Annotated in this window: 64 protein-coding genes (1 of these 64 cut by a window edge); 39 read left to right on the top strand and 25 right to left on the bottom strand. The window is 65.2% G+C overall.

Going from position 1 to position 53,941, the window contains the following annotated elements; genetic code table 11:
• Positions 1 to 294 precede the first annotated feature (294 nt).
• Positions 295 to 588 (top strand): helix-turn-helix domain-containing protein, encoded by a 294-nt coding sequence (locus HAV22_RS21405; protein WP_166861785.1) that lies wholly within the window; start codon positions 295 to 297, stop codon positions 586 to 588.
• 154 nt (positions 589 to 742) lie between these two features.
• The gene (locus HAV22_RS21400) at positions 743 to 1,468 is read left to right on the top strand and encodes a DUF6710 family protein (RefSeq protein WP_166861784.1); all 726 of its coding nucleotides are present in this window, start codon (positions 743 to 745) and stop codon (positions 1,466 to 1,468) included.
• Between the two features lie 233 nt (positions 1,469 to 1,701).
• On the opposite strand, the gene HAV22_RS21395 is transcribed toward HAV22_RS21400, so the two are convergent.
• Complete coding sequence (locus HAV22_RS21395; RefSeq protein ID WP_166861783.1) at positions 1,702 to 2,037, bottom strand: hypothetical protein; 336 nt, start codon at positions 2,035 to 2,037, stop codon at positions 1,702 to 1,704.
• A gap of 226 nt (positions 2,038 to 2,263) precedes the next feature.
• Between HAV22_RS21395 and HAV22_RS21390 the strand changes: the two genes are divergently transcribed.
• The 20 genes from HAV22_RS21390 (at position 2,264) to HAV22_RS21295 (ending at position 12,162) form a co-directional block, all read left to right on the top strand.
• Entirely contained in the window at positions 2,264 to 2,692 is a 429-nt protein-coding gene (locus HAV22_RS21390) for a hypothetical protein (RefSeq protein WP_166861782.1), read from the top strand.
• Positions 2,689 to 3,114 (top strand): hypothetical protein, encoded by a 426-nt coding sequence (locus HAV22_RS21385; protein WP_166861781.1) that lies wholly within the window; start codon positions 2,689 to 2,691, stop codon positions 3,112 to 3,114. The genes HAV22_RS21390 and HAV22_RS21385 overlap by 4 nt, the downstream gene beginning before the upstream one ends.
• A 166-nt stretch (positions 3,115 to 3,280) precedes the next feature.
• Positions 3,281 to 5,062: a replication endonuclease gene (locus HAV22_RS21380; protein ID WP_166861780.1), complete on the top strand. Its 1,782-nt coding sequence runs from the start codon at positions 3,281 to 3,283 to the stop codon at positions 5,060 to 5,062.
• 10 nt (positions 5,063 to 5,072) lie between these two features.
• On the top strand, positions 5,073 to 5,267 hold the full coding sequence (locus tag HAV22_RS21375; RefSeq protein WP_166861779.1) for a hypothetical protein: 195 nt from the start codon (positions 5,073 to 5,075) through the stop codon (positions 5,265 to 5,267).
• Positions 5,264 to 5,446: a hypothetical protein gene (locus tag HAV22_RS21370; protein WP_166861778.1), complete on the top strand. Its 183-nt coding sequence runs from the start codon at positions 5,264 to 5,266 to the stop codon at positions 5,444 to 5,446. Before HAV22_RS21375 ends, HAV22_RS21370 begins: the two co-directional genes overlap by 4 nt.
• Entirely contained in the window at positions 5,446 to 5,736 is a 291-nt protein-coding gene (locus HAV22_RS21365) for a hypothetical protein (protein ID WP_166861777.1), read from the top strand. Before HAV22_RS21370 ends, HAV22_RS21365 begins: the two co-directional genes overlap by 1 nt.
• On the top strand, positions 5,733 to 6,260 hold the full coding sequence (locus HAV22_RS21360) for a hypothetical protein (protein WP_166861776.1): 528 nt from the start codon (positions 5,733 to 5,735) through the stop codon (positions 6,258 to 6,260). The genes HAV22_RS21365 and HAV22_RS21360 overlap by 4 nt, the downstream gene beginning before the upstream one ends.
• Positions 6,257 to 6,880 carry an ATP-binding protein gene (locus HAV22_RS21355; RefSeq protein WP_208296300.1) on the top strand — a complete coding sequence of 208 codons (624 nt, stop codon included), beginning with the start codon at positions 6,257 to 6,259 and terminating at the stop codon, positions 6,878 to 6,880. Before HAV22_RS21360 ends, HAV22_RS21355 begins: the two co-directional genes overlap by 4 nt.
• A gap of 169 nt (positions 6,881 to 7,049) precedes the next feature.
• Positions 7,050 to 7,205 (top strand): hypothetical protein, encoded by a 156-nt coding sequence (locus HAV22_RS21350; protein WP_166861775.1) that lies wholly within the window; start codon positions 7,050 to 7,052, stop codon positions 7,203 to 7,205.
• 10 nt (positions 7,206 to 7,215) lie between these two features.
• Complete coding sequence (locus HAV22_RS21345) at positions 7,216 to 8,040, top strand: major capsid protein P2 (RefSeq protein ID WP_166861774.1); 825 nt, start codon at positions 7,216 to 7,218, stop codon at positions 8,038 to 8,040.
• Between the two features lie 9 nt (positions 8,041 to 8,049).
• Positions 8,050 to 8,319, top strand: a complete 270-nt coding sequence (locus tag HAV22_RS21340; protein WP_166861773.1) for a hypothetical protein — start codon at positions 8,050 to 8,052, stop codon at positions 8,317 to 8,319.
• Positions 8,312 to 8,599 (top strand): hypothetical protein, encoded by a 288-nt coding sequence (locus tag HAV22_RS21335; protein WP_166861772.1) that lies wholly within the window; start codon positions 8,312 to 8,314, stop codon positions 8,597 to 8,599. Before HAV22_RS21340 ends, HAV22_RS21335 begins: the two co-directional genes overlap by 8 nt.
• Entirely contained in the window at positions 8,596 to 8,991 is a 396-nt protein-coding gene (locus HAV22_RS21330; RefSeq protein WP_166861771.1) for a hypothetical protein, read from the top strand. Before HAV22_RS21335 ends, HAV22_RS21330 begins: the two co-directional genes overlap by 4 nt.
• Before the next feature lies 1 nt (position 8,992).
• On the top strand, positions 8,993 to 9,706 hold the full coding sequence (locus HAV22_RS21325; protein WP_166861770.1) for a hypothetical protein: 714 nt from the start codon (positions 8,993 to 8,995) through the stop codon (positions 9,704 to 9,706).
• Positions 9,707 to 9,710: 4 nt separating this feature from the next.
• Entirely contained in the window at positions 9,711 to 10,430 is a 720-nt protein-coding gene (locus HAV22_RS21320; protein ID WP_166861769.1) for a hypothetical protein, read from the top strand.
• The gene (locus HAV22_RS21315; RefSeq protein WP_166861768.1) at positions 10,430 to 10,993 is read left to right on the top strand and encodes a transglycosylase SLT domain-containing protein; all 564 of its coding nucleotides are present in this window, start codon (positions 10,430 to 10,432) and stop codon (positions 10,991 to 10,993) included. Before HAV22_RS21320 ends, HAV22_RS21315 begins: the two co-directional genes overlap by 1 nt.
• Positions 10,990 to 11,358: a hypothetical protein gene (locus HAV22_RS21310; protein ID WP_166861767.1), complete on the top strand. Its 369-nt coding sequence runs from the start codon at positions 10,990 to 10,992 to the stop codon at positions 11,356 to 11,358. Before HAV22_RS21315 ends, HAV22_RS21310 begins: the two co-directional genes overlap by 4 nt.
• Position 11,359: 1 nt before the next feature.
• Entirely contained in the window at positions 11,360 to 11,683 is a 324-nt protein-coding gene (locus tag HAV22_RS21305) for a hypothetical protein (protein WP_166861766.1), read from the top strand.
• Positions 11,684 to 11,697: 14 nt separating this feature from the next.
• Positions 11,698 to 11,958 carry a hypothetical protein gene (locus HAV22_RS21300; RefSeq protein WP_166861765.1) on the top strand — a complete coding sequence of 87 codons (261 nt, stop codon included), beginning with the start codon at positions 11,698 to 11,700 and terminating at the stop codon, positions 11,956 to 11,958.
• Positions 11,959 to 11,967: 9 nt separating this feature from the next.
• Entirely contained in the window at positions 11,968 to 12,162 is a 195-nt protein-coding gene (locus HAV22_RS21295) for a hypothetical protein (protein WP_166861764.1), read from the top strand.
• 93 nt (positions 12,163 to 12,255) lie between these two features.
• Here HAV22_RS21295 and HAV22_RS21290 read toward each other — a convergent pair whose 3' ends face one another.
• Together HAV22_RS21290 and HAV22_RS21285 are read right to left on the bottom strand one after the other, a co-directional pair.
• Entirely contained in the window at positions 12,256 to 12,420 is a 165-nt protein-coding gene (locus HAV22_RS21290; RefSeq protein WP_166861763.1) for a hypothetical protein, read from the bottom strand.
• Between the two features lie 348 nt (positions 12,421 to 12,768).
• Positions 12,769 to 13,140, bottom strand: a complete 372-nt coding sequence (locus HAV22_RS21285) for a four-helix bundle copper-binding protein (RefSeq protein ID WP_166861762.1) — start codon at positions 13,138 to 13,140, stop codon at positions 12,769 to 12,771.
• A gap of 359 nt (positions 13,141 to 13,499) precedes the next feature.
• On the opposite strand from HAV22_RS21285, the gene copC reads away from it, so the two are divergent.
• The 3 genes from copC to HAV22_RS21270 all read left to right on the top strand — a co-directional run bounded on the left by copC (position 13,500) and on the right by HAV22_RS21270 (position 15,307).
• Positions 13,500 to 13,868 carry a copper homeostasis periplasmic binding protein CopC gene (gene copC, locus HAV22_RS21280; RefSeq protein WP_166861761.1) on the top strand — a complete coding sequence of 123 codons (369 nt, stop codon included), beginning with the start codon at positions 13,500 to 13,502 and terminating at the stop codon, positions 13,866 to 13,868.
• Positions 13,868 to 14,806, top strand: a complete 939-nt coding sequence (locus HAV22_RS21275; RefSeq protein ID WP_166861760.1) for a CopD family protein — start codon at positions 13,868 to 13,870, stop codon at positions 14,804 to 14,806. Before copC ends, HAV22_RS21275 begins: the two co-directional genes overlap by 1 nt.
• Positions 14,807 to 15,016: 210 nt before the next feature.
• Positions 15,017 to 15,307, top strand: coding sequence for a DUF5676 family membrane protein (locus HAV22_RS21270; RefSeq protein ID WP_166861759.1), 291 nt, complete (start codon positions 15,017 to 15,019; stop codon positions 15,305 to 15,307).
• A 41-nt stretch (positions 15,308 to 15,348) separates the two neighbouring features.
• Here HAV22_RS21270 and HAV22_RS21265 read toward each other — a convergent pair whose 3' ends face one another.
• From HAV22_RS21265 to HAV22_RS21240, 6 genes are all read right to left on the bottom strand, one after another.
• The gene (locus HAV22_RS21265; protein ID WP_166861758.1) at positions 15,349 to 16,527 is read right to left on the bottom strand and encodes a methionine adenosyltransferase; all 1,179 of its coding nucleotides are present in this window, start codon (positions 16,525 to 16,527) and stop codon (positions 15,349 to 15,351) included.
• Positions 16,528 to 16,770: 243 nt separating this feature from the next.
• Complete coding sequence (locus HAV22_RS21260; protein ID WP_166861757.1) at positions 16,771 to 19,122, bottom strand: heavy metal translocating P-type ATPase; 2,352 nt, start codon at positions 19,120 to 19,122, stop codon at positions 16,771 to 16,773.
• Between the two features lie 12 nt (positions 19,123 to 19,134).
• Positions 19,135 to 19,800 (bottom strand): methyltransferase family protein, encoded by a 666-nt coding sequence (locus tag HAV22_RS21255; protein WP_166861756.1) that lies wholly within the window; start codon positions 19,798 to 19,800, stop codon positions 19,135 to 19,137.
• Positions 19,790 to 20,062 carry a DUF2933 domain-containing protein gene (locus HAV22_RS21250; RefSeq protein WP_208296299.1) on the bottom strand — a complete coding sequence of 91 codons (273 nt, stop codon included), beginning with the start codon at positions 20,060 to 20,062 and terminating at the stop codon, positions 19,790 to 19,792. Before HAV22_RS21250 ends, HAV22_RS21255 begins: the two co-directional genes overlap by 11 nt.
• 285 nt (positions 20,063 to 20,347) lie before the next feature.
• The gene (locus HAV22_RS21245; RefSeq protein ID WP_166861755.1) at positions 20,348 to 21,193 is read right to left on the bottom strand and encodes a TPM domain-containing protein; all 846 of its coding nucleotides are present in this window, start codon (positions 21,191 to 21,193) and stop codon (positions 20,348 to 20,350) included.
• A gap of 174 nt (positions 21,194 to 21,367) precedes the next feature.
• Positions 21,368 to 21,712, bottom strand: coding sequence for a hypothetical protein (locus HAV22_RS21240; protein ID WP_166861754.1), 345 nt, complete (start codon positions 21,710 to 21,712; stop codon positions 21,368 to 21,370).
• 311 nt (positions 21,713 to 22,023) lie between these two features.
• On the opposite strand from HAV22_RS21240, the gene HAV22_RS21235 reads away from it, so the two are divergent.
• Positions 22,024 to 22,860, top strand: a complete 837-nt coding sequence (locus tag HAV22_RS21235) for an SGNH/GDSL hydrolase family protein (protein ID WP_166861753.1) — start codon at positions 22,024 to 22,026, stop codon at positions 22,858 to 22,860.
• Positions 22,857 to 23,483, top strand: coding sequence for an MFS transporter (locus tag HAV22_RS21230; RefSeq protein ID WP_166861752.1), 627 nt, complete (start codon positions 22,857 to 22,859; stop codon positions 23,481 to 23,483). The genes HAV22_RS21235 and HAV22_RS21230 overlap by 4 nt, the downstream gene beginning before the upstream one ends.
• Before the next feature lie 19 nt (positions 23,484 to 23,502).
• Here the strand turns inward: HAV22_RS21230 and HAV22_RS21225 are convergent, their stop codons facing one another.
• Together HAV22_RS21225 and HAV22_RS21220 are read right to left on the bottom strand one after the other, a co-directional pair.
• Complete coding sequence (locus HAV22_RS21225) at positions 23,503 to 25,902, bottom strand: outer membrane beta-barrel protein (protein WP_166861751.1); 2,400 nt, start codon at positions 25,900 to 25,902, stop codon at positions 23,503 to 23,505.
• 179 nt (positions 25,903 to 26,081) lie between these two features.
• Positions 26,082 to 27,851, bottom strand: a complete 1,770-nt coding sequence (locus HAV22_RS21220; protein WP_166861750.1) for a hypothetical protein — start codon at positions 27,849 to 27,851, stop codon at positions 26,082 to 26,084.
• A gap of 192 nt (positions 27,852 to 28,043) precedes the next feature.
• Between HAV22_RS21220 and HAV22_RS21215 the strand changes: the two genes are divergently transcribed.
• Positions 28,044 to 28,394: a hypothetical protein gene (locus HAV22_RS21215; protein WP_166861749.1), complete on the top strand. Its 351-nt coding sequence runs from the start codon at positions 28,044 to 28,046 to the stop codon at positions 28,392 to 28,394.
• Between the two features lie 9 nt (positions 28,395 to 28,403).
• Here the strand turns inward: HAV22_RS21215 and fdhD are convergent, their stop codons facing one another.
• Positions 28,404 to 29,243, bottom strand: a complete 840-nt coding sequence (fdhD, locus tag HAV22_RS21210) for a formate dehydrogenase accessory sulfurtransferase FdhD (protein ID WP_166861748.1) — start codon at positions 29,241 to 29,243, stop codon at positions 28,404 to 28,406.
• 9 nt (positions 29,244 to 29,252) lie between these two features.
• The gene (locus tag HAV22_RS21205) at positions 29,253 to 30,365 is read right to left on the bottom strand and encodes a catalase family protein (RefSeq protein WP_166861747.1); all 1,113 of its coding nucleotides are present in this window, start codon (positions 30,363 to 30,365) and stop codon (positions 29,253 to 29,255) included.
• A 150-nt stretch (positions 30,366 to 30,515) separates the two neighbouring features.
• On the opposite strand from HAV22_RS21205, the gene HAV22_RS21200 reads away from it, so the two are divergent.
• The 9 genes from HAV22_RS21200 (at position 30,516) to HAV22_RS21160 (ending at position 42,617) form a co-directional block, all read left to right on the top strand.
• Positions 30,516 to 32,843 (top strand): FdhF/YdeP family oxidoreductase, encoded by a 2,328-nt coding sequence (locus HAV22_RS21200; protein WP_166861746.1) that lies wholly within the window; start codon positions 30,516 to 30,518, stop codon positions 32,841 to 32,843.
• A gap of 102 nt (positions 32,844 to 32,945) precedes the next feature.
• A complete protein-coding gene (locus tag HAV22_RS21195) occupies positions 32,946 to 33,572 on the top strand; it encodes a response regulator (RefSeq protein ID WP_166861745.1) in 627 nt (208 codons plus the stop codon).
• A gap of 52 nt (positions 33,573 to 33,624) precedes the next feature.
• Positions 33,625 to 35,595: a peptidase U32 family protein gene (locus HAV22_RS21190; protein ID WP_166861744.1), complete on the top strand. Its 1,971-nt coding sequence runs from the start codon at positions 33,625 to 33,627 to the stop codon at positions 35,593 to 35,595.
• A gap of 452 nt (positions 35,596 to 36,047) precedes the next feature.
• Positions 36,048 to 37,385, top strand: coding sequence for a sigma-54 dependent transcriptional regulator (locus HAV22_RS21185; protein ID WP_166861743.1), 1,338 nt, complete (start codon positions 36,048 to 36,050; stop codon positions 37,383 to 37,385).
• A gap of 280 nt (positions 37,386 to 37,665) precedes the next feature.
• Positions 37,666 to 39,501 carry a hypothetical protein gene (locus HAV22_RS31565; RefSeq protein ID WP_166861742.1) on the top strand — a complete coding sequence of 612 codons (1,836 nt, stop codon included), beginning with the start codon at positions 37,666 to 37,668 and terminating at the stop codon, positions 39,499 to 39,501.
• A gap of 59 nt (positions 39,502 to 39,560) precedes the next feature.
• Positions 39,561 to 40,004, top strand: coding sequence for a hypothetical protein (locus HAV22_RS21175; RefSeq protein WP_166861741.1), 444 nt, complete (start codon positions 39,561 to 39,563; stop codon positions 40,002 to 40,004).
• On the top strand, positions 40,001 to 40,678 hold the full coding sequence (locus HAV22_RS21170) for a C39 family peptidase (RefSeq protein ID WP_166861740.1): 678 nt from the start codon (positions 40,001 to 40,003) through the stop codon (positions 40,676 to 40,678). Before HAV22_RS21175 ends, HAV22_RS21170 begins: the two co-directional genes overlap by 4 nt.
• A gap of 11 nt (positions 40,679 to 40,689) precedes the next feature.
• Complete coding sequence (locus tag HAV22_RS21165; protein ID WP_166861739.1) at positions 40,690 to 41,193, top strand: hypothetical protein; 504 nt, start codon at positions 40,690 to 40,692, stop codon at positions 41,191 to 41,193.
• Positions 41,194 to 41,216: 23 nt separating this feature from the next.
• Complete coding sequence (locus HAV22_RS21160; protein WP_166861738.1) at positions 41,217 to 42,617, top strand: acetate kinase; 1,401 nt, start codon at positions 41,217 to 41,219, stop codon at positions 42,615 to 42,617.
• 78 nt (positions 42,618 to 42,695) lie between these two features.
• On the opposite strand, the gene lpxO is transcribed toward HAV22_RS21160, so the two are convergent.
• The 5 genes from lpxO to HAV22_RS21135 form a co-directional block, all read right to left on the bottom strand.
• Positions 42,696 to 43,595 carry a lipid A hydroxylase LpxO gene (gene lpxO / locus HAV22_RS21155; protein ID WP_166861737.1) on the bottom strand — a complete coding sequence of 300 codons (900 nt, stop codon included), beginning with the start codon at positions 43,593 to 43,595 and terminating at the stop codon, positions 42,696 to 42,698.
• 169 nt (positions 43,596 to 43,764) lie between these two features.
• Positions 43,765 to 43,992 (bottom strand): DUF6139 family protein, encoded by a 228-nt coding sequence (locus tag HAV22_RS21150; RefSeq protein ID WP_166861736.1) that lies wholly within the window; start codon positions 43,990 to 43,992, stop codon positions 43,765 to 43,767.
• Positions 43,993 to 44,103: 111 nt separating this feature from the next.
• Complete coding sequence (locus tag HAV22_RS21145; protein WP_166861735.1) at positions 44,104 to 44,304, bottom strand: hypothetical protein; 201 nt, start codon at positions 44,302 to 44,304, stop codon at positions 44,104 to 44,106.
• A 151-nt stretch (positions 44,305 to 44,455) separates the two neighbouring features.
• Positions 44,456 to 45,781, bottom strand: a complete 1,326-nt coding sequence (locus HAV22_RS21140; protein WP_166861734.1) for a vanadium-dependent haloperoxidase — start codon at positions 45,779 to 45,781, stop codon at positions 44,456 to 44,458.
• 224 nt (positions 45,782 to 46,005) lie between these two features.
• Complete coding sequence (locus HAV22_RS21135) at positions 46,006 to 46,929, bottom strand: class I SAM-dependent methyltransferase (RefSeq protein WP_166861733.1); 924 nt, start codon at positions 46,927 to 46,929, stop codon at positions 46,006 to 46,008.
• A gap of 222 nt (positions 46,930 to 47,151) precedes the next feature.
• Between HAV22_RS21135 and HAV22_RS21130 the strand changes: the two genes are divergently transcribed.
• Positions 47,152 to 48,507, top strand: a complete 1,356-nt coding sequence (locus HAV22_RS21130) for a sensor domain-containing diguanylate cyclase (protein WP_166861732.1) — start codon at positions 47,152 to 47,154, stop codon at positions 48,505 to 48,507.
• Here the strand turns inward: HAV22_RS21130 and HAV22_RS21125 are convergent.
• From HAV22_RS21125 to mltG, 7 genes are read right to left on the bottom strand one after another with little or no spacing between them, the layout of a single operon-like run.
• The gene (locus HAV22_RS21125) at positions 48,491 to 49,180 is read right to left on the bottom strand and encodes an ankyrin repeat domain-containing protein (RefSeq protein WP_166861731.1); all 690 of its coding nucleotides are present in this window, start codon (positions 49,178 to 49,180) and stop codon (positions 48,491 to 48,493) included. The genes HAV22_RS21130 and HAV22_RS21125 overlap by 17 nt on opposite strands.
• Before the next feature lie 3 nt (positions 49,181 to 49,183).
• On the bottom strand, positions 49,184 to 49,966 hold the full coding sequence (locus HAV22_RS21120; protein ID WP_166861730.1) for a TatD family hydrolase: 783 nt from the start codon (positions 49,964 to 49,966) through the stop codon (positions 49,184 to 49,186).
• Positions 49,967 to 49,987: 21 nt separating this feature from the next.
• Positions 49,988 to 50,506: a GNAT family N-acetyltransferase gene (locus tag HAV22_RS21115; RefSeq protein ID WP_166861729.1), complete on the bottom strand. Its 519-nt coding sequence runs from the start codon at positions 50,504 to 50,506 to the stop codon at positions 49,988 to 49,990.
• Position 50,507: 1 nt separating this feature from the next.
• Positions 50,508 to 50,909, bottom strand: coding sequence for a PilZ domain-containing protein (locus HAV22_RS21110; RefSeq protein WP_229421351.1), 402 nt, complete (start codon positions 50,907 to 50,909; stop codon positions 50,508 to 50,510).
• A gap of 13 nt (positions 50,910 to 50,922) precedes the next feature.
• Complete coding sequence (locus HAV22_RS21105; RefSeq protein WP_208296309.1) at positions 50,923 to 51,945, bottom strand: DNA polymerase III subunit delta'; 1,023 nt, start codon at positions 51,943 to 51,945, stop codon at positions 50,923 to 50,925.
• Positions 51,946 to 51,947: 2 nt separating this feature from the next.
• A complete protein-coding gene (gene tmk / locus HAV22_RS21100) occupies positions 51,948 to 52,574 on the bottom strand; it encodes a dTMP kinase (protein WP_166861728.1) in 627 nt (208 codons plus the stop codon).
• Between the two features lie 15 nt (positions 52,575 to 52,589).
• Positions 52,590 to 53,594: an endolytic transglycosylase MltG gene (gene mltG / locus HAV22_RS21095; protein WP_208296298.1), complete on the bottom strand. Its 1,005-nt coding sequence runs from the start codon at positions 53,592 to 53,594 to the stop codon at positions 52,590 to 52,592.
• Positions 53,595 to 53,699: 105 nt separating this feature from the next.
• Between mltG and ygfZ the strand changes: the two genes are divergently transcribed.
• On the top strand, positions 53,700 to 53,941 hold the 5' end (the start) of the coding sequence (ygfZ, locus tag HAV22_RS21090; protein WP_166861727.1) for a CAF17-like 4Fe-4S cluster assembly/insertion protein YgfZ. 817 nt of this gene lie beyond the right edge of the window; only the first 242 of its 1,059 coding nucleotides appear in the window; the start codon lies at positions 53,700 to 53,702; the stop codon falls past the right edge of the window.

The following is a 53,941-nucleotide window of genomic DNA, read 5'->3' as shown; positions in this document are numbered from 1 at the left end:
TACCCACTTGCCTTTCACAGCGGATTGGTCACCGACCCGTTCGCTGCCGCAACGCCTCCTCCAGTAGCTCAACTACCAAGCCGGGAACACTTACGCTTTTTCGTTGAAGAAGGGTAGCGGCAGCCGATAGATTCAGGAGATCCTCGTACATTCGAGTCGGTACTCGCACAAGCACAGCTTTTTTGCTCACTGCAGGGGTGGGTTTGCTCATGTGGGGAAGGGGAGTTGCTAACGTATTAAAAATGGGCCGCAAATGCCGTGGTCTATTGTGCCCGGAGAACGGACCATACCACAATGGATACCGTTCAGGGGCAGCCAGACGACTCACACTACCTTGTCGCTATTGGGACTGCCATCCGCTCTTTGAGGAAGCAGAAGGGCATCTCCCAAGAGGAGTTGTCTCACCTCTCGCGCCTTGACCGGAGCCATATGGGCAGGATCGAGCGGGGAGAACGCAATCTGTCTATGCTAAATTTGCTTCGAATCTCAAGAGGGTTGGATTGTTCGCCATCTGACATCTTGAAAACACCGGTCTTTAGCTGTAGCTATCCGCCGCAAGACTTTTGGTATACAACTCGACATTACTAAATGTATTGTCGAGTTTAACGCGTTTGGCTGTGGTTAACATGCAAACCGCTGTTTGACGGCAGATTGACGTTTTTCAAGGTCGTACAGGCATAGGCTCTGTGTGAGTTCGCCTCTAGTTCATGATTAACCATACAAATTCTCCATCTAGTACGACATGCTTCAAAAGATCGCGTCACGCGTTACCTCACTTATCAAATCCCAAGATCACGAAAAAACTAGCGCAAACCGCGACACATTCCGATATTTGCTTGATATCGCAAATGAACTGGCCAGCCGAGAACCCTCGGCTTTGGCTAGCTTAGTTACCGCCATTCTGCGCCCACTGCAGGCCGAACACATCCTGTCAGTTGCCGAGCGGGTTCAACACGCAGCACGCGATCCCATCGATTTATATCGACTGTTTTCGCCGGATGATTTCTTCTCCGTTTTTGAGGAAAGTGATTGCCTTCGTCTCGACGTAGAGGGCTATCAGCTCGACTTGACGAGGGACATCGTGCTGCCAACCCCTTGGCGTAGAGCAGGCTTCGTCTCCGCCTTGACGACTATCGGCCAAGGAAAGATCTCTGGGCAATGGCGCCAAGACTCAAACCATGGCGTTTCGCTGCTTCTACCGTGGCATATCGGTCTCGTAACAGGCGGCAACCATTCGATCACTGCAGGCGTTCTTGGGCATCAAGGGGTGTTGTCGCCGACGGACGTACTTGATCTCACACCACTTCTCAATAGAGTCGTCTGTGACGGCGACCACTTTATCGACCGGTATTCAAGCGAGCCGATTGCTCGAGTGAAGGATGGACGGATGGCGGCTCTGTATGAGATCGGTAGATTGCTCATGGCAACAGCCCAAACCCGAACCGAAGCACAGTTTAAATCCTTCTGAATTCGCACGGCAGAGCGGAAACGATCGCTGGCACGCGCACTCAGCATCGTATGCCCGCACCTTACAGCTCGAAGTAGACCACGACCGCTCAGACCGCAGTCGAACAGCCGGATATAGTTTTATGCAAAATTCGGTAATGCTCTTCTGCAAACTGACGACGACCAGCGCTGTGAACAAATCAAACTTAGGGCGTGGTTTGACATAATATAGAGACTGCCAAGCTTGCTAGAAAATTATGCTGTTGCAACGCGGGGGAGGCGCCGACGTTCCGGCCCCTTCCCTCGCCTAGCGTGCGGCAACAGCTTTAGAAAACCCGCGTAAATATCCTGCCAAATTGATTCCTCGGACGTCTCCTTCGCCCGCTCGCGGTGCATGTCCAGCACAACAAGACCAGGATGCAAACCGAGAATGGCGGCCGCCTTCATGGCAATGACGTCCTCCATCTGGCCGCCGCGTTTCCTGTACCCGGAAATCGTAGACGTTCGCACCCCGAGCGCCTTGGCGACCGCATAGTCGCTGTCCTTCCCGATACGTTTTTTCAAGGCATCGAGGTATTCCAATGTGTTCATGTTGCCTCCTCAGGCAGGTTGTTGCATGTCGCGGAATGTACATCACAGGCCTTGACAGTTCAACAGCCGCACGATTCGAGCGCTCGAACCCATTGACGTAGCTTCAAGCTTAGAGCTATCCTTCGTTTTGCCGCGCGGAATTCTTACCTTTCCTCAGGCGTAGCGGGCCTCAGCGCCCCTCCGCGCGGCAATTTCGCTTGAGGAGAAAAACGCCTGAGGAGGCCACATGTCGGAAACACAAGGTTACAAATTAGTTCATCGTATCTGCGCCCATATCGAAGCCGAGTTACGGCTTGAACTGCCTGATACCGGCAATCAAACCGTCGAGAACTTTCAGGAATTCATCGCGCGTACTAGTGGCCGCGACCTGATCGCGAAAATCGGCGAGCTGATCGAGCAGCACATCGATACTGTCCTCGTCGTGAATAAATTCGGGAAGCATTTCGCCGACCGTGACGCCAACAGCATGAAGGCCGGCAAGGATGTCGTCGCGTTTCGCGGTTTTCATAATTTCCTCAAAAAAACACCAAGTGTAGCAAAGCACGGTCCGATCCCGGCTCCGGTTGCTATCGACGTGGCGAACGATAGAAGCGGCAGTGCTCTTCGGGTGCTGGGCATTCTGGCTGCGCTTCAGGCCGCAGCAAGCAAACCGTGAAAGCCGAACGCGTCGAACTGGCCGCGCTGGCGGCCGCCGCAGGCCCCCAGCGCTCGCCGTTGGAGATTTCCACCTCTGTCTACCTCGCGGACTTCACGGCCGCGTGTGAGGCCGTCTGCGCGGTCCCTGAGGACGTGCGCCAGCAACGCATCATGGCTCTGCGCGCCATCGTCGCGAGGCCGTCCGACGTGGAGGCCATGCGCGCCGCCTGCTGGCTGAACGCGCCGGACGGCGCCCGCATGGTTGCAGTGATGTCTGCCGGACTGCCTAAGGCACGTGCCAAGGATTCGCTCAACAAGTTCGATGCGCTCGAACGCGGCCTTGTGTGGATCGCGCTGCAAAAGCTGCTCGCCGACCTCGGCCAGATTCAAAAGTGCATGCAGGGCGGCGCCATGCCGGCGACGCACGGGAGGGCTCACTGATGGGGAAGCACCTCTACGCAAGGTTCGGACGCAATCGGACATTCTTCGGGCTGGCGGTGTTGCTTCAGCCGTCGCGCGCTGAACTGGCCTTCATCGTCGGGCCGGTACAGTTCATCGTAGGGTACGGCTACTGATGGGCGCCGTAAGCTGGGGCATCCCGAAGCGCATGGCGCGCGCGATGGAGGCCGTGTTTGCTCGTGAGGGCAAGGCAAAGCACCAGGCCAAGCTGGACATCATCCGCGACCTGATGGCCGACGTCGACCGCATTCCGCTGGCCGACGACAAGGGCCGCATGGCGACGGCTCGCGATATCGCCGTGGCGGCGGAGAAGTGCGTGCGCGCCGTGTCGGAGCTCTGCTACCAGTTGATGACGACGGACGCCATCCTCGCCGCCGTCGACGAGCTGTGCGCGCGCCGTGGCATCGCGCCGCCGGCCGGCGACACAGACGACGAGCGAATCAAGCGCGCGGCCGATGAGGCGTGGTGGAGGCGTCACCTGCGCACTGAGTGGAAGCGCCGACTTGAGCACACGTCGATTCAGCTTGGGCTGACCTACCGCACGACGGACCCGTACGTGTCGCGCGAAGTCGCCGCCGTGCAGGCCGCGCAGAATCAGGCCAATGCGGACCTGCTCGCCCGCCAGATCGCCACGAACGAGCTGGGCCAGCAATTCACGCTGGCCGAGCTGGCCGCCAAGGGCGTCGGCAATAAGGTGAATCGCCGCAACGAGCTGATGACGCGCATTCGCGGTTTCGAGGAATGCGCATCCGCGCTACGGCACGTCGGCCTGTTCTGGACGATCACCTGCCCGTCGAAGTTTCACAGCGTCGGCGGCACGAACCCGAAATACAACGGTGCCACGCCCCGCGAGGCCCAAGCCTACCTCGTCGACGTGTACGCGCGCATCCGCGCCGCGCTGCATCGCGCCGGCATCCGGCCGTACGGCTTCCGCATCGCGGAGCCGCACACGGACGGTTGCCCGCATTGGCATATGCTGCTGTTCGTCGACCCGGCGCGCGTCAACGATATGGAAATGATCGTGACCGCCTACGCGATCAAGGAAGACGAGGAGGAGCGCGGCGCGCACGAGAACCGCGTCAAGCTGGTACGCATGGAAGCCGACAAGGGCACGGCGGCCGGCTACATCGTCAAGTACGTCTGCAAGAACATCGACGGGACCGGCGTTGGCGATCACAAGGTGTTCGAGAACGGCACCACCTACACCATCGTGCCGGACCTGTTCGGCAACGTCGAGTTGACCCCGTCGGCGCGCGTCACGTACTGGTCTCAGGCTTGGGGCATCCGCCAGTTCCAGCAGATCGGCGGCGCGCCGGTCGGCGTGTGGCGCGAGCTGCGCCGCGTGAAGGGTGAGGCCCTGCTGAACGCGCCTGAGGCAGTGCGCGCGGCGCACGCGGCGGCACAGAAAATCGAATCGACGGACCCGAACGTGGCGAAGCAAGCCGACTGGGCCGACTACCTGTGGGCGCAAGGCGGGCCGGCTGTGATGCGCAAAGCGCTCGCCGTGCGCGTAGCCGCGCGTGACGTCGAGATCAACGGCCGGTACAAGGTCGGCATGCAGAAAAAGCCGGTCGGCGTCTACGCCGCCGCATACCCGTTGGAGGTGTACGAGGGGGTGCACTATCGGTGGACCATCAGCGATGGCCGCACGTCCGCGGCGCGGATTAGCCGCCCTCGGACTGGTGTAAATAACTGTACGGGCTCGCCGGCCTGGACGCGGCCGGAATGCGGTTCGCCAACCCCCGGCGCCGGGCATTCTGGCGGACCTGTCCACCACGAGCGCACGCACAACGCAGGCTTCAACCGGCCGGGTGACAAGGGCTGGAGCAAGGCGGCCGACCGCGACACCGTCGAACGATTCAAGCGGCACTCTCCGCGCCATGTGGGGAGCCATCTACAACACCTTCAGCGGAAGTACGCGGATGAATGAGGACAAAAACATGCAAGTCGACGTAGAGCTTGCGGACCTGCGCGCGGGTGCGCGCGAGACCGCGAAGAAGGATCAGGCGCTGGAGGCGAAAGCCTGCGCGCTCATGAGGCAGTACGGGCTATTCCTGCCGGCCCAGGCGAAAGCGTTCTTTCGCGAATTGGCGGATCACCTCAACTGGCAACACCTGAAAGGGCAACTCAAATGAACCAAACCCAGCAACTCACGACCGTCTATTCCGCCGTCAAGGTCATCGACGACGCCAGCGACCGGGCCGGACAGGTCGGCGCATATCTCGGCGTCGACCGCGCGACCGACAAGCACAACGTCAAGTTCGACGACGGCAAGACGGAAGAATTCACCACCGACCAACTCCAGGTGCTGTGATGGTAGCCGCCGCCAAGATCAACCACGGCAAGATGGCCTGTCCGGCCTGTGGCGAGCCCGTCGCGCTCAAGGAATCGACCGCGACCGGCACGTTGTCCTGGGATTGCCAGGATGCCGACTGCGAGGCTACCGGCTTCGCGAAAAAGCACACGGCGGCGGCTCGAAAGTGGCTCGCCAGCGTGCCGAAACGCACGCCAGCGGCCACGCAACCGGCCGGCGCGGGTGAACAGCCGTCCGCGCCGCCGAAACCGGCTCCAAAGCCCGGATTTTCGTTCGGGGGTCTGAAATGAGCGACGACGTGATCGACACCGCGAGCGGCCCGGCCGCGCCGGGCGACGAGGAGTCCGCGAGCCTGCGCGCCCTCGGCGCCATGGCGAGCGCGGAGGACGTGCAGGCCCGCGAACTGGCCGACCAAGAACAGGCGCAGGAAGACGCCGCGCTCATGAGTCTGGAGCAAGAGAACGAGCAGGCGCTCATGCTGGTGGCCGAACTGGCGACGCCGGTATTCCTGACGTTCGGCTTTCCGGCCGTGGCCGAAGTGCTGCGCGAGCCGCACGCGGCCGGGCCGACGAACGCACAGATGCTGGCGAAGGCCTGGGCGCCCGTGCTGACGAAATACGGCGTAAGCCTGGGCGACCTGGGCGGCCAATACCGGGCCGAAATCGGTGCGCTCATGATCACGATGCCAATTGCCGGCGCGATCTGGAGCGCGGTCAAAGCCGACACGACGCGCAAGGCGAAACCAGTGCCTAAGGCAGTGGTCGAAGCGGTGCCTGAGGCGCAGGCCGCGCAGGAACAGGTGACGCTGGGATGAGCGGCGCGCTCAAGACCAACGACGGCCGGCTTGTCGTCGTTTCTGGCGCGTCCCGGTGCGGCAAGACGACGCAGGTTGCGAACGAGGTCAAGAACGAGCGCCGCGCGTGTGCCTGGGACCCTGAGGCGCAGTGGTGCGAACTGCCAGGGTGGCGCAAGGTCACGGGCCGGCAGGCGCTGATGGAAGCCATGCAGGCGCGCGGGCACGTGCGCGTCGCGTTCGTGCCGGGGCCGGACCTCAAGGGCGACTTCGATTTCTGGTGCGCCGTCGTGTTCCACGCTGGCCGCTTCGCCGGGCCGCTCGTCGCCATCGCGGAGGAACTGGCCGACGTCACCACGCCGTCGAAGGCGCCGGGCCACTGGGGCATTCTCCTGAGGCGCGGGCTTAAGCGCGGCATCACGATCTACGCCATCAGCCAGCGATGGGCGGAGGCGGACAAGACCACCATAGGCAACTGCTCCGAGTTCGTCCTGTTCGCCGCGCGCGGCGACGACATCAAGTACATCGCACGGAAGGCGCGAGTTCCTGAGGACGCGCTGGCGGCGCTCAAGCCGCTGGAGTTCCTGCGCATCGACCCGCTCACTAAGGCAACCACGCCTGGAAAGGTCCGGTTCCGCTGACTTTTTCGCCACACACGCGAAAAAAAATCAGCCGGCCGGGCCGGTTTATACCACTGCCTAAGGAAGCGCCCTAAGGCGCGAAAATTGCCCTGATGCGGCCTCACGTTTGACCATCCAGTTACCGACGCGCCAAAGCGCGAAGACCACCTTAACCACTGGAGAATTGAACGTGAACCAACAAGCTCTGATGAACCTTGGCATTGCCTGCGGCATCCTGTACGGCGTCTACAAGTTCGCGAAGGACGACCGCATCAAGGCCATGGCACTGGGCGCTGCCGGCGTCGTGATCGCCAAGCAGACCCCCGTCCTGAAAAACTACATCTGAGGAGCGGACCATGGGTCAACGCATCAAGCTCCTGCCGTTTAACAACGTCGTCGCAACCGGTCTCGCGACCTGCGACCTGTCCAACCTGCTCGGCTACACCGTCGAGCGCATCATGCTGAACCTGGGCGGCACGACGTTCACGAAGTCGATGATTTCGACGATCCAGCTCAAGGCCAACGGCAAGGTGATCTGGGATTCGACCGGCGCCTGCACGGACGCACGCCAGCAGTACAAGGGCATCACGGCGAACGCCGGCTTCCTGACGCTGGACTTCTCCGAAATCCGCAGCAAGACCGAACTGGGCCAGTTCATGGGCGCCATGGATACCACGGCCGGCATCAACAGCCTCAAGCTGGAAATCGGCATCAGCGGCGCGACCGCGCCGACGCTGGCAGGCTGGGCAGAAGTCAACCGTCCGCAGGTCGACCCGGCGCAAGCGGGCACCCGCGCGCTGATCGCCAAGGTTCACCGTGCAACGATTTCCATCAACGCGGCCGGCACCTTCGCGCTGCCGGTGCCGCACCTGGACGTTGCATCGGGCGGATCGATCTTCAAGCGCATCAACTTCTTCAGCGCAAACATGACGGCCCTGCTGATCAAGAAAAACGGCATCGTGATCGAGGACAGCACGTCGGCGCTGACGAACTACCAGGCGAACGAATACACGCGCGTGCCGCAGGCGTCGCTGTACGTCTATGACCCGATCATCGACGAGAACCAGTCGCAGATGCTCAACACGCGCGACGCGCAAACGATGGAGGTCTACGGCACCTTCTCGGCGGCCGAAACCATCACCATCGAAATCGAAGTGCTGGAACCGCTGCAAGCGTTCTAAGGGGTCGAAATGGACGAAACCGTAAGCAACCAGGGCGGCGCCGACGCATGGTTCCTGTCCCGGCTCGGGCAGGCCATCGACGTCTACGTCGACCGACAGATCAACTCGCCGCAGGTGATCCAGTCGTCGGCCGCGTATGGCGTCGATCCGAACACGGGCGCACTGTACCACCTCGGCCAGCCGGGCGTTGTGCAGACCGTCGCGCCCGTGCAGGGCGGCAGCAATATGGGCCTGCTGGTGGTCCTCGGGCTGCTGCTCGTGGTGACGCACCATGGCTGACGCCTGGAAGACCGCCGCGAGCGCGGACCCCTGGAGCGCCGGCATCATGGCGGCGGGCAGCGTGGCATCCGCCGCGCTGACCAGTCCGCCCATGAACGCGCAGCAGACCGTCGGCGGCGCGGGCTTCGACAACTCGGGCTGGAACGTCAACGTAGGTTCCGGCGCGACGCAGAGTGCAGCGACGAGCAAGAGCACGGTCGACCTGTCGGCCATGCTGAAAAAGCCTGCCGTGCTGCTCGCCATCGTCGTCGGCCTCTACTACCTGAGCAAGCACAAATGATCCGCTTCGGCCGCCTCAACCTGGAGCAAGCCCGCGTGGCAATCGCGCCCATGGTCGGGAATCCGAAATGGGACACCAGCGACGGCCTGATCGGCGTCGACGGCTTGCTCGGCGGCGGCGTCGCCTTCGAGGTGTCGGACGAGGGCGGGCCGCTCGCCGTGATCGTGGTGGAACAGGTCCAGCACGAGAACGGCCGGGAACTTGAAATCCGGGTAGCGCGGCAGATCGCGGCGAACACGGACCTGACGACGCAGGTACTGCCCGAGGTGGAGCGGTTCTTCGGCGTCGGGTGCAAGTCCGTGTCGGTGTGGACGCGCCGGCCGGGCCTCATGCGCAAGCTGGCGAAGGCCGGCTACGGCCAAGCGGCCGTATTGATGAGAAAAGGAATCTGACATGTCGGGCGGCAGCAAGCAGCAGACCAGCAGCAACACCCAAAATTACGACCAACGGCAGGTGAACACCTGGACGTCGAACGCGTACGACCTGTCGAACCGCTCGACAAACACGACGAACGCGGACTTTTCGAACAGGTCGACCACGAGCAACACGACCAATACGACGACGAACGCGGACTTCTCGAACCGGTCGACCACGAACAACACGACTGACACGACGACGAACCTCTGGAGCGACACCAGCAATCGGTCGACGAACACGACGAACGCGGACTTTTCGAACCGGTCGAGCACGAGCACCTGGACGGACAGCAGCAACCGCAGCACGAACAACACGACGATCAACAACACGACCACGGACGGCGGCGCGGTGGCCGGCGCGCTGGCCCTGGGCGGCGCGGCCGTGCAGCAGGCCGGCTCGCAACTGGCCGGCGTGCTGGGCTTCGCGTCGAAAGTCGTTGACGGCCAAAACGCCAGCGTGGCGCAGAGCTACGACTACGCCGACCATCTGTTCAACCATGCGCTTGACACCGTGCACGACAGCGAGTCGGCCGCGATGGATGCATTCGACCGGGCGGCACAGGTGCAGGCGTCGACCATCAACCAACTGCAAGGCGCCTACGCCGATGCCAAGGGCACGAGCGACGCGCAGCAGAAAATCATCTTCGTCGTCCTGGCCGTGGCCGGGCTGGCGGTGATGGCACGGAGGTAATGCCATGCAGTTCGATTTCACCCTCGACGCGAACCAAAGCCAGCAGCTCGACGTGCGCGGACGATTCTTCAAATGCACCAAGGCTACCGGCACAATCCGCGTCCGCACTAATACCGGCGACAGCATCGACCTGTTGCAAGGGCAGGGCGTATGGAACGTCGATTACCAGTGGCTGAGCGTGCAGGACCGCACTGGCGCGAACAACAGCGGCACCATCCTGGCTGGGGACTTCGATTTTCACGATGACCGCATCAGCGGAACCGTTGATGTGGTCGACGGCGGAAAGGCGCGAACGTTGCAGGGCATTGCGTTCTATGCCTACGTGAACGCGGCGAAAAGCGCAGGCAACTTCGCGCACAGCCAGCTATGGAACCCGGTCGGCAGTGGCAAAAACCTGATCGTGGAAAAGGTGATGCTGACAAATGGAACCGTCGCGACGCTCCAGTCGCTACGCTACGGCGGCGTCGCGCTTCCGACATTGGGCACGCCGCCCGTGAACAAAAAGCTGAACGGCCCCGCGAGCGTCGCGCAGTGTAGATCGGATCTGAACGCCGCGCAGTCGGGCGCGATCATGTTCAACAGCTATGTTTCCGCGAATTTGCTCCTGCCGCTCGTGCCGAACGAACCGATTATTGTCCCGCCTGGGAACGGGATTATGGCTGTCGGCGGCGAGGTCGGAAACGATGCGCCCGTCACGTTTGAGTTTTACGAGGATCCGATCTGATGGACCAGCGCGCCGTAATCATCGTGGCCGGCGCGCTCGTGGGCATGGTGGCGTGGCAGTTGTACCGCAACGCCACTGCCGTGACGGCAGGCGACGAGAACAGCGACATTTTGAGCGACACCTACGACGATATGCAGAACATGATTACCGGCTGGCCTTCGGGGTCGGCACCGTACCAGGAAGCCATCACGGCCGCCGCGCAGGCGAGCGGCGTGCCGGTGTCCATCCTCGCGTGGCTGCTCTGGAAGGAGTCGCGCTACAACCCGGCCATTATCGACGGCACGAAGCGCTCAAGCGTCGGCGCCGTCGGCATCGCGCAGTTCATGCCGGCGACGGCCGCGAGCCTGGGCGTCGACCCGCTCGACCCGTCCGACGCGATCCCCGGCGCCGCGCGCTACCTCGCGACCCTGTACCGCAGCACGGGCACCTGGGCGCAGGCGCTCGCCGCGTACAACTGGGGCATCGGCAACGTGCAGCGCAAGGGCTTAGCCGCGGCGCCTGCAGAGACGCAGGACTACTACACGACCATCCTGGCGAAAGCCGGTTTTGCGGAGACCGTATGAGCAACAACAACACCCTGTTTTTAGTGGCGGCCGTGGCGGCTGTCCTCGTGATGAAGAAGAGGGCCGTCGTGCCGACGGCGCCGGCCGGGCCGGCTGGTCCCGTCGCGACCAACGTCAACAACCAGCTATGGACGAGCATCCTGGGTGGCGCGTGGAAATCGCTCATCAGCCCGAGCGACAGCAACGACGGATTCCTGATGAAAAACAGCGTCGGCCAAGTCGTCACGAGCGACGGCAAGCCGGTGAACTCCGTGCTGCCGGCGATCTCGGGCGCGATGTCCGGATCGGACTACAGCCAGGGTTACGAAAGCGTCAGCACGGGCGGGCCGGACGGCACCGACTGGCTTGCGCAAATGGGGTGGTGACATGGGCGCGCTGAAAGATGAAACGGTCGTCGTCCTCGGCATCGCGTTGGCGGTGCTGGCGATGGCCTACTACGCAAAAAAAAAGATCGGGGATGCGGCTGCGGCTGTGGGGGACGAAGCCGTAAAGCTGTGGGATGCGGCCAGTGACGCGACGGTGAAGGCCGGCGACACGGTGATCGCCAAGCCGGCAATCGCAATCGGCGACGTCATCGGCATCCCGCGCACGAACGAGACCGAGTGTGAGAAGGCAAAGCGGGAAGGACGCACGTGGGACGCATCGTTTGCGTGCCCGGCGACGGATTTTTTAGGCTACGTTTTTAACTGAAAAGGAGAAGCACCATGATTGGTATTACCGCACGTTTGAAAGAGCCGTCGACCTGGGCCGGCGTGGCTGTCCTGGGCATGATGTTCGGCCTGAATCCCGGCGCCATTCAGGCTGTCGGCACCGTGGCAACCGCGTTGCTGCCGTTCGTCCACACGGACGGCGGCGCGCTCGCGCAGGCCATCATTGGGCTGGCGACGCTGGGCGGCGCGGGCGCCGCCGTGGTCCTGCCGGAATCGAAGCCGGCCGCCGTGCAGTCGGCCGCGAAAGACGCGTAAGGGATCGCAATGCCGAATACTGGTGTGAAGGACTGGCCGGAAAAACTGGTGATCCCGATGGCGACACTGCTGATCAACGCCGCCATGACCTATGGCGTGGTGAGCACGCAGCTACAGTGGATTCGTGCCGACCTGGACCGCCAGCAGCAGCAAATCGACCGGCTGCAAGGCCGACTGTTTAAACCTGTGGGAGATGAGCGATGACCAAGCGTTTGCCGCCGCGAGGCAAAAACGGCCGCTTCAAGCGCCGGAAGAAGTGAGAAAAGCCCGCCGCGCGCGGGCTTTTTCTGTGATGCGTCACACGATCTGAGAAAGCGCGAGCCGGGCGTGGTAGGGCTCGCGCCGCACGGCCGTCATGGTCTCGAACTCGCCGCGAAGCTTCGCGGTGCGAATCTTGTCCGCGACGTTGTAGCGCCGGACGTAGTTCGCGAACAGCCGTTCGGTGAGGTGGACCGGGGACACGGCGGCTACCCACGCCTCTAAATCGTCCTCCGTGACCGGGACTTCTCCGAACAGGTCCCGCGCGGGCTGTCGTAAGAGGTAGCACATGGGGAAATAGTATAATTCGGGCAACAGGGCGGTATGTTCGATACCGTACACAAGCGAAAGGGGCCAATCGGCCCCTTCGGTTTTTATGTAGCAAGCATTTGACATAATATAGATTATGCGAAGAGTTCATTTGATCGTCCAAACCTTTTAACCAGTGAGCTGAGCCGCCCTACGTTAGCAAAACCTGAGGCCTTCGTGACGCATCACAAAAAAAGCCCGCGCACGGCGGACCTTTACTCACCGCGCTATTCCGGGCCGGTCTCAATGCGTCCCGGCACCCATGTCAGTCGCCCGGCCACCGCGCATGCCACCCATATTGCGGCATTCGGCCGCGCAGCGGCGGCATGCGGCGGCGCAGTCCTTGCAGTGTTGTGCGTCGTGCTTGCCGCACTCGTCCGCACACATGTCGCAGACGTCGGCACACGCCTGGCAGATGCTCGTCGCCGCTTCGCCCGCACGCGCCATCACCGCAGCGGCCAGGCGGCACAACTGTGCACAGTCGATGTCGTGCGCGATGCAGCGCGCCATCATCTTCACGTCGTCTTCCTTGAGGCACGCCGACGCGCACGTGTCGCAAGCGTCGGCGCAATCGTTGCACGCCTCGATACACGATTCGTACTGCTGGTTTTGCATGATCAGCTCCTATCTCAATGTCGATCGAACCGCTTTCAGGACCCGACTGGAGTCACAGGTTGAGCCGTCGTCGCGCCACGAGCAGACGCCGGCGGACAAATCTAGCATACGCGAACTGACGTAATCACACGATACAGCACTGCAATACCAACATGGCGCCGCGCCGACGCCGAATCAACGGTCGTGGATTCGAGGCTTTGGGCTTGTCCTCGGTCGACCCTGCGCTTCCTGAACGCCCTCCTCGCGTCTGACCGTCGGCGCCGCAGAAACGGGCGCCACGTGCACACCCGGACCGCCGTGGACAGGTGCTTCGCACGCGCCCGAAAGACCACATATCCCGCGCGATTTTGGAGCTCATTATGATTCGTTTTTCTTCCCTCTTCAGTACCCTCCTCTTCGGCCTGGCCAGCGCCATCACGTCGCCCGCCTTCGCGCACGCGAAACTGCAATCGTCCGATCCCCGAGCGGGCAGCATGCTCGACAAGGCGCCGACGCAGGTACGTCTCAAGTTCAACGAAGCGCTCGAGCCCGCGTTCAGCAAGATCAAGCTGACCGGTCCTCGCAATACCGCGATTCCCGTAGCGGGGGCCACCGTCGACAAGGCCGATCCCGCCGTGCTGGCGGCCCCGCTGCCGGCCCTGTCCGCCGGCGCATACCGCGTCCAGTGGTCGACCATGGCGCACGATGGCCACAAGGTCAAGGGCGAGTTCACGTTCACGGTCAAGTGATGGGGCCTGACCTGGAGACTGCCCACCGTCTCGTCACGGTCTTGCTGAACGTGGCCGTGGCGGTGCTGACCGGCGCCACGCTGGCGTGTTCGTGGCTGGCACACGGGTCATCGCGTTGGGCCGAGATGCGCCGTCGGCCGTTGCGCGGCTTCGCGCTGGCCGGGGCTTTCGTGGCGCTGGCCGCCGACGTCGCCTGGCTGTGGTTCGAATCCGCACGGATGGCCGAGGTGCCCCTGGTCGCGGCAGGCAGCGCCACCTGGACGATGGCGACGTCCACGCACCTCGGACTGGCCTGGTGCGTCGGGTTCGCCGGCCTGGCGCTCGCCGCGGTCCGTGCCTTCGTTCGGAACGAGCGCGGCGCGTGGCCGACTGCGGCGACAATGGCGGGCCTCGCCGTGTTCTGGTACACGCGCAGCATGGCCAGCCACGCGGCGAGCGACGGCGATTTCGGCGCGCGCCTGCTGGCCGACTGGGTGCACCTTGGCCTGGTCAGCCTGTGGGTCGGCGAGGTAATCGTGTCGGGCGCGATCATGTTGCGGGCGACGGGCGACATGACGTCCGCCGACCGGCGGGCCCGGGCAGCCTACGTGACTGCGCTGTCCAACTCGGCGACGTTCGCGCTGGCAGGCATTGTCGTGACGGGCTTGTACGCAACGTGGCACAACATACGCAGTTTCGACGACCTGATCGGGAACCCCTACGGGAATACCCTCGTCGCGAAACTGCTGCTGGTGGCGGTCGCGGCTCTGCTGGGCGGAGTCAACCGGTTCTTCGTGATGCCGCCATGGCTCGCGCGCGAAGCTGCTGGCGACTCAGCGGCGCCGGCGTTGCCGCGCCGCTTCAGACACGTCGTGTGGATCGAGGCCGCGGTATTGTTGGCGGTCGTGGCGGCGGCAGCCTGGCTGGTGTCCACGTCGCCGCCGGGCGAACAAATGTAGGCATCCGGGCGCATTGCGGCTGCCAGTATCCGCGGCCGATCCTGAGCTTGACATCCTCCGCGCGACAAATACATTGTAGTTGCCAGCCCGCGCCGCCGAGCGCATCGCTGGCGGCGCCAGCCCAATGATGCCGTGCGGGCGAAGCGCCACGCGATCCGCGACACCTCGTCGCCTGTTTCAAGGCCGTCTTTCCGAGAAAAGGAGAATGAAATGAAACCGCTACAAACCGGTCTCGCCTTGTCCGTGACCGTGGCCGTGTTCTATTCGTCGTGTGCGCTCATCGAAGCGTTGTGGCCCGCGCAGTTCATGGGTTTCATGAATGCGCTCTTCCATGGGATGGACTTCCGGCCCTTGCAGACGGCCGGACTGCATCCGTGGCAGGACTATTTCTATGCCCTCGTCGTCATGGCGCTCTGGTCGTTTGCGATCGGTGCGTTCTATGCCTGGGTACATGATGCGTTCGCGCATCTTCACCTTCACCGTCCGCTTCGGCACGCATGATCATTCACCGGTGTCCGGGATCGCAAGGTCCCGGACGGGTTTCAGAACACACGTACCTCGCCCCGCGCCAGACGCAGCGACAACGCCGGTATGTCCGCCAGGCGAGCCTCTACGATATGCTGTAGCCGCGCCTCATCGAGCGGCATGGCGCAACCGTCGCGCAGGGCGCAACGGAGCGCGACGAGCAGCGGCGAATTCACCGGTTGGCCGATTGCCGAGAGCAATTGCACTTCCACGTCGCGCAGCTCGGCAACCTCGTTGACGAGTGCGCGCGCCATCTGCAACGACAACACGTTATACAACTTGCCGACGTGACTGACGGGGTTCTTTCCCGCGGCCGCTTCCAGCGACATCGTCCTGGCCGGCGTAATCAATCGGTTCACGCGGTTGCCTCGCCCGACCTGGCCGTCATCGCCATGCTCGGCGCTCGTCCCCGTCACCGTCAGGTAAATGCCGCTTTCATCGGTGGCGTCTGCCGCGTCCAAGGTATTGATGCGGATTGCGCAATCGAACGTGATCCGCCGCGCAAGCCACTGCGCCATCGCAGATTTCTGCGCGAAGTATTCTTTCACGCCCGCCACCTCGCGGCCGACGAACGCAAGCGCGATCGTCACCGCGATCGTCTCGTCGATACGCCGGCCCATCACCTTGAAATCGTCCCCGGCGCATGGGTAGGCCCGCCGGAAGTCGGCACTGCGCAAAAGCGACGACAGATCGAGCACGGCCTCCTCCAGCCTGGAATACGGCGCATGCCCGGCGCCGAACGACGTATCGTTCGCGACAGGAATACCGGCGCTGGGCGCGACAGTCCCGCGCAGCTGCGACGCACCGACGCGGATCGCGACCTCGATGGGAACCCGTCTCGTGACATGCCTCAGCGTCCGCTCCAGGTAAGCGTGTGCCGCAGCGCGGGCCAGCGCAACCACGTCGTCCGGCGCCGGCAGCGGGTCGGCGCAACCAGCAATGATGAGTCGCATCGGCGCATCGACCACACCCCCGCCGAAGCGCGGACGGCTGCGTCCGCCGATCAATAGCGCCTTATCGACATTATGGTGCCGCACTTCGCCATATGCGCGAAGATACGCACCGCACAAGGCCTGGCTCACCGCGTCGGCAGCGCCGTCGCAGAGGCTGTCCGGGTGGCCGTCGCCTTTGTGTTCGCATAGTTCGGTACGCCGGGCCTCGACGGGGTCGGCCGTGTACGAGACGATGAAAGTCACGTTGCCCTCCGCATTCAGCCATCCGTCGCCGTGCCGACGACCAGCCGCGACACTTCACCCTGCTTCAGCCTTCTTGCGTCGCTGTCCATGCGCCCTCCCGCCATCAATACGCGCCACGACGCGGCCGGACGAGGCTTCCGGCCAGCGCCTGTGCCCTGGCTGCGCATCTCCGCCCTACCCATGGTCGCGCCCCTCCCTCGTGCAATGGTGGACGACGCTGGCCGTTCAAGCAGCCAGCACCGGCTAGTTGCGGCTGCCGCGCAGCCGAAGCGCGTTGCTGATGACGGAGACGGAACTCAGGCTCATCGCCAGCGCGGCGATCATCGGCGACAGCAGCCTGCCCGTGAACGGGTACAGCAGGCCTGCCGCCAGCGGAATGCCGAGCGCGTTGTAGACGAACGCGAACCCGAGGTTCTGCCGCATGTTGCGAACCGTTTCCAGCGACAGCATGCGGGCGCGCGCGATGCCGCGCAAGTCGCCCTTGACGAGCGTGACGTGCGCGGAATTGATGGCGACGTCGGTGCCCGTGCCCATCGCGATGCCGACGTTGGCCTTGGCCAGCGCGGGCGAATCGTTGATGCCGTCCCCGGCCATGGCGACGATCCGGCCCTCCGCCTGTTTTTGCTCGACGAGCGCCAGCTTGTCCTGCGGCTTGACCTCCCCGTGGAACTCGGGGATACCGAGCTTCGCGGCAACCGATTTCGCCGTAGTCACGCCGTCGCCCGTCGCCATGACGACCGTAATGCCGGCTTCCTTCAGCGTCGCCAGCGCCTCCGCAGTGGTTTCCTTGACGGGATCGGACACTGCGACAAGGCCCTGCAACCGGCCGTCTGCTGCGAGATACATCACGCTGGCCCCTTCCAGCCGCCAGGTTTCGGCCTGCCCCGCCAGCGGTCGCCAGTCGACCCGTTCGACGTCCATCAGTGCCGTATTGCCGAGGACAATCTTCCTGCCCTCGACGACGCCCCGCACGCCGATGCCGCTGGCGGATTCAAAGGTCTCGGGTTTCGATAACGCCAGGCCGAGCCGGCGCGCTTCGGCGACGATCGCACGGGCCAGCGGGTGCTCGCTGCCCTGGTCGATACTGGCGGCGACGCGCAGAACCTCCTCGTCACTGCCCCCACGTGCCGCCACGGCCGCGTGAAACGCGGGCTTGCCCTCCGTGAGCGTACCGGTCTTGTCGACGATGAGCGTATCAACCATGCGCATGCCTTCGATCGCAGCCGCGTCGCGGAACAGGATACCCTGCGTGGCACCACGTCCCGTCGCGGCCATGATCGACATCGGTGTCGCCAGGCCGAGCGCGCACGGGCACGCGATGATCAGCACCGACACGGCGTTGACGAAACCGTACACCCAGCTGGGCTGAGGCCCGAACACACCCCACCCGACCAGCGTCAGCAACGCGATCGCCACAACGATCGTCACGAAGTAGGCGGCGACGACGTCGGCCAGGCGCTGCATCGGCGCGCGCGAGCGTTGTGCCTGCGCGACCATCTGCACGATCTGCGCCAGCATCGTCTGCGCGCCCACTTTTTCCGAGTTCACGACGAGGCTGCCGCTGGCATTGATCGTGGCACCGATCACCTTGTCGCCGGGTCGCTTGGTGACGGGCACCGGTTCGCCCGTGAGCATCGATTCGTCGACGGCGCTTTCGCCCTCGAGGACGGTGCCGTCGACCGGCACTTTCTCGCCGGGCCGCACGCGCAGCGCGTCGCCGACGTGCACGTGCGTCAACGGAATGTCTTCCTCCGTGCCGTCGACATTGATGCGGCGGGCCGTCTTCGGTGCCAGGCCCAGCAGCGATTTGATCGCAGCGGACGTCTGCGACCGCGCGCGCAGTTCGAGAATCTGTCCAAGCAGGGTCAGCGAGATGATCACCGCCGCCGCCTCGAAATACACCCCGATCCGGCCGTGCATGACGAAGGTTTGCGGAAAGATGCCAGGCGCGACCGTCGCCACCACGCTATCGCCGTACGCGGCCGCGACGCCCAGTCCGATCAGGGTCCACATGTTGGGCTTGCGGTTCCTGATGGATTGCACCCCGCGCACGAAGAACGGCCATCCGGCCCACAGCACGACGGGTGTGCTCAACGCCAGTTCGATCCAGCTCTGGCCTGGCAGTCCGGCCTTGACGATCCGATGTCCCGCCATCGCCAGCACGGTCACGACGACGGTCAACGGCAGCGTCCACCAGAAGCGACGCTTGAAATCGACCAGCTCGGGGTTGTCCTCTTCTTCCAGCGACGGCAGCATCGGCTCGAGCGTCATGCCGCAGATCGGGCAATTCCCCGGCTGCGGCTGCCTCACTTCCGGATGCATCGGACAGGTATAGATCGTCCCCTCCGGTGCGGCGGCCGCGGGCGTGGTTGCGGCTTGTTCACCATGCCCGACGTACTGCTGGGGTGCCAGCCGGAACTTGTCCATGCATTTCGTGCTGCAAAACTGGTAGGCATGGCCTTCGTACTGGATTTCCTTGGCAGGGTCGCTGCCGACTTTCATGCCACAGACGGGATCCGTGAACGGCTTGTCACCGACCGGATGCCCATGATGGTGGTCGTGGCCATCGTGGACGTGTGGCGAGACGTCGTTCATGTCGACCTTTCCTTATCTCACCGTATCGGGCTTCGCGCGCGCATGATGACCGAACTCAGGGACGAATGCGGGCACGCTGGCACGGTAACGCTCGTACTCCGCGCCGAATTCGCAGATGGAGTCGCGTTCTTCCTGCCTGGCCAGTCGCGCGTACACGACGAGGAGAATCGGAAACATCAGCAGCGTGACGATCGTCGGCCATTGCAGCAGGAAACCGAACATGATAATGACGAACCCGACGTATTGCGGATGCCGTATGCGGGCATAAGGTCCGGTCGTCGCCACGTGGTGCTGCACCTGCGCCTCGTACAGGACGCGCCAGGCTGACGACAACAGCATGAAGCCCAGCACGATCAGAATATTGCTCGCGATGTGGAATGGGCCGAAATGGGGATTGACCTTCCAGCCGAACACCGTTTCCAGCAGATGTCCCGCATCGTGCGACAGAAAATCGATGCCGGGGAAGCGCTTGGACAGCCACGGAAGCAGCAGATAAATCGTCAGCGGAAAGCCGTACATTTCCGTGAAGAGCGCCACGATAAAGGCCGCGAAGGCGCCGAACGAGCGCCAGTCCAGCGACGTGCGAGGCTTGGTGAAGCTGAACGCAAAGATGATGAATACGAGTGAATTCAATATCACCAGCGACCACAAGCCATAAGCCGAAGATTCAGTGTGCATCGCGCTCTCCCGTTTGTCCGCTGATCTGGCCGTCCCGCGCGGCGGATTGGGCCGCGTCCGCATGATGGTGATGACCGTGACCGTGGTGGAACAGGTGCATCAGCGGGCATGCGAGGAACAGCAAATATGGCAGGGCTCCGAGCAAATGGGCTCTGTGTTCGGTCCAGAGGAAGAACAGGGCAACTGCAATAAAGCCGAGGAATACCCATTTCCCCCGTAGCCTCTGCATTGAAACGTGGTGCTGAAGTTCGATGCTGTCCATGATTCGCTCCTTCAAAAGCGCACGAATGGATCCCTTCCAGCGATTGTATTGACCGAGATTCAGATCAATGCTTGACCCACATCAAAAACGCCAAAGAACGCATTCGTGCGCTGGTGGGAACCCCTACGCGACACGACTCACCGGATATTCTCTACCTTGAACGTGAACATGGCATACCTCCTCGATGTGATCGTCCGGTTTCACTGTAGAGGTTCCCACTATTGGAAGGTCAAGCCTTATCCACGGTTGCGCAGCAGTTGCAGGGTAGGATGCGAGCCCCCACTCTCACCACCTCCCGGACGCGCCACCGCCACCGAATCCGCCGCCGCGCCCGCCCCATCCGCCGCCCCTTCGGCCACCCCCATGTGCCATGTACAGGCCCGCGACTCTGGCGCCACCGATCAGCGTGAACAGGAAGGCGAGCACACCGACGGACAAACCGATCGTCGCCGTCCCGACGACGAGCCAGGTCGCGACACCGATCAGGCCGCCGGTGACGGCCGCGCCGGCGACGCGGCCCAGCAAGGCGCGGAGGACACCGCCGACCACGACGACACCGACGAGCACGAGCGGCAACACTTGCGTGATGCCGACATCATTCCGCGCGGTACGAGGACCGTCGGGCGGCGGCAGCGGCTCGCCGTCGATGACCTTCATCATGCTCTCGACCCCGGCGACGATCCCGCCGTTGAAGTCGTCCCGGCGGAAGCGGGGCACGATCACGTCGTCGATGATGCGTTTCGCGGTCGCGTCGTTGAGCACGCCTTCAAGCCCATAGCCGACCTCGATACGCACGGCACGGTCGTCTTTCGCCACGACCAGGATCGCACCATCGTCGATCTTCTTGCGGCCGAGCTGCCACTGCTCGGCGACGCGGATGGCGTACTGCTCGATGGATTCCGGCCGGGTGGTCGGAACGATCAACACGGCCACCTGGCTGCCCTTGCGCTCCTCGAAGGCGCGCAGCGCATTGTTCAGCGTGGCCTGCTGCTCGGGGCTCAGGGTCGCGCTCAGGTCCGTCACGGGCGACGTCAGCGGCGGGACCGCGACGAAACCGTCCTGCGCAAACGCCAAACCGTTCAGCGCCCACATGACAATGGCGACTAACCATGCGAGCCTGTAAGTGGTCATCTCATCCACCTGACCCATTGCCGATCGCCGCCTCGTTTTTCAAAGGACCCGTCGGCGGAAGCTGGAAACCGGACATCTTTGCCGTCCCATTGTAATCCCGTACCGCCTTGATAGCGCGGTTGCGGCACGCCCCGAACCAGGGGAAAGAAAACCGTGTCCGCCGGCGGACGGCCGCTATTTCGTCTCCATCATCAAATGATGTTCCCCCATCATCTGGTCCATCATTTGCTGCATGAGTTTTTCGTGCGCCTCGATCCATTCTTCATGCTCCTCCATGCTCATGCCCGCTTTCGGCTTCATGGCAGCCATCTTGTCCATGGAATCCTTCATCATCGACATGTGCTCGGCCATCAACGCCTTGCGTTGCTCCCCCTTCGCCGCCTCCGCCTGCTTAAGCTTTTGCTTGGCAGCCATCACTCGTTGAATCATCTGCCGTTGCGCCTCGTCCTGTCCTGCCGATGCGTGGAACGACGTGCCAAGCAGCACGACCAAGACGGGAATGAGGAATGTTGATTTCATTTTTCTCTCCGCACGTGAAGTTGAAATTGCCGGGAGCCCGAGTGCGACTGCTCAAGGGCAGCGCCATTCTAGGAACGCGGATCGAATAAAATCATTGATGTGTGTCAAAAACGTGGGAGTAGGTTACCGTGTGGGCCACGACGATGCCCGGCGGTATCGAGACGATGGCGACAACCGGAAATTCCTCGACCGGTTGTGCCGCAGGTTCCTCACGGGCCATCGAAAACCGCTTTATTCCGGATCAATCCTTCCGCATGATGGAGATCAGCGCGCGGTCAAACCGGCGCGCCGCAATCGATACGGAGGCTGGCATGCCGCACATCTACAAGCCCGAGGAACGCTGGGACAACGCCGACATCGGCTATCCGTCCGCGCTCGCCATCGGCGATTCCTGGTTCTGGTACGTCAACAACAACATCCTCGGCACGATGATCAATCACCGCGCGCTGTCGGACGACCATCGCAACATCCAGCTCGTCGGCTACAACGGCGCGCGGCTGAAGGATTACGTCGGCGACGGCAAGTATGCCGACACGGTCGAGCACTTCCTGCGACCGGGCTTCGTCGAGGTGTTCTCGGAGTTCTACATCAGCGGCGCGGGCAACGACGCCGTCGACGTCGACCTGGCGCTGCGCGACCATTGCCCGCCCGGCACCGACGCCGATGGCTGGGTCGACGGCGACGGCATGGACGAGATGCTGTTCCGGCTGCGGCAGGCGCTGACGCGGCTCATCGCCGGCATCCGCTTCGCCAAGCGCGACAAACCCGCGCCGCCGCCGATCTTCGTGCACGGCTACGACTACCCGATCCCGGACGGCCGCGGTTTCGAGTTCGGCCTCATCCACGCCGGCCCATGGCTGGCGCCCGCGATGAACCGGCGCGGCGTGCCGGCCGACACGGCGCTGCGGGACGAGATCGCGCGCAACCTCATCGACCGGCTGAACGACGACCTGCTGCGCCCGCTCGCCGCGTCGATCCCTGGTGTCGTGTACATCGACAGCCGCGGCATCCTCACGCGCGACGGCACGTACCGCGACTACTGGGCCAACGAGATGCATCCGACGAACCTCGGCTTTCGCCGCATCTTCGAGCACGCCTGGCTGCCCCGCCTGTTCGAGCACGGCATCGCACTGCGGCCGTCGCCGTGAACGCGCGGCCGCTTGACAAACGTCGCGGCCGCCCAACGCCGTCGCCGGATCCGCCGGTGCCGCCAGCCGGTGTGCTGCGGGACCCGTCGCTACGCCGCGCGCTTGCGACGACGTTCGTGTTTTATGTCGCAGGCACGATGCTGCAGGCGAACATCACGGTCTTCCTCAGCGACGCAAGGCACTACGATCCACCCCGGATCGGCACGGTCCTGTTTCTCGTCGGCGTCATGGATCTGCTTAGCCAGGGGATCGCGACGCGGTTGCTGCTGCCCGTGTGCGGCGAGCGCGGTCGCGCGCGCGCGGGGCTCGCACTGAACGCCACAGGTTTCTTCCTGATCGGGGCGGCGGCATTCGTCGGCTCGTCCGGTTTCCTGTTCGGCGCCGTCGCCGTCTTCACGCTCGGCGACGGCCTGTTCCAGCCGGCGACGAACGCGATCATTGCGAACGTGGAGCCGGACCATCTGCGGGGCGGGGTGCAGGGTGCCAACCAGGCCCGGCAAGCCATCGCGCGCGTGCTGGCGCCGCTTGCCGCTGCGCTCCTGTACGGGCGGCACCCGGGCGCGCCGTACGTCGCGCCCGGGGCGCTCATCGTCGTCGCGTTAGCGTTCTTCGCCCGCCGCTGACGCGACGGCGGCGACGTGGTCAGAAGCCCCTGCCGCCGCCGTTGCCGAATCCTCCATTACCCAGGCCGCCATTGCCGTAGCCGCTCTCGCCGCCCCGGCCTTCCGGCCCGCCGCGGAAGTTGCCGCGGCCGCCGTTGCGGATGCGGTCGTCGCCCGTCACGCCGCCCCAATGGTAGCGCAGGCCGATCTGGACGACGCGCGGCTGGCCCGTCGTCAGGCTGTGCAGGCGCAGCACCTCGTTCTCGACGTCGCTTTCCATCGTCCCCGTGTGGAAGACGTTGGCCACGTTCACGTTCAGCGACAGGCGCGCATCGAAGTTGTGCCGCCACGTGAAACTCGTCATCGTGACGGCGCTGTTGACGCCCTGGCCGTTCAAGCTCGCGCCCGTGCGGTTCACGCTCAGCTGCAGCGCTTCCTTGCCGGCCTGGTAGGCGAGCCGCAGCTTGATGTTTTCGCGGTGGTTCGATTGCTGCACGCCCGTCATGTCGGTCGCGAAATTGGCGATGCGCTGGCGCTTCTCGTTGCCGATCGTCGCCCCCAGGTTGGCCGACAGGCCGGACAGGAACAACTGCCGCACGTTGAAATTCAAGTCGACGCCGACGGCATCGTTGGCGCCGAAGTTGATCGGCGACGTCACGATCACGTTCGGATCGGATGCCAGTGCATAACTGCGGTTGCCGACGACGGGCGACTCGCGCCGCTTGAACAGTACGAAGCTGCTGTCCACGCCGAACAGGCGGTCGCGGTACGCCACCTCGAAGTTATCGTTGTTCACCGGCTGCAAATGCGGATTGCCCTGGCGCGCGTTGAAGTCGCTCAGGTACACGAGGTTCGGGTTCAGATCGCGCTCGTTGGGACGGGCGATGCGGCGGCTCATGCGCAGTTGCAGCATGCCGTTCGCGCCGATGTCGCGCGTCACGTAAAAGCTCGGCAGCCAGTTCACGTAGCGGTACTTGTCTTCCTCCTGCAGCAGCGGCTGGCGCACGTCGAGCGTCGTGTATTCGCCGCGCAGGCCGCCCTGCACGTTGAGGTTCTCGGCCAGCTTCGTGCTCAGGATGCCGTAGATGGCGGCGTTGCGGTCGTTCGACTCGAAGTCGCTGATCCGGCTCGGCACCGGCACGTAGTCGCCCGTCACGGGATCCTGCGCGAGATAGCCCGTCGGATTCTCGTTCCGGCTGTCCGCGACCTTGGCGCCGGCCTTCAGGTGCCAGGTGTCCCACACGTTGCGCTCGTAGTCGACGGACACGTCGAGGATGCGGTTGCGCCGGTCCGCCCTACGCAGGCTGTTCGCCGTGAACGGCGTCGGCTGCAGACGGTAGTCGTAGTCGACGCTCGAATCCGTGTGGTTGTTCTGGCCCGTGTAGCGCAGGTCGAACTTCAAGTCTTCGCCCGGCAGGCCGCTCTTGTGGTCGTACGACGCACCGATGCCGAAGTTCTCGGCCGGCGACACGTTGCGCGACCGCGTCGTGTAGTCGGCCAGTGGCGCCATGTCGGCCGCGTAGCGCTGCGTCGCGCCTGTTGCGTCGCTTTCGTTCCTGATCTTCGAATAGCTGACCGTAGCGCCGGCCTGGTCGCGGTCGCCGACGTTGTACGTGAACGTCGACGCCATGTTCAGCGACTTCGACGTGATCTGCCGGTTGTTCACGGCATGCTGCGCGCCGGTGACGGCGCCCGTCGCCGGGTCGAGGTCCTCGCGCTGCGATTCGCTGTAGCCCTCGCGCACGCGTTCGGCCACGCCGAGATTGCCGCTGATCGAATATGGACCTTCCGCATGCTCGCCGTTCAGGAACGCGTTGCCGCGGCCTTGCGTGCCCTTGTTGGCGGAGAGCGTCGCGCGCGAGCCGGCCTTGCGGTTGCGCTTCAGGACGAGGTTGATGATGGGACCGCTGCCGCCCTCGTTGCCGAACTCCGCGCCCGGCACGTTGATCACCTCGACGGACTCGATGGACTCGGCCGGGAACGCGTTCAGCACGTCGCCGCGGTTCTGGCCCTGGAACTGCGCGTCGCGCTTGCCGTTGACCATGATCTGCACGTTCTGGTTGCCGCGCAGCGCCACGTTGCCGTCCTGGTCGACGGTGACCGACGGCACGTTGTTCAGGATATCGGCCGCGGAGGCGTTGCTGACGCTGATGTCGTTCTTCAGGTCGTAGACGTCGCGGTCGACCTTGTTCGTCGGCCGCGTGGCGACGACTTCGACGGTCGCCACGCCGTCGTCGCCGCCGCTCGCCGGCGCTTTCGTCGCCTGGGCGCCCTCGGTGGTCTTCGACGTCGGCGCGGCCGGCTTCGTGCGCACGGGTTCGGGCGCGGCCGTCTGTGCATGCAGCGGAATGGTAAAACAGGTGAGGAGCAGTGCCGGCAGGACGCGCAGCGCGCAGGTGTCGGGGATGGCGCGGCGTGCCGCGCTGGTAGTGGAAGTCATCGTTTGGTGGTTTTGAAATGCCGTGCATGAACTAACGCGGCGACGACCACCCGGATGACGGCGGCACCAAACACTCAGCGTCTTGAGCGGACGTCAAGACAGTGCGGTGCCGCGCCGTGGGAGCCGGCCGCTGCTTTCCCGTATTCCCGCGGCGGCCGGCCAAAGTTCCAACGATCGGCTTACTTGGTCAAAGGCGCGTTCTGCAGGGCCTTCGTCTGGTCCGGGTTCTGCATCAACTGCGTAATGACGCCCTGCGCGTCTTCCAGGCCGGCGTTGTATTCGACGTCGTGCATCACGCTCAGCTGGTCCATCGTCCAATCGCTGACGCCTTGCGCTGGCGGCGCCTGGCGCATCTCCGTCGCGATCGCGGCAAGCGTCAGGCCGGCATCGAGACGGCGCTGGAACTGCACGGCCCACGCGGCCGTCTCGGGATCGCGCTGGTCTTCCGCGAGCACGCGCAGGATGTGTTCGGCATGGGGCGCGTCGACGAGGTAGCAATACGCCAGCACCGCGGCCCGCGCGAGCGGCGCCGAATCGTGCGCGGCGCGCCAGGCGGCAATCACACCGTCCAGCGCAGCGCGGCTCGGCTGGCTGTCCGCCAGCAGCGACAGGTCGAGCGTCGCCAGCGCGATGGCGCCCGAACCCGCTTCGCGCTCGCGTGCGCGGGCCAGGCTCGCGCGGGCCGCGTCGAGGTGGGAATCGCGTGCGCCGGCATCCAGCCCGCGCGCCACCTTCAGATGCGCCCGTGCCAGCAGCACCAGCACGTCGGTGTCGGCGTCCGCACGGCGTGCCATCCGCTCCAGCCACGGCAGCGCCGTCGCCGCATCGCCCCAGTCGACGCGGGCGCGGTTCAGCGCGCGCTGGCCCGCCTCCACGTTCGGGACGGCGCCCGCGTCGGTCGTGAGGGTACGCAGCAACGTTTCGCCCTGGGCGCGGGCCGGGCAGGCTTTCAGGGCGGCGTCGGCCAGCATGAAGTTGCCCGACGTCGAGGACATCGTCGAGATGGCGACGTCGGGACGTGCGCCCGGCATCTGTTCCACGCGCTTCACCTCGACGGCCGTGCGCCGGTAGCGCCACAGGGTCGAGCTCACGTCGTCGATGTCGAGTCCGAACGCCGTGTGCAGCGCGGCCGCCGGGTCGACGCCGTTGTGGATCGCGTTCAGGAATGGCCCGAGCTTCTGGCGCCGTTCGCTGGCGCCGAGGACGTAGTGCGCGAGAATCCAGGCGCGCGCTTCGAATTCCATGCTCGCGGCCAGGGCGCGCGACCCGCCGAGGTCGCCGAGCGGGTTCGGACCCAGCACATCCTTGTAGTCCAGGTTGTAGCGGCGGCCCTGGTCGAGGAAGGTGAAGTAGCGGCCCACGCCTGGCGGAATGCGCCCGATCACCATCTGCTTCTTACCGAAACGCACGCTCGCGAAATAGTTCGCGAAGCCTTCGATCCACGCGGATGGCCGGCGCACGTCGGTGTGGCGGTACAGGAAGTTCCGTGCATACGCCAGCGAGACGTACGACAGTCCTTCGTCGAGCGGCGCCTTGTCCAGCTTGTCGTCGGCGATGTCTTGCAGCGGCGACGTGCGCACGAGGAAGCCCTGGGTGCCGTCGGCGCAGTCGCGGAACAGGGCGATGCCGTTGGCCGGGCGGCGCGCCGCCACGCGGTCCAGGTCGCGCTCGTCGTCCAGGTAGACGAGGCGCAGCTTCGGCTCCGTGGCCGCGTCCGTCATGCGGTAGCCGTCCGTGTAGGCGCGCAGCAGGGCGTCGAGGCGCTCGAGGTGCTCGACGACCCGCGCGACGTCGGCGCGCGGCGCATCGGACAGGACGACCACGTGCTTGCTCTCGGCCCGCACCCAGGCGGACGTACCCCGCTGGCCCGTGACGACGATACTTTGCGGACTCGCTTCCGCGCCCGCTCCCTCTGCCGCACAGGCACCGCCCACCAGGGCACAGAGCATTCCGACGGCCGCCGCCGTCCGTTTATAGCGTGATACCACGATGCCGGACTCCCAACAAGAATTGACGAAGGTACAACCTGTCTATTCTAGCGAAATCGATTTCAACTGCCTACCATCGCGGCCGGCGACATCGAACTTGCTTTATTGAAATGCGTCACGAATAATGTGGGCACGACCATTTTCGACCGCACCATGAAGCAACCGGAAGACCTGAGCACGATCGAATTGCCGCTCGACGCGGCGCAGGCGAAGAAGCGCGGCCGTCCGCCGAAGGACGACAAGCTGTCCGACGCCGAACGGGCCCGCCGCTACCGCGCGCGCCAGAAGATGCTGCCGAAAGGCGCGTGGAACTACGAACAGGTCACGGCGCTCGCGCGTGCGGAAATCGAGCGCCTGGTCGGCGACGCGGCGGTGCGGCCGGCCGGCGAGGCGGAATTGGTCACGCAATGGGCCTACGGCATGTTCCTGCTGTGGGACCGCGTGACGGCGCAGCGCCAGCAGGGAGCCGACCGCGCGGCGCTGCTGGCGCTCGTATCGGCCTGAACGCCGGGGTCAGCCGGCGTCCACGTCCAGGCGGTCGGCGCGGGTGTAGCAAACGAAGTCACTGCCGCGCGCGAAAGCGAGCAACGTCATGCCGGCCTGGTGGGCCAGGTCGACGGCAGCCAACGTGGGGGCCGACATCCCGACGAGCGCGGCGACACCCGTCACGGCCGCCTTCTGCGCCATCTCGAAACTGACGCGGCTCGTGATCAACAGGAAGCCGTCGGCGGGCCGGACCCGGCCCCGCGCCATCGCGCCGATCACCTTGTCCAGCGCGTTGTGGCGGCCGACGTCCTCGCGCACGATGTGCAGTGCGCCGTCCATGCCGCACCAGGCGGCCGCGTGGGCCGCGCCCGTCCGGTGCGTGAGCGCCTGGTGGTCGCCGATCGCGGCGAGCGCACGGCGCACGCCGGCCGCCGTAAAGCCCTGCGCGGGCGCCAATGGCGGCAAGGTCCGGCACACCTGGTCGAGGCTGTCGACGCCGCACAAGCCGCATCCCGTGCGCCCGGCCATGCTGCGCCGGCGCTCTTTCAGCGCCATGAACGCGCCGCTGGCAATCTCCAGGTGGACGGCAATGCCGCCGGCGCCGCGCACGACGTCGATGCCGTAGCACTGGCCGGCGTCGGCGATCAGGCCCTCGCTCAGCGAAAAGCCGAGCGCGAATTCCTCCAGGTCGGCCGGGGTCGCCATCATGACGGCGTGCGAGATCCCGTTATAGACGAGCGCGACGGGGACCTCGTCGACGAGCACGTCGTCGACCTCCGCGAGCGCGCCCGCGCGCATGCGCAGCACGCGCCGCGCTTGGGCCGGCGGCGGCAGCGCGTTGTCCGCGGGATCGTGGGGGGTGTTCATCGGCGCCGATCATACCAGAGGCGTCAAGCCGTCGAGGTCGCGCGGCTCGGCGATCTCGATGCCCGTGCGCTCCGCCCGGAACCGTTTCGACATCGCGTACACGGCCTTGCGCACCCGCATGATGGAACCGAGCGGCCGGTGCGCGGCCAGCGCATGCCACGGGTTGAACTGCATGCCCTCGTCGATACGCCGCACCAGCTCGCCGCCATACGCGGCCTGCGGCCCCGCGTGCACGCGCGCGACCGTCACCCACGGGCTCCGCGCCTCCGGCCATTCCACGGCCGCATCGTCGATCGGCATCGTGGCGACGTCCGTACACAGTTGCACGCGCAGCTCCCACGTTCCGCCAGCGCGCGCGAAGTGGCCGACGACGGCGTCGCGCAAGCCGTCCGGCCTGTCTTTCAAATCGACGGGGCTGTCCGTCAACGCCGTGAGCGCCTTCGACGCGGGTGCCACCTGCACCTTGGCCATGTAGGAACCGTACAGGATCGGCACCTGGCTGTAATACGTGTCGCCCAGCGGATGCGTTTCCGGATGCCCGCCCAGCGCCTTCAACGTGCCGCTCTCCCCGCCCGCCGCTTCCAGCGCGCGTTCCACGCCGCGCGCGGCGGCCGAGAACAGGCGCTTCAGGTTCGGCGCCTTGTCCGTCGTCGCTGCCAGTAGTTTGGCGCCGCCCAGGAATTGTTTCGCCGTCGACGAGGCGAACACGGGGCCGTTGACGAGCACGAAGTCCTGCGTGACGTCGTTCTCGCTGCCCTCGACGCGGGGCCCCGCCACGCCGACGACCTTGATCGCCATGCCACGCGGCGTCGACACGTCGTCCGGCAAGACGTCGCCCGGCGTCGTCGACAACCGCATCACGACGGGATACGTGCCGGGTTGCGCGAACAGGCCTTGCGCATACGCCTCGGGCAAACCGGCCTCGACGACGAGCTCGCCCACCAGCAGGCCATGCGTCTTCGCGTGGACGCTGCGCAGCGCCCGGCCGGAATCCTCGTACGTCTTCGTGGAGATGCTGCGCATCGTGGTCTGCAAGTCGAAGGCCGTCTGGGCTTCGTCGTCCTCGGGGGTTTCGAAGCCGGGCGCGTACGGGACCGGGTGAATCGGTGTTGGCTCGTTCATGGTGGATTCCGATGTCGGGATGGTGATGTGCAGATCATCCGGGGAATCGCCGCGGCGCTCTGTGCAGCGCCGAACAGACGTGCGACCCGGTAAAGGATCAAGCTGCATACTATTGAGGAAATACATTCCCCAACGGCACGGAGTCGCGACATGAGCAAGCAAGGCGGCAAGACGCCCGGCAAGACGGGCGAACCCAACGAACCCAAGATCCCGGCCGGCGGCTGGGGCTCGCTGAAGGAAGTCGGCACCATCCTGCTGAAGGAACGGGTGCCTTTCGAAGGCGCGCAATTGCTGACGCACCAGAACAAGCCGGACGGTTATATGTGCGTCAGCTGCGCCTGGGCCAAGCCGGCCCACCCGCATCCGGCGGAATTCTGCGAAAGCGGCGCCAAGGCGACGGCGTGGGAGGTGACGAGCAAGCACATCGGTGCCGATTTCTTCCAGCGCCACACCCTGCGCGAACTGGAAACGTGGCACGACCACGAGCTGGAAGCGGCGGGCCGCCTCACCGTGCCGATGCGCTACGACGGCGCGCTGGACCGTTACGTCGAGATCACGTGGGAACGTGCATTCGCCGAGATCGGCGCCGAGCTGCGCAAGATGGACCCGAAGAACGTCGTGTTCTACAGCTCCGGCCGCGCCTCGCTCGAGACGTCGTATATGTACCAGCTCCTGGCGCGGATGTACGGCAACAACAACTTGCCCGACAGCTCGAACATGTGCCACGAGAGCACCTCCGTGGCGCTGCCGAAGACGATCGGCGTGCCGATCGGCACCGTGGTGCTGGACGACTTCGACCACACGGACTGCATCTTTTTCTTCGGCCAGAACGTGGGCGTGAACAGCCCCCGCATGCTGCACCAGTTGCAGGATGCGAGAAAGCGTGGCGTGCCCATCGTCACGTTCAACCCGCTACGCGAGCGGGGCCTTGTCAGCTTCGTGAACCCGCAATCGCCCACGGAAATGCTGACGGGGCACGAGACGGTGATCAGCACCCAGTACCACCAGGTCAAGGCGGGCGGCGATACGGCCGCGCTGATGGGCATGTGCAAGGCCGTGCTCGAAGCGGACGCGCGCGCCGTCGCGGAAGGCGGCCCGCGTGCCGTCGACGCCGACTTCATTGCCGAGCACTGCCACGGCTTCGACGGGTTTGCGGCCGCCGTAGGTGCGCGCGGCTGGGACGAGATCGAGCGCGAAGCGGGCCTCACGCAGGCGCAGATGGAACAGGCGGCAGGCACCTACATCCGCGCCAGATCCGTCATTGGCGTCTATGGCATGGGCCTCACGCAGCACCGCAACGGCGTGCAGAACGTGCAGATGCTCGTGAATCTCCTGCTGCTGCGGGGGAATATCGGCAAGCCGGGTGCCGGCATCTGCCCGGTGCGCGGACACTCCAACGTGCAGGGCCAGCGCACCGTGGGCATCACGGAAAAGCCGGAACTGGCGCCGCTGGACAAGCTGAAAGAGCTGTACGGCTTCGAGCCGCCGCGCGACAAGGGCATGAACACGGTCGAGGCGTGCGAAGCGATCCGCGCCGGCAAGGTGCAGGCGTTGATCAGCCTCGGCGGCAACCTCGTGCGCGCCGTTCCCGAGCACGGGCTGATGGACGCCGCCTGGCGCGCCCTGCCCCTCACCGTGCAGATCTCGACGAAGCTGAACCGCAGCCACCTCGTGCACGGCAGGACGGCGTACGTGCTGCCCTGCCTGGGCCGCATCGAGATCGATCGCCAGGCCGGCGGCGAGCAGGCCGTGTCGGTGGAAGATTCGACCGGCTGCATGCACGGCTCGCGCGGCCGCGCCGAGCCGGCGGCGGACACCCTGCTGTCGGAACCCGCGATCGTCGCCGGCATCGCGAAGGCGGCGCTGGACCCGAACCCGAAGGTCGACTGGGACGCGTGGGTCGCCGACTATGCGAAGGTACGCGACGCCATCGCCGCCACGTATCCGGAAATCTTCCACGAGTTCAACGACCGCATGTGGACGCCGGGCGGCTTCCGCAAGCCTGTCGCCGCCGCCAAGCGCGAATGGAAGACGCCGACGGGCAAGGCCAATTTCACCGTGCCCGACACGCTGTCGGCCGACCCCGACATGCCCGTCCCGGCCGACGCGCTGCGCCTGTTCACCGTGCGCAGCGACGGCCAGTTCAACACGACGATCTACAGCCTCGAAGACCGCTTCCGCGGCGTGCAGGACCGCAAGGTGTTGCTGATGGCGGGCGCCGACATGGCGCGCCTGGGGCTCGCGGACGGCGACATCGTCACGGCCAGCACCGCAGTCGACGATGGCGTGACGCGTACGGTCGAAGGCTTGCGCGTCGTCGAATATGGCGTCCCGGCCGGCTGCGTGGCCGGCTACTACCCGGAGTGCAACCCCTTGATTCCGTTGTGGCATTACGCGAAGGAGAGCAAGGTGCCGGCCGCGAAATCGATCGCAGTCCGGGTCGAGCGCACGGGCGGTCCGGACCGTCCGCTGCATTGACTACCCCCCCTCGAGGTATCGATTAGTAAATATTGCTGTCGTATGTTGTGATTATTTGATAGATTCCTGTGTGCATCAACAGAATCCATCCATACGACAGCCATGACATCGCCATCCAGTCCCGCCTCGCCGGAACACGGTTTCGACGCGGCCGCCTATTGCTCCACCCGGCAGGCCGCCGCATTGCTGGGCGTGTCGCACCGAACGGTGCAGCTGTGGGTCGAGAGCGGCCTCCTGTCCGCCTGGAAAACGGCCGGCGGACACCGGCGCATCGCGCTGGCGTCGATCGAACGCCACGTCGAGCGGCGCCAGCAGGCGATGCGCGACCGCGCCGCGCCCGTGCGCCACAAGGCGCTGCTCGTCGACGACGACGGCGCGATGCTGGCGCTGTACGAGGCGGCGACGTCCGGCCTGGGCCTGCCACAGGACGTCGTGCTGGCCGCCAACGGCTTCGAGGCGCTGCTCCGGATCGGCGAGACGCGGCCGCAACTCCTGATCGGCGACCTCGGCATGCCTGGCGTGGACGGCCCGCGCCTGATCCGCACCTTGCGGGCGAGCGACGGGTACCGCGACATGGCCATCGTCGTGATCACGGGCCAGGACCCTGCGGCGGTCCGCTCTCTGGGCGTGCCGGACGACGTACCCGTGCTCCCGAAGCCGGTCACGCCGGCCGCGTTGCGGGCGGCCGTCGAACGCGTACTGAACCGGGAACCGTGCACCGAGCGGTGACATAAACCCTTGATCTGGCTATAATTTCCGCCTTGTTTTCCAGGAAATCGCCATGTCACTGCTTGCCCACCAGCTCGAACTGCTGTCTCCCGCAAAAACCGCCGAGATCGGCCGCGAAGCCATCCTGCACGGCGCGGACGCGGTCTACATCGGCGGGCCCGCATTCGGCGCACGCCACAACGCCAGCAATACGCTCGAAGACATCGCGGGCCTCGTCGAATTCGCGCGCCGCTACCGCGCGCGCATCTTCGTGACGATGAACACGATCCTGCACGATGCCGAGCTGGAGACGGCCGAGAAGCAGATCCGCCAGCTGTACGATGCCGGCGTCGACGCGCTGATCGTGCAGGACATGGCCATGTTCGAGATGGACTTGCCGCCGATCCAGCTGCACGCGAGCACCCAGTGCGACATCCGCACGGTGGAAAAGGCGAAATTCCTGTCGCAGGTCGGGTTTTCGCAGCTGGTGCTGGCGCGCGAACTGACCATCGAGCAGATCCGCGCCATCCGCGCCGAGGTCGACACGCCGCTCGAATACTTCGTCCACGGCGCGCTGTGCGTGGCGTTCTCCGGCCAGTGCTACATCTCGCACGCGGACACGGGCCGCAGCGCCAACCGCGGCGACTGTTCGCAGGCGTGCCGCCTGCCATACACGCTGTCGGACGGCCAGGGCCGCGTCGTCGCGTACGAAAAACACCTGCTGTCGATGAAGGACAACGACCAGAGCCGCAACCTGGAAGCGCTCGTCGATGCGGGCATCCGTTCGCTCAAGATCGAAGGCCGCTACAAGGACATGGGCTATGTGAAGAACATCACGGCGCACTACCGCCTGCTGCTGGACGAGATCCTGGAGCGCCGCCCGGAACTGGCGCGCGCGTCGAGCGGCCGGACGCAGGTGATGTTTACGCCGGACGTCGACAAGAATTTCCACCGCGGCCACACGGATTATTTTGCCCAGGGCCGCCAGGAGACGATCGGCGCCTTCGATTCACCGAAATACGTGGGTGTCGAGCTGGGCACCGTCGCGCGCATCGGCGGCGACAACTTCGACCTCGTCACGCACGCCCCGATGGCGAACGGCGACGGCCTGAACTACATGCACAAGCGCGACACCGTGGGCATCCAGGCGAATACCGTGCAAAAGCTCGGCGAAGACGCGGACGGCCAGCGCTGGCGCGTGTTTCCGAACGAGGCGCTCGCCTCGCTGCCGGGGCTGAAGGTCGGCACCGTCATCCACCGCAACCGCGACCACCAGTGGGAAGCGACGCTGACGAAGAAATCGTCCGAGCGCAAGGTGCGCGTCGACCTGCGCCTGGAAGACGTGCCGGGCGGGCTCCGGTTGACAATCACCGACGAGGACGGCATCACGACGGCGACGACGGCGGCGCTTGCGCTGCAGCCGGCCCAGCAGGCCGAGCAGGCCCTGGCCGGCCTGCGCGCGAGCGTCGCCAAGCTGGGCAACACGATGTTCGAGGCGGGTGCCATCGACGTCGCGCTGTCGCAGCCTTGGTTCGTGCCTGCCAGCGCCATCAACGGCCTGCGCCGCGACGCCGTCGCCGCCCAGGAAGCGGCACGGCTGGCGGCCTGGCAGCGTCCGGAGCGGGCGCAACCGGTCGAACCGCCGGCCGCGTATCCGGAAACCCAGCTCAGCTACCTGGCCAATGTGTACAACGAGAAGGCCCGCGCCTTCTATCACAAGCACGGCGTGCAATTGATCGCCGCCGCGTACGAGGCGCACGAGGAACCGGGCGAGGTGTCGCTGATGATCACGAAGCACTGCCTGCGCTTCTCGTTCAACCTGTGCCCGAAACAGGCCAAGGGCGTGCAAGGCGTGCAGGGCCAGGTCCGCGCCGAACCGATGACGCTCGTCAGCGGCGACGAGACCTACACGCTCAAATTCGATTGCAAGCCGTGCGAGATGCACGTGATCGGCGCGATGAAACCCGGCATTCTGAACTCGCCGCCGCCTTCGGCCATCCCGTACAGCCCCCTCGTGTTCCACCGCCAGCGCCCGCGCGCGTAACGCGGCCGCACGCTGCTCCCGCCCGGGCGGCAGCGTGCGCACAACTCCCGCCCCATTGCATTTATTGTGCACTGCAAAGAAAGCAACGCGGCGTTATGGCAAGCTTGACATCTGCAGTGGCAAAATACACACTTGTAACCGTCGGTAACTCGCAGCCGCTGCTTGTTGGTGGATTGGCCGCGTGACCTGACGCGCCTCATGGACACGCGCGCCGCGCACGCACGCGGCCCTGCTCGTTCGTCAAATCGACTCAGCCGTGACTATTCGTATCGTCCGCCACGAAAGCGTGATAGCCGGCATAATGTTAACCAAAGTTCAACTGCCAATAAGAAATTGCCAACTGGCTACTGAACGGCTGGTTTCTTGCAAAACGCTACACTTGCGTACGTGTGCCGGTTCTCCTGTTCGTCCGCCGCGCTGCGTGAACCGGCCGACTGCCCGATGGAGGATGGATGACCCGAAAACGCCTGCTGTGCATTGCCCCGGAAGACAAGGACACCCGCGCCCTGCTGGACGAAGCGATGCGCGACTGGGAGATCCGCAGTGTCAGCAATCTCGGCGATGCCGGACGCGAATTGCGCAGCGACCGTTACCTGGTCGGCCTGCTCGTGCACGACCGCGAGCAACACAGGCCTGCCGACGTCGACACCTTCCTGCGCCGCCACAGCCATATGCAATGGGTCGGTGTCTTTCACCCGCGCGATCTCGAATCGACGCCCTGCCGCGACCTCGTCGTGGAACACCTGTGCGACTACCACACGGCGCCCGTCGATCCCGTGCGGCTCGCCCACACGCTGGGCCACGCGCACGGGTGGGCCATGCTGCGCAGGCATCCGCTTGGCGACGGCCTTGCCGGCGGCGACCCGTCGTCGCCGCTGATCGGCACCTGCGACGCGATCGCGCGCCTGCGCGCACAGGTGTCGCGCGTCGCCAAGGTGGCGGCACCCGTCCTGATCTGGGGCGAGAGCGGCAGCGGCAAGGAATTGACGGCGCAGGCGATCCACGCCCAGTCCGACCGGGCCGCCGGGCCGTTCGTCCCCATCAACTGCGGCGCCATCGCGCCGAGCCTGATCCACTCGGAGCTGTTCGGCTACGAGCGCGGCGCGTTCACGGGCGCCACGCGGGGCAAGGCGGGCCTGATCGAATCGGCGGACGGCGGCACGCTGTTCCTCGACGAGATCGGCGACCTCCCGAAGGACTTGCAGGCCAACCTGCTGCGCTTCCTGCAGGAGAAGACGATCTGCCGCCTGGGCAGCACGCGCAACATCCGCGTGGACGTACGCGTGATCGCCGCATCGCACGTGCAGCTGCAGCAGGCCGTGGCCAGCGGCGCTTTCCGCGAAGACCTCTACTACCGCCTCGCCGTACTCCCCGTGACGGTGCCGCCGCTGCGCGAACGCCGCGACGACCTGGTCACATTGGCCGAACACTTCTTCCACGCGTACGCGAGCGAGAAGTCGCCCCGGCTGAAAGGGTTTTCGAACCGCGCGATCGAAGCGATCCTCGACCACGACTGGCCCGGCAACGTGCGCGAATTGATCAATCGCGTGCGGCGCGCGCTCGTCATGTCGGACGGGCGCCTGATCATGCCGGACGACCTGGGCCTGACCCGCGGGATCGCGGCGCCGACGCCGGCCGCACTGGACGACACGCGCATGCGCTCCGAGCGGCGCGCGCTGCGCGAATGCCTCGACCGCAGCGGGCACAACGTGAGCCGGGCCGCGCGCGACCTCGGCGTATCGCGCACGACGATGTACCGGCTGCTGAGCAAACACGGCATGCGCGAGTGATGCGAAGGGCGTCGCACAAGTGGACAAAGTGTCCACTTTTTTTTGTGTGTTGCCGTACCGAGCGCTACACAGTTGTACCGAAAGTGAAACACTTTTTCGATATTTTCGGTAAATCATGACGGACGTCGTCTGACGCGCCTGTAGGAACAGGCGCACAAAGTCAACAAAAACAAGGGGTTATAGAACTCTGCCATGAGGCTGGCACTGAAAGTGCAAAGGGGTTGGAGGTCGGCGTTACGGCCGACCCATCACCAACCACCAAACCCAGAGGGGAATTCGAATGAACAAGACTTTGCTCGTGACCGCTATCGCGCTGGCATTTTCGTTGAACGCGCAAGCGCAAGACACCGCCACCGCTTCCGGCCTCTCCACTATCACCCAGACCAACACTCACGACAGCAGCACGAACACGAGCACCGTGACAACGGATGATCACAGCACCGACAACAGCAACAACAGCACGGGCGACGCATCGGCGTCTGCAGCTGGCTCGGCAGCCGCCAACAACGGTGGTACGGCAACTGCGACCTTCACTAACAGCTTCAACACCTCGTCGGCCAACTCGAATTCCACGCTGAACGGGTCGGTCTCCGGCAACACCACCACGAACATCGGCAACGTCGCCACCAATTTCGGTAACGCCAACGGCGCGTCCGGCACGGGCGGCGCAGGCGCAGCCGGCATGGGCGGCTCGAACACCGCCAGCACGGGCTCGGGCGGCAACGCGAACGGCGCGAATGGCGGCGCTGGCGCGGCAGGCGGCTCGGCCAGCAACGGCAGCGCCACCGCTGGTTCGGCCACCACGGGCAGCGCTTCGGGCGCAGCAGGTGGTGCAGGCGGCATGGCCACCGGCGCAACGAGCGGCGCAGGCGGCGCTGGCGCCATGGGCGGCACGGGCGGCAGCACGGGCCTCGTCACTGCCACGGGCGGCGCAGGCGCAGCGAGCGGCGGCGCAGGTGCCACGGGCGGCGCAGGTGCTGCGGGCGGCAATGGCGGCAGCGCTTCGGGCGGCAATGGCGGTCAGGCTGGCCCCGTGAGCGGCGGCGCAGGCGGCGCCAGCGGTGCGACGACGGCAGGCCTGGGTGGCGCAGGTGGCGGCGGCGGCACCTCGACCGGCGGCGCAGGCGGCGCCGGTGCGGCAGGTGGCGCTGGCGGTGCCGGCGCAGCGGGCGCAGCGGGTGGTACGGGCGGTGCGGGCGGCATGGCGGGCATGGGCGGCGCCGCGGGTTCGACGGCTACCGGCACCAACAGTTCCGGCCCGACCAGCGGCGCCAGCACGGCCTCGTCTTCGGCTACCCTCGGCGCAAGCGTGGCAACGTCCAACTCGTCGTCGCCGACCGGTGGCGCGGCCACGGGCGGCGCCACGACGTCCACTGCCGGTACCTCGACCGGCGGCGCAGGCGGCGCAGGCGCCAGCGGTGGCGCCGGCGGTGCGGGCGGCGCAGGCGCAGCGGGTGCGGCTGGCGGCATGGGCGGCGCGGGTGCATCCGCTTCGAACACGGCAGGTTCCGGCGCAGCGGGCGGTGCCGCAACGGGCGGCGCTGCCGGTGCGGGCGGCACCCTGACGGCAACGGCCGGTAACGCTGCGGGCAATTCGGGCGGTGCAGCAGGCGCAGGCGGTGCCGGCGCAGCCGGTACGGCAACGTCCGGTGCAGGCGGCTCCGGCGCTGCCGGTACGGCCACCTCGGGTGCCGGCGGTGCGGGCGCAGCAGGCGGCGCAGGTGCAGCGAGCGGCATGGCCGCCAACACCGGCGGCGCAGGCGCCGCAGGCGGTACCGCATCGAGCGGCGCCGCCACCACCGGCTCGGCATCCGTTGGTGCTTCGACCGCCGGCGCAGGCGGTGCAGGCGGCTCCGGCGGCACCGGCACGGGCGGCGCTGGCGGTGACCTGTCCAGCATCACGGCCGGCGTCGGCACGGGTGGCATGGGTGGCGCCGGCACGGGTGGCGCTGGCGGCTCGAACTCCGTCAATACCGGTACGTTCGACATGTCCAACCACATGGACAGCGTCGGCCAGTCGGCTGCGGGTGTGATGGTGGTGAGCCAGAACAACGGCTTCTCCTCGCTGATCCAGCAAAGCGTGAACGTCCAGAGCAACCTGGCCGTCGGCAAGTGATGTGACTGACCGCCGTGCCAGCCGGCACGGCGGTTTTTCGACGCAACCGGGGATAGAGCATGGAGTCATCACTCTTTTGTAACGTCAGCAACCGCCTGTGCGGCTTCGCCGTGCTTGCGGCTTGCGCATCCGCGGCCTGGGCAGGACCGGAAATCGGGGTCCCCGCCCAGGACGGCGCCACGGCCGTCAGGCCCGACGTGGCGGCGCCGGCTACGGGTGCGGACCGGACGGCAAAGGCACCGGACGTGCTCGGATTCGGCCCCGCCGCCGACCTGGGCAAGCTGGAGCATTCGCGCGGCGGTACGGACACGGTCACGACCACCAACAATGCGAACTTGAACGGTATCGTGAGCGGTAACGCCGCGGTGAACGTCATCACGGGATCGAACAGCATCGATTCAGGATCGTTCGCCAACATGTCGGGGATCCCGGTGGTGATCCAGAACAGCGGCGCAAACGTCCTGATCCAGAACGCCACCATCGTCAACCTGCAATTCAAATGAAACACGGCGCCCTGCCCCTGCTGATTGCACTGCTGGGCGCTGTCCGTGCGGATGCGGCCGACCTGCCCATCCCCGGCGGCGCCCGCTTCAACGTGCCGGTCAAGAGCATGCGGGAACTGCGCTTCACGTCCACGACCCGCCAGCAATACGATTTCAGCTGCGGTTCGGCCGCCCTGGCCACGCTGCTGACCTACCACTACGACTATCCGATCAGCGAGACGACCGCGTTCAAGGAAATGTGGGACAACGGCGACCAGGCCAAGATCCGGCGCGAAGGGTTTTCACTGCTCGACATGCAGCGCTACCTCGCCAAGATCGGCTTCAAGGCCGACGGTTTTACGGTGCCGTTGCAGAAACTGTTCGACAGTAAGCTGCCTGCGATCGTACTGATCTCGGAAAAAGGCTACAACCATTTCGTCGTCATCAAGGGCGCGGACGACGGGCGCATCCTGCTGGGCGATCCGTCCAGCGGCACGCGGTCGATCACGCGCGAGCATTTCGAATCCATCTGGCCTACCCGGCTGCTGTTCGTCATCCACGATGCGCCGGGCAAGCCTTCATTCAATTCCGACCTCGACTGGCGCGCCGCCCCGCGTGCGCCGCTGGCCGAAGGCGTCAGCCGGACCGGCGTCGACATGATGACGCTGCCGAAATTCGGTCCGGGCGATTTTTGACAGGAGACCCCATGCGAATACCCGTCCAGATTTGCCTCGTGCTGGCCAGCGCTGCGATCGCGACGCAAGGCCATGCCGGCGGCGAGGACAATCCGTTCAGCAGCGACAATGCCGTGGCATCGAGCACGCTGGACGACTACCGCGGCGGATTCGTCACCGACAAAGGCGTCATGGTGTCGCTCGGCATCGAGCGCATCGTGACCATCAACGGCAACGTGGCCGAACGCAGCCAGCTGGACTTTGGCGACCTCGGGCAACTGACGAGCGGCCAGGGCACGCTGCCCGCCGAGGCGGCCGCGCAAGTGCGCCTCATCCAGAACGGCGGCGGCCAGTTCGCCGTCCAGATGGGCAGCAACGCCCTCGGCGGCACCGTCATCCAGAACAGCTTGAACGACCAGTTGATCACCAACCAGACCATCATCAATGCGAGCGTGAACGCGAGGGGCCTGCTGCAGACCCTGAATTTCCAGAACAGTCTCGCGAACGCGCTGAATACCGCCGCCACCGGCAGGTGACGGAATCAACCTGGAGAAAACTTATGCAAAAAATTCCAGCGCTGTACAGCGTGATTGGTGTCAGCGTGGCCCTCGCGGCCACGCCGGCCGGCGCCCAGTCCGGTCCTGACCTCCTCGAGCAGCTCAAGATCATGCGACAACAGCTGGAAGAGCAGCGCGCGCGCGTCGACGAACTGGAACGCCAGTTGCGCGCGAGCGGTGTGGCGCCGCCCGCGAATGCGGCCGCGGCCGCGCCGTCGCAGCTCGAGCGGTTGCGCGGCACGGGCAATCTCCCGGCCGCGCGCGACCAGGATCCGCTGCAGGTCAGCTCGGCGCCCCCCAATCTTCTCCAGGCCGAGCGCGAGGGCGCCGTGCCGCTGGCGCAGCCCGTGTATCCGGGCCGCCTCGCCCCGTTGCGCGGCACCGGGGCGCTGGCCGATGGGGGCCAGGTCGGCAGCGACCCGGTCGGCCGTCCGCCCGCGCCGCGCGCACCGGAAGTCGCACCGATCTTCGAGGCCCCGGGCGTCCTGACGCCGCGGGGCAAACTCGTATTCGAGCCCTCGGTTCAGTACGGCTATTCGTCCAGCAACCGCGTGGCCCTCGTCGGCTACACGGTGATCCCGGCCCTGCTGATCGGCCTGCTCGACGTGCGCGAGGTCAAGCGCAACACGACGACGGCCGCCGCCACGTTCCGCTACGGCTTGGACAACCGCCTGGAGCTGGAAGCGAAGGTGCCGTACGTGTATCGCAGCGATTCCACGGTGAGCCGCGAGATCTTCACGGGCACGGCGTCCGAGCGTGCGTTCGACACGAGCGGCAAGGGCATCGGCGACATCGAACTGGCGTGGCGCTACCAGCTCAACAACGGCGGCGTCGATACCCCCTACTACATCGCGGGCATGCGCTTCAAGACCCGGACCGGACGCGATCCGTTCCAGGTCGTGACGGATTGCCAGACCCGCTGCGTGGGCGAGAACGTGACGGGTACGGGCCTTCCGCTCGACTTGCCGACCGGATCCGGCTTTTATTCGATCCAGCCGAGCTTGACGTGGCTGCTGCCGTCCGACCCGGCCATCTTCTTCGGCAGCTTCAGCTACACGAAGAACTTCAGCCGCGACAATATGTACCGCACCGTGCTGAACGGCGACCGCGAATTCCTCGGCAAAGTGTCGCCGGGCGATGTGTTCGGCTTCAATTTCGGCATGGGGTTGGCGCTGAACGAGCGGGCGTCGTTCAGCATCGGCTACGACCACAATTCCGTGGGCCGCACGCAGCAGAATGGCGTCGTGATCCCGGGGTCGGTGCGCGTGCAGCTGGGCACGTTGTTGCTGGGTTACTCGTACAAGATGAAGAACAACCGCACGCTGAGCGTTTCCGTCGGCGCGGGCCTCACGCGGGACACGCCGGACGTCACGCTGATGGTGAGGATGCCGTTCACCTTCTGACGATCCCCTTTGGCCGCAAGGCGCGGCCCAGCGAAAAGGGCCGCGCTTGCGGCCCTTTTTCGTTCGCACGGAGCAGACTCAGATGTAGTAGACGAGCGCGGCGATGCCAACGATCAAGGCCACCTTCGTCGCCTTGTATGCCGTTTTATTCCACGCCTTGTAGCGACGGCGGTACTGGCCCATCACAAAGGAAATGCGGAACAGCTTGCTGACGAGGCCCGTCTGGTCGCCGGTCTCGTTGGGCGAGGCGGCCGCCGTCATCATCGTGCGGCCCAGCCAGCGGTTGATGGCCTGCATCCAGCGGAACCGCATGGGGCGCTCGACGTCGCAGAACAGGATCAGGCGGTCGCTGTCACTCGCGTTCTCGGCCCAGTGGATGTACGTCTCGTCGAAGATCACGCCCTGGCCGTCGCGCCAGCTGTAGCGCTGGCCGTCCACTTCGATGAAGCAGCGGTCGTCGTTCGGCGTGGCGAGGCCCAGGTGGTAACGCATCGAGCCGGCGAACGGGTCGCGGTGCGGATTCAGCTTGGCGCCCGGCGGCAGCTCGGCGAACATCGCGGCCTTCACGGACGGGATGCCCTGCAACAGCGCATGCGTCTGCGGGCACAGGCGTTCGGCCGACGGGTGGCTGGCGTCATACCACTTCAGGTAAAAACGCTTCCAGCCCGTCTTGAAGAAGGAATTGAAGCCGGCGTCATTGTTCTGCTCGGACGCCTTGATCTTCTTGAGTTCGATGAGGCGCAGGCCTTCCTCGCGGATCGTCGGCCAGTTTTCCTGCAGGATGGACAATTCGGGGAATTCGCGTACGGGGATGTACGGCGTGCTGGGCACCTTCGAGAACAGGTGCATGAACATATTGATCGGTGCCATGAACGACGAGTGGTCGAACAACTGGCGGCCGAACGGCAGGCGCACCTTGCCGCGGAAATGGATGTGCAGCACCGACAGGACGAGGAAACCGACAACAAACCACTTCATTACGCCTCCGACTGTCCCACCGCGTCGGTGCGGCCCGGACCAATTAAACGAGGCGAAAGGATACCATATGCGACACGCGGCCGTACGCCACCCGCCCCCGCTCGTGGGGGCGGACGGCGTATGGCCGCGTCTTGTGGTCATGCCGCGACAACGCCGCGGCGGGATCGGTTCAGTGCATGGACGAGGTGACGGCGTATCCTTTTTCGGCCAGCTGGCTGGGCAGGTTGCGGATATGGTAATCCGGCAAGTCCCCGGCATCGTCGTCGACTTCGAAGGCCCGCGCTTCGACCTCCCAGTCGGTATTCGTCGCTTCCTCGGGGATGTTGCGGGTCTCGGGGACGGCAAGGTAGGAGAACTTGCCGTCGTGTTCGGCTCTGCGGTAGATGTCCAGGCGCATAGTCATTTCCTTTAAAAGCATGGCCGTCGAATGAAAGCCATCAGTATGGGACGATAGGCGAACGGTCCGTCACCGTCTGTTAATCGGCGCACACTGACCGGCCGTCAATGTTCAGCGCCCGACGCCGCCGCCCAGCACGCGTGCCGGCAGCATGACGATGGCGCGCAGCAGCTCGAACACGGCTTCCACGCCGACCCCAAGCAGGCGGAACGGCAGCAGCACGAGCCAGACAAGCGGATACATCACGAGCGCGAGCAGCGCGATCGGCCAGCACAGGAATAGTAACAGCAACCACACGAGGAAACCCAGCATCGCCAGCTCCATCAGTCGACAGGGGCCGGTGCGGCCCGATGGGATGACTGTAGTTGTATGGACGCCAACGCGCAATCTTTCTGCGATGGACGGTGGCGACGCCGGGATGGACGGGTCAAAAGCGGGGCCGAGCGGCGCCGGCCCCCGCTCGTCAGGCGAGCGACTCGAGGACCCGTTTGCCCACGCGGCTGCCCAGCGCGCGGCCGGTCAGGTCGCCCGTGCGGAAGTGGATCCCGCCGTAGCGCCGCGAGACGCCGGCCTGGGCGGCGGCATCGAAGAACGAGTCCCAGGACAGTGTCTGCATGGGCGACACGACCTGTTTGAACCGGAAAGGTCCGCGCGTGAACCGAGTGAGAACCATCGCCGCCGCGTGGCCCGACACGCTGTGGGCCGACACGTATTCCGGGAACGGCGGCGTGTACAGATAGGGCGTCCAGCGCGGGCCGGCCACCTGGACGACGCCGGTGCTGGTCCAGTTGTTCAGCGTACGGTCGGCAAATACCGTGTGGATCGCGGAAATGGGACGCGCGAAATCGTAGGCGATTTTCGTGTCCCAGGTGGCAACCATGGCATCGTGCAAGGCAATCCCGAGGGCGCGGAACAAGCGCACGTCCTGGCCCGTCGTGTGATTCTGTTCGTACGACAGCACTTGCGCGAATCGTACCCACGGATTGCGACTGTTATCCGCCCAGTATTCGCACATGCCGATTTGTTCCGGCGTCAGCCCGGCATTCAAGTCGACCAATTCCTGCATTTCCGTCCGCATTACACCGGAAAAGACGGACGGCGGTGCGGCTGGCCGGAATTGGTCGGCGCTGCGCAATGCGAACGGGCGCACTTTGCCCCATTGCGGCGTGACGCAGCGCTGGTACTGAAGCGGCTGCCAATGGTCCGGATCGACCATCGTCGTGGCGGAATTGACGGGCGTGTACCCGGTGTAGTCGGAATACGCGCCGGGATTCAGGTCGCCCAACTGGTTGCTGCCGTCATGGGCGCGCTCGGCCAGGATGTGCTGCGCCGCTTCCTCGCCCACGCGGGTGGCGGGGACCACCCAGGAATAGCGGCCGCCCAGTCCCAGTTGCGCGCCATACGCGGTGATGTCCGCGATCGCGGACGGGAACAGCGTTTTCAGGACGGCCGCGGCGGCGGCGGACAGTGCGATCTGCTGGAACTGCGGGTCGGCGCCTTGCGCGCGCGAGACCGGCGTCTGGAAATAGGGATTGCGGCCGACGGCCTGCGGCAATGCCAGGTACGACCAGACATCGAACAGCGCGATATTCATCAGCGCGAGCGCGCGGGCCGTGACGGTGGGCGGAGAAAACGATTTATAGGCCGCATTGACCAGTTTATCGTTCCACCCGGCGACGATACTCCGTTCCAGGGCAGCTTTGACGGCCGTATCGACGTCGTGATAGGCGCCGTTCGCCGGCATTGCCGACGCGAGACGGGGCAATCCGGACAGGACAGCGGAACCCATTGCACACTTCAAAAGTTTGCGCCGGATCAAAGACATGATTATTCCTTTATGAGTAAGCGAAATTAAATTCAGCAAACAACGTAGTTTTCGATCAAAAACGCGACCGATACTACATAAGGAAATAATCAAAAGCAATTCCAATGAATGAAACTGCAATGATATTGCGTAAGCGATTTAGCCGTTGCGGGTATGAAATCGCTTACGCAGGATGACACGGTCTCGCGTCAGGCGAACACGGCCTCACTCACCTGCACGGCTTCGCCGGCATCGACGACCAGCTCCGCGCGCATGGACGCTTCCAGCGACGGGATCGAACCGCCCGCGCGGTAGGCGAAGCTCACCTGCACGACGTCGCCCGGCTGCACGTCCAGCGGGGTGGCCAGCGGCAGCATCATGTAGTGGTTCAGCCAGTCGATGGTCGTGCCGCGCTCCTCGATGATCGTGAGGACATTCTTCGTGATGAAGCGCAGCGCGTTCAGGCGGCCGCCCTGCTCCATGCGGAACTGGCCTTCCCACGCGATGACGTCGCCGACGGGCTGGCTGAAATCCATGATGGCATACACGCCCGGCTGCGCCAGTTCGATGGTGCCCGGATAGATGACGTTCGTGGGCTGGAATTGCACGATCGGCGCATGGAAACCTTCGAAATCGTATTCCAGTTGCAGCGGCTGCGCGGCCATGATGACGGCCTCCGGCATGAAGATCGGCAGCGGGCCGCCGAAACGGGCCAGGTAGCGGCGCTTGAACGACTCGATCACCTCGACTTGTTTTTCGCGCAGCATGCCCACGTGGATCATTTCGCAGATCACGATATCGACCGGCTCCGGCGGCAGGTAGTCAAACGCGTCGGCATGCACGACTTCGACCTTCTCGCCGTTCGGGTTCATGGCGAGGAAGCGGCGCGCTTCGCGCACCATGTCCGGGTTGAACTCGACGCAATAGACTTTCGACGCGTTCTGGGCCGCGAAGAACGACAGGACGCCCGTGCCACCGCCCAGTTCCAGCACTTTCATGCCCGGCTTGACGGCGTGGTAGATCGCGGATTTGAAGCTGTGCATGCGGTTCTGGTCCATCAGCATGTTGTGATGGTAATGGACCGGGATGAACTGTCCCAGGTAGCAGCTCTCGATTTCGCGTTCGTTCAGCATGATGTCCTCGTTGTCGGGCCCGCTATCCTGCCGGTGCCATGGTTGATCTAGCGTGCATTATCTACATGCCTGGAAGCGACTGAAGGGTCGAGCTGACGGGGATTTGCGGGCCAGTTTGTCGGATCGATGGAACACCTCGTCGCACTGCACAAAATTCTGATAGCATTTTGCCGCCTGGGAATGTTAGGATTTTCCCATCGCCCGTCACCGCCGTTGGCCGCCATGCATTCGATTCGTTCCCTGTCGGTGAACATCGCCGATCTGCTGCTGGACGTTATTTTCCTGGTGGATCGGCGCGGCATCATCGTCGACGTGAGCGCAGGATGCGAACGCATGCTCGGCTACCGTCCTACCGAACTGATCGGGCAATACATGCTCGATTTCGTCGTCCCCGAAGACCGCGCCCTGACCTGCGTGGAAAGCGCCCGCGTGCAATCGGGCCAGGAGCGCGTCGGCTTCGAAAACCGCTACCTGCACAAGGATGGCCGCCGTATCGACGTGATGTGGTCCGCGCGCTGGATCGCCGACCACGGCCTGCGCCTGGGCGTCGGGCGTGACATCACGGCCCGCAAGCGTGCGGAGCGGCGGCAAGCCGCCACGTACGCCATCTCCGAAGCGGCGTACCAGGCGGGCGACCTGTCCGGGCTGTGCGAGCGGATCCACGGCATCCTCGACCGCCTCGTCGGTGCGCCCGGCATGATCGTCGTTGCCGACCCCACGCCGCAGCAAGGTTTCAAGGTCATCTACCAGCGCGACGATGCACAGCGCAGCCGCCTGCCGTCGCGCGCCTGCCTCGCGCGCTGGCGCGCGACCGCGTCGAACCCGGATTCGCTCGCATCGGACGCCGTGCGCCACGTGGCGGGTGGTCGCCTGAACACCTGGTTGATGCTCGACCTCGGCGGGCCGGGCGGCACGATCGGCGCGCTGCTGTTGCGCGACCACGGCGGCACCGGCTATTCGCCGGCCGATCGCGGCCTGCTGCATTTCGTCGCCGTCCAGGTAGGCCTGGCGCTGGAGCGCAAGCGCCTGCACGACGACTTGACGCGCTCGGCCTGCTACGACGAGCTGACGAGCCTGCCGAACCGTCGGCTGTTCTTCGACCGCATCCGCACGGCGGTCGCCCGGGCACGCCGCTGCCAGTCGAGGCTCGGCTTGCTGTACGTGGACGTGGACGATTTCAAGCAGATCAACGACCGCCACGGCCATGCGGCCGGCGACGCCCTGCTGCGCGAAGTGGCGGCGCGCCTCGTGGAATGCGCGCGCGAGTCGGACACGGTGGCCCGTCTCGGTGGCGACGAATTCGTGCTGTTACTGGAAGACTTGCAGGCCCCCGAGGACGCCGAGCGCTGCGCCGACAAGATCCGCGCCGTGCTGGCGCAACCGGTGCCCACGCTGGACGCACCGCTGTACGTCGGCGCCAGTATCGGCGTCGCGCTATTCCCGGAGCACGGGGACCACGTGGAGACGCTGCTGATGCATGCGGACGCCCGCATGTACGCGAAGAAGCGGTCGCGCAAGCAGGATCACGGGGGCGAAGCGGGCAGCGCCGCGTCCGACCCGCTCAGCGGCGGGACGTAACGCGCTTGTCGATGGCGGCCGCGATCGCGCCGTGCTGGGCCTGCTCTGCGATCCGGGCCGCCGTCAATCCCTCGCCATTTTTCAACAGCGGATCGGCGCCCTGTGCGAGCAGGAACTCGGCGCTGTCCTGGTGGCCTTCGCGCGCGGCCATCATCAGCGGCGTGTACTTGCCGCTCGCCGGCGGCGACTGCGCGTCCACGCGGGCGCCATGCGCCAGCAGCATGCGCGCGATGTCGACGTCGCCGCTGGCGGCCGCGTAGTGCAGCGGCGTCCAGCCGGGACGGTTGACGGCCGCCCCCTTCGCGACCAGCGCTTCGGCGGCCGCCTTGTTGCCCTTGAACGCGGCCATCATCAGCGCCGTGTTGCCATTGAGCGCCGTGGCGTCGACCTTCGTGCCCGGGTAGCGCAGCAGGACGTCGAGCACCTGCATCGCGCCTTCGCGCACCGCCAGCACGAGCGCGGGCTCGCCGCCGACGGGATTCGGCATGTTCGGGTCGACGGCACCGAGCAGCGACTGCACGGTGCGCGCATCGTCCATCGTCACGGCACGGAAGAAATCGGTCACCTGGCCGCTCGTCGGCGCGGCCGCGGCGGGGTGGATGCCGGCCGCCACGGCGGCGACAAGCACGAACGATTGCAGGAGGGTACGACGCAGTGGGCTGGCTGGGGTCATGGGTCAGGTCCTCGCGGCCTTGAACAGGTTGAAGAAATTGTCGGTGGTGCGGTCGGCGACCTCGCGCAGCGGCACGCCCTTGAGGTCGGCCAGGTATTCGGCGACGTGCGCCACGTACCCCGGCTCGTTCATCTTGCCGCGGTAAGGCACGGGCGCAAGGTACGGGGAATCCGTCTCGATGAGGATACGTTCGAGCGGCAGCGCGCGCGCCACGGCCTGCAGGTCCTTCGCGCTCTTGAACGTGACGATGCCGGAGAACGAAATATAAAAACCCATCTCGACGGCGGCCAGGGCCACGTCCAGCGATTCCGTGAAGCAGTGCATGACGCCGGCGACGCCGCCTTTGTCCGTGCCCGCGCCCTCTTCGCGCATGATGCGGATCGTGTCCTCGCTGGCGGCGCGCGTGTGGATGATCAACGGCTTACCCGTCTCGCGCGACGCGCGGATGTGGGTGCGGAACCGCTCGCGCTGCCATTCGAGGTCGCCTTCCAGGCGGTAATAATCGAGGCCCGTCTCGCCGATCGCGATGACCTTCGGATGATCGGCCAGTTCCACCAGCTGCGCGACCGTGGGCTCGGGCGTGTCCTCGTAGTCGGGATGCACGCCGACGGAGGCGTAGATGTGCGGGTATTGCTCGGCCAGTGCGAGCACGCGGGGAAAGTCGGGCAGGTCGACGGACACGCACAGCGCGTGCGTGACCTTGTTCTCGGCCATTTTCGCCAGGATCTCGGGCATCCGGGCGGCCAGCTCCGGGAAATCGATGTGGCAGTGGGAATCGATGTACATCCCGCTATTGTACGCGAGGCGTCACGCGACCCGCTTGCCGAGGATGATCAGGTCGCGCTCGACGCCGTCCAGGTTCGCGACGCGGGGGAAATGCGCCCACGTGTCGAAGCCGTACTTGCGGAACAGGCCCAGGCTGGGTGCGTTGTGCCCAAAAATAAAGCCGAGCAAGGTGTGGACGTTGATGTTCGGCGCGAACGCCATCGCCTGCTCCAGGCAATACCGGCCGATGCCCTTGCCGCGCCATTCTTCCGCGATATAGATCGACAGCTCGGCCGTGCCCGAATACGCGGGGCGCCCGTAGAAATTCGAGTACGAGCACCAGCCGATCACTTCCGGCTCGTCCGACGTGTCGGCCCCGTCATGGATGACCCACAACGGCCGACGCTCCGGCGTGTGCTCGTGGAACCAGCCTTCGCGCGACGCGACGGTAACGGGTTCCGTGTCGGCGGTCACTTCGCGCGAGGCAATGGTGGAATTGTAGATGTCGACGATGCGGGGCAGGTCTTCGAAACGGGCGAGGCGGTGTACGTAGGACGGCATATCACAGGGTATGAGTGGCGCGCGAGGAACGCAGCGCGGCGCCGAGGATTTCTTCGATGCGCAGGCGGGCGCGCTGGCCCGTCTCGTCGGCCGGAAAGTGGACGCCGATGCCTTGCGCCTTGTTGTTGTTCGCACCGGCCGGCGTGATCCACGCGACCTTGCCTGCGATCGGGTATTTGTTCGGATCGTCCATCAGCGACAGGATCAGGTAGATCTCGTCGCCGACCTTGTACGGCTTGTTCGTGGGCACGAACATGCCGCCGTTCTTCAGGAACGGCATGTACGCCGCGTACAGGGCGGCCTTTTCCTTGATGGCGAGCGACAGCACGGACGGCCGCGCGGGCTGCGGCGTGTTCGGATCGGCGGGCAGGCCGCTGAGCGGCCCGGTCGGCGCAACACTCATCATCGTCCTTTCATCATGGTCCGCAACGGGCAGTGTAATCAAGCAACATGTCTTCGACAAACAGTTTCGGAGACAAGGGGTGATCGGCCACCGCGCGGCGGTCGTTCGTCGACTTGATCGCCTGCATCAAGTCAGCCACGTGCACTCGTCCGGCCAGCGTAGCGACTTCCCGTTGATACCTCGGATAATACCGGATCACGCCGGACAGCTTGTACGAAAAGACATCATACAGCCACCGCTGCTGCCACGCGACGAGGGCCGCGAGCGGCGCCTTGCTCAATTTGTCGGCACTGCGCAACGCGGCGTCGACGCTCGGCTGGGCGAGCACCTGCAGCAGGCCATCGAGCTCTTCCCGGCTTCCCGTCTCGGCCTGCGCGAGCGCGGCGAGCGGCGCGCCACCCTGCTCGCGCAGCCAGCCGTCGGCATCATTGATGCCCTGTGCTTCGAGCCAGGCGAGCGCCTCGCCATGGTCCGGCATCGTCATCGCGAACTTGCGGCAGCGGGACAGGATCGTCGGCAGCAGACGGTCGAGACCGTTCGAAGCCAGCAGGAACACGGTGCCCGCCGGCGGCTCCTCGAGCGTCTTCAGCAGCGCGTTCGACGCCGGCATGTTCAGGCTTTCCGCGGGATACAGCACGACGACGCGCAAGCCCTGGCGGTGCGTCGAGATGTTCATGAAGTCGGACAGTGCGCGCACCTGCTCGATCTTGATCTCTTTCGATGCGGACTTCGACTTGGTTTTCCTCTCGTCGGCCGAGGCTTCTTCGCCCTCGGCGGCTGGCAGGTCATCCTCAAGCGCTTCCGGCCGTACGCGGCGGTAGTCGGGGTGGTTGCCCTGCGCGAACCACCCGCACGACGCGCACGCGCCGCACGCGCGGCCGTCCGGCCTCACGTCTTCGCACAGCAGCGCCTGGGCAAACGATTCGATGAAATCGGCCTTGCCGATGCCGGCCGGGCCATGGAACAGGATCGCGTGCGGCAGGCGCGCGCGCATCGCCTGCAGCCGCGTCCAGGCGTCGTGCTGCCACGGATACATGTTCACAGAAATGCCTCCAGCGCTGCCTGCAGCGCGGCGCGTACGCCGTCGATGGATTGCGTGGAATCGATGACGACGATCCGCCCGTTCGATGCCGCGGCGCGGCGCAGGTATTCGCCCCGCACGCGCGCGAAGAATTCGCCCTTCTCCATCTCGAATTTATCCAACGTGCGCGTGGCGGACAGGCGCGCGCGCGCGACGTCGAGCGGGACGTCGAACAGCAACGTGAGGTCCGGCTGCAGGTGCGGATGCACCCATTGCTCAAGCGCCTCGAGCTTGGCGCGATCGAGACCGCGGCCGCCGCCCTGGTAGGCGAAGCTCGCATCCGTGAAGCGGTCGGACAAGACCCAGTCGCCGCGCACGATGGCCGGTTCGACGACTTGCGCGACGTGCTCGCGACGGCTGGCGAACATGATGAGGGCTTCCGTCTCGAGGTGCATTTTCTCGTGCAGCACGAGGTCGCGCAGCTTTTCGCCCAGCGGGGTGCCGCCCGGCTCGCGCGTGGAGACGACGGTCTTGCCCGCGGCCTCCAGCAACGCCACGACGTAGCCGATGTGTGTCGACTTGCCGGCACCGTCGATGCCTTCGAAGGTGATGAAGCGCCCGCGCTTGGCATCCGTTTGGTTCATTGCATTCACTCGTATTTACTGGGGCGCCTGGTTGCGCTGGTATTGGTTCACGGCCTTGTTATGCTCGGACAGATTGACCGAGAAATGGCTCGTCCCATCGCCGCGCGACACGAAATACAGGGCTTCCGTCTTCGCGGGCGCCGTCGCCGCCGCGAGCGACTGCACGCCCGGCAGCGCGATCGGCGTCGGCGGCAGGCCTGGCCGCGTATAGGTATTGTACGGGGTGTCGGTCTCGAGGTCCTTCTTGCGGATCTTGCCGTCGTACTTGTTGCCCATGCCGTAGATGACGGTAGGGTCGGTCTGCAGCAGCATGCCGGCTTTCAGCCGGTTCACGAACACACCGGCGATCATCGAACGCTCGCTCTTCTGGCCCGTTTCCTTTTCCACCAGCGATGCCATGATCAGGGCCTGGTACGGGTCCGTGTACGGCAGACCCGGATCGCGCTTGTCCCACGCGGCCTTCAGCCGCTTCATCATCATCTCGTGCGCCTGCTTGTAGATCGACAGGTCGCTTGCGCCCTTGGCGAACAGATACGTATCGGGAAAGAACAGCCCTTCCGGCGCCTTGAAGTCGGCATCGACCTTGGCCAGCAGCTCCTGGTCGGACAGCTTGGCCGTCTCGTGCTTCAGATTGGGCGCGGTGTCGATGGCCTGGCGCATCTGGCGGAACGTCCAGCCTTCGATGATCGTCAGCGATTCCTGCGCGAACTCGCCGCGCACGAGCTGGGACAGGAGGCGACGCGGCGACGTATCGGGTTTCAGCTCGTAGCTGCCGGCCTTGATCTGGCTCGCCTTGCCCGTGACGCGCGCCAGCACCCCGAACAGGAACGGGTTGACGGGCACGCCGGCCGTCGACATCTGCTGCGCCGCGCCGGCCACGCCGGTGCCCTGCGCGATGGCAAACGGGATCACGGGCGCGCTGGCCGGGGTGATCGGCTGCTTGCTCCACCACTGGAAGCCGGCGCCGGCGGCGGCCGCCGCGATCACGCCCGTGACGATGAGTTTTCTTATCAATGCCATGCTGGATTGTCGGTTTTACGCCGTCGTCGGCGCGTTTTCTGAGGCGAACTTATAATGAGGCCGTAATCATAAAGCCGATACCGCCAAACCGGAAATAATTCGTGTATGAACCATTGGATCGAACATCTCGCCACCCTGGGCGCCCGTTTCACCCCCGATAGCCCGACGCACGTCGACGACTTCGGCCGCGTGCTCGCCACCGCCGACCTTACACAGGGGTTCGTTGCCGCTGTCACCGACCTCGGACTGATCGGCATCGCCGGCGACGACGCCGCCACCTTCCTGCACAACCAGCTCACCAACGACGTCGAGCACCTCGGCACGCTTGAGGCCCGCCTGGCCGGCTA

Origin of the sequence: Telluria antibiotica (genome assembly GCF_011682055.1) — a bacterium.
GTDB lineage: Bacteria > Pseudomonadota > Gammaproteobacteria > Burkholderiales > Burkholderiaceae_D > Telluria > Telluria antibiotica.
The sequence above is the reverse complement of the archived record's forward strand: the minus strand, read 5'-3'. Positions and strand labels throughout refer to the sequence as shown.

What these genes read in the sequence shown, in the direction of transcription:
- HAV22_RS21190 (WP_166861744.1), top strand. Translation starts at nt 33,625, where the DNA reads ATGTCACTGCTTGCCCACCAGCTCGAACTGCTGTCTCCCGCAAAAACC.
- HAV22_RS21150 (WP_166861736.1), bottom strand. Translation starts at nt 43,992, where the DNA reads ATGCGCCTGGACATCTACCGCAGAGCCGAACACGACGGCAAGTTCTCC.
- HAV22_RS21160 (WP_166861738.1), top strand. Translation starts at nt 41,217, where the DNA reads ATGCAAAAAATTCCAGCGCTGTACAGCGTGATTGGTGTCAGCGTGGCC.
- HAV22_RS21375 (WP_166861779.1), top strand. Translation starts at nt 5,073, where the DNA reads ATGCAAGTCGACGTAGAGCTTGCGGACCTGCGCGCGGGTGCGCGCGAG.
- lpxO (WP_166861737.1), bottom strand. Translation starts at nt 43,595, where the DNA reads ATGAAGTGGTTTGTTGTCGGTTTCCTCGTCCTGTCGGTGCTGCACATC.
- HAV22_RS21225 (WP_166861751.1), bottom strand. Translation starts at nt 25,902, where the DNA reads ATGACTTCCACTACCAGCGCGGCACGCCGCGCCATCCCCGACACCTGC.
- HAV22_RS21260 (WP_166861757.1), bottom strand. Translation starts at nt 19,122, where the DNA reads ATGAACGACGTCTCGCCACACGTCCACGATGGCCACGACCACCATCAT.
- HAV22_RS21135 (WP_166861733.1), bottom strand. Translation starts at nt 46,929, where the DNA reads ATGCTGAACGAACGCGAAATCGAGAGCTGCTACCTGGGACAGTTCATC.
- HAV22_RS21120 (WP_166861730.1), bottom strand. Translation starts at nt 49,966, where the DNA reads ATGTACATCGATTCCCACTGCCACATCGATTTCCCGGAGCTGGCCGCC.
- HAV22_RS21315 (WP_166861768.1), top strand. Translation starts at nt 10,430, where the DNA reads ATGGACCAGCGCGCCGTAATCATCGTGGCCGGCGCGCTCGTGGGCATG.
- HAV22_RS21245 (WP_166861755.1), bottom strand. Translation starts at nt 21,193, where the DNA reads ATGACCACTTACAGGCTCGCATGGTTAGTCGCCATTGTCATGTGGGCG.
- HAV22_RS21370 (WP_166861778.1), top strand. Translation starts at nt 5,264, where the DNA reads ATGAACCAAACCCAGCAACTCACGACCGTCTATTCCGCCGTCAAGGTC.
- HAV22_RS21365 (WP_166861777.1), top strand. Translation starts at nt 5,446, where the DNA reads ATGGTAGCCGCCGCCAAGATCAACCACGGCAAGATGGCCTGTCCGGCC.
- HAV22_RS21320 (WP_166861769.1), top strand. Translation starts at nt 9,711, where the DNA reads ATGCAGTTCGATTTCACCCTCGACGCGAACCAAAGCCAGCAGCTCGAC.
- mltG (WP_208296298.1), bottom strand. Translation starts at nt 53,594, where the DNA reads ATGGCATTGATAAGAAAACTCATCGTCACGGGCGTGATCGCGGCGGCC.
- fdhD (WP_166861748.1), bottom strand. Translation starts at nt 29,243, where the DNA reads ATGAACACCCCCCACGATCCCGCGGACAACGCGCTGCCGCCGCCGGCC.
- HAV22_RS31565 (WP_166861742.1), top strand. Translation starts at nt 37,666, where the DNA reads ATGAACAAGACTTTGCTCGTGACCGCTATCGCGCTGGCATTTTCGTTG.
- HAV22_RS21270 (WP_166861759.1), top strand. Translation starts at nt 15,017, where the DNA reads ATGAAACCGCTACAAACCGGTCTCGCCTTGTCCGTGACCGTGGCCGTG.
- HAV22_RS21275 (WP_166861760.1), top strand. Translation starts at nt 13,868, where the DNA reads ATGGGGCCTGACCTGGAGACTGCCCACCGTCTCGTCACGGTCTTGCTG.
- HAV22_RS21215 (WP_166861749.1), top strand. Translation starts at nt 28,044, where the DNA reads ATGAAGCAACCGGAAGACCTGAGCACGATCGAATTGCCGCTCGACGCG.
- HAV22_RS21105 (WP_208296309.1), bottom strand. Translation starts at nt 51,945, where the DNA reads ATGTATCCGTGGCAGCACGACGCCTGGACGCGGCTGCAGGCGATGCGC.
- HAV22_RS21195 (WP_166861745.1), top strand. Translation starts at nt 32,946, where the DNA reads ATGACATCGCCATCCAGTCCCGCCTCGCCGGAACACGGTTTCGACGCG.
- HAV22_RS21390 (WP_166861782.1), top strand. Translation starts at nt 2,264, where the DNA reads ATGTCGGAAACACAAGGTTACAAATTAGTTCATCGTATCTGCGCCCAT.
- HAV22_RS21175 (WP_166861741.1), top strand. Translation starts at nt 39,561, where the DNA reads ATGGAGTCATCACTCTTTTGTAACGTCAGCAACCGCCTGTGCGGCTTC.
- HAV22_RS21300 (WP_166861765.1), top strand. Translation starts at nt 11,698, where the DNA reads ATGATTGGTATTACCGCACGTTTGAAAGAGCCGTCGACCTGGGCCGGC.
- HAV22_RS21400 (WP_166861784.1), top strand. Translation starts at nt 743, where the DNA reads ATGCTTCAAAAGATCGCGTCACGCGTTACCTCACTTATCAAATCCCAA.
- HAV22_RS21340 (WP_166861773.1), top strand. Translation starts at nt 8,050, where the DNA reads ATGGACGAAACCGTAAGCAACCAGGGCGGCGCCGACGCATGGTTCCTG.
- HAV22_RS21330 (WP_166861771.1), top strand. Translation starts at nt 8,596, where the DNA reads ATGATCCGCTTCGGCCGCCTCAACCTGGAGCAAGCCCGCGTGGCAATC.
- HAV22_RS21310 (WP_166861767.1), top strand. Translation starts at nt 10,990, where the DNA reads ATGAGCAACAACAACACCCTGTTTTTAGTGGCGGCCGTGGCGGCTGTC.
- HAV22_RS21110 (WP_229421351.1), bottom strand. Translation starts at nt 50,909, where the DNA reads ATGAGTGTTGCGCCGACCGGGCCGCTCAGCGGCCTGCCCGCCGATCCG.
- HAV22_RS21345 (WP_166861774.1), top strand. Translation starts at nt 7,216, where the DNA reads ATGGGTCAACGCATCAAGCTCCTGCCGTTTAACAACGTCGTCGCAACC.
- HAV22_RS21125 (WP_166861731.1), bottom strand. Translation starts at nt 49,180, where the DNA reads ATGACCCCAGCCAGCCCACTGCGTCGTACCCTCCTGCAATCGTTCGTG.
- HAV22_RS21200 (WP_166861746.1), top strand. Translation starts at nt 30,516, where the DNA reads ATGAGCAAGCAAGGCGGCAAGACGCCCGGCAAGACGGGCGAACCCAAC.
- HAV22_RS21140 (WP_166861734.1), bottom strand. Translation starts at nt 45,781, where the DNA reads ATGGGTTCCGCTGTCCTGTCCGGATTGCCCCGTCTCGCGTCGGCAATG.
- HAV22_RS21295 (WP_166861764.1), top strand. Translation starts at nt 11,968, where the DNA reads ATGCCGAATACTGGTGTGAAGGACTGGCCGGAAAAACTGGTGATCCCG.
- HAV22_RS21130 (WP_166861732.1), top strand. Translation starts at nt 47,152, where the DNA reads ATGCATTCGATTCGTTCCCTGTCGGTGAACATCGCCGATCTGCTGCTG.
- HAV22_RS21250 (WP_208296299.1), bottom strand. Translation starts at nt 20,062, where the DNA reads ATGGACAGCATCGAACTTCAGCACCACGTTTCAATGCAGAGGCTACGG.
- HAV22_RS21355 (WP_208296300.1), top strand. Translation starts at nt 6,257, where the DNA reads ATGAGCGGCGCGCTCAAGACCAACGACGGCCGGCTTGTCGTCGTTTCT.
- HAV22_RS21240 (WP_166861754.1), bottom strand. Translation starts at nt 21,712, where the DNA reads ATGAAATCAACATTCCTCATTCCCGTCTTGGTCGTGCTGCTTGGCACG.
- HAV22_RS21325 (WP_166861770.1), top strand. Translation starts at nt 8,993, where the DNA reads ATGTCGGGCGGCAGCAAGCAGCAGACCAGCAGCAACACCCAAAATTAC.
- HAV22_RS21255 (WP_166861756.1), bottom strand. Translation starts at nt 19,800, where the DNA reads ATGCACACTGAATCTTCGGCTTATGGCTTGTGGTCGCTGGTGATATTG.
- HAV22_RS21395 (WP_166861783.1), bottom strand. Translation starts at nt 2,037, where the DNA reads ATGAACACATTGGAATACCTCGATGCCTTGAAAAAACGTATCGGGAAG.
- HAV22_RS21145 (WP_166861735.1), bottom strand. Translation starts at nt 44,304, where the DNA reads ATGCTGGGTTTCCTCGTGTGGTTGCTGTTACTATTCCTGTGCTGGCCG.
- HAV22_RS21380 (WP_166861780.1), top strand. Translation starts at nt 3,281, where the DNA reads ATGGCGCGCGCGATGGAGGCCGTGTTTGCTCGTGAGGGCAAGGCAAAG.
- HAV22_RS21405 (WP_166861785.1), top strand. Translation starts at nt 295, where the DNA reads ATGGATACCGTTCAGGGGCAGCCAGACGACTCACACTACCTTGTCGCT.
- tmk (WP_166861728.1), bottom strand. Translation starts at nt 52,574, where the DNA reads ATGAACCAAACGGATGCCAAGCGCGGGCGCTTCATCACCTTCGAAGGC.
- HAV22_RS21115 (WP_166861729.1), bottom strand. Translation starts at nt 50,506, where the DNA reads ATGCCGTCCTACGTACACCGCCTCGCCCGTTTCGAAGACCTGCCCCGC.
- HAV22_RS21285 (WP_166861762.1), bottom strand. Translation starts at nt 13,140, where the DNA reads ATGCAAAACCAGCAGTACGAATCGTGTATCGAGGCGTGCAACGATTGC.
- HAV22_RS21220 (WP_166861750.1), bottom strand. Translation starts at nt 27,851, where the DNA reads ATGCTCTGTGCCCTGGTGGGCGGTGCCTGTGCGGCAGAGGGAGCGGGC.
- HAV22_RS21205 (WP_166861747.1), bottom strand. Translation starts at nt 30,365, where the DNA reads ATGAACGAGCCAACACCGATTCACCCGGTCCCGTACGCGCCCGGCTTC.
- HAV22_RS21165 (WP_166861739.1), top strand. Translation starts at nt 40,690, where the DNA reads ATGCGAATACCCGTCCAGATTTGCCTCGTGCTGGCCAGCGCTGCGATC.
- HAV22_RS21170 (WP_166861740.1), top strand. Translation starts at nt 40,001, where the DNA reads ATGAAACACGGCGCCCTGCCCCTGCTGATTGCACTGCTGGGCGCTGTC.
- HAV22_RS21335 (WP_166861772.1), top strand. Translation starts at nt 8,312, where the DNA reads ATGGCTGACGCCTGGAAGACCGCCGCGAGCGCGGACCCCTGGAGCGCC.
- copC (WP_166861761.1), top strand. Translation starts at nt 13,500, where the DNA reads ATGATTCGTTTTTCTTCCCTCTTCAGTACCCTCCTCTTCGGCCTGGCC.
- HAV22_RS21360 (WP_166861776.1), top strand. Translation starts at nt 5,733, where the DNA reads ATGAGCGACGACGTGATCGACACCGCGAGCGGCCCGGCCGCGCCGGGC.
- HAV22_RS21235 (WP_166861753.1), top strand. Translation starts at nt 22,024, where the DNA reads ATGCCGCACATCTACAAGCCCGAGGAACGCTGGGACAACGCCGACATC.
- HAV22_RS21305 (WP_166861766.1), top strand. Translation starts at nt 11,360, where the DNA reads ATGGGCGCGCTGAAAGATGAAACGGTCGTCGTCCTCGGCATCGCGTTG.
- HAV22_RS21185 (WP_166861743.1), top strand. Translation starts at nt 36,048, where the DNA reads ATGACCCGAAAACGCCTGCTGTGCATTGCCCCGGAAGACAAGGACACC.